Source organism: Ruegeria sp. R13_0 (assembly GCF_017743995.1).
Classification (GTDB): domain Bacteria; phylum Pseudomonadota; class Alphaproteobacteria; order Rhodobacterales; family Rhodobacteraceae; genus Ruegeria.
In genome coordinates this window covers 1-55,625 of sequence record NZ_JAGHRB010000021.1, presented here as the reverse complement: position 1 = coordinate 55,625, position 55,625 = coordinate 1, and the positions used below count along the sequence as shown (strand labels likewise).

The 55,625-nt window shown below is 58.2% G+C and carries 55 protein-coding genes, 3 tRNA genes and 1 pseudogene; 31 read left to right on the top strand and 28 right to left on the bottom strand.

The genetic code is table 11. The annotated features are described in order from the left end of the window. The 5 genes and pseudogenes from J7394_RS20665 to grxD form a co-directional block, all read left to right on the top strand. A pseudogene (locus tag J7394_RS20665) lies at nucleotides 1–388 on the top strand (mechanosensitive ion channel); the annotation flags it as partial. A gap of 189 nt (nucleotides 389–577) precedes the next feature. After that, nucleotides 578–2,737 (top strand): phosphoribosylformylglycinamidine synthase subunit PurL, encoded by a 2,160-nt coding sequence (gene purL, locus J7394_RS20660; RefSeq protein WP_209255861.1) that lies wholly within the window; start codon nucleotides 578–580, stop codon nucleotides 2,735–2,737. Between the two features lie 41 nt (nucleotides 2,738–2,778). After that, entirely contained in the window at nucleotides 2,779–3,681 is a 903-nt protein-coding gene (locus J7394_RS20655) for a hypothetical protein (RefSeq protein WP_209255860.1), read from the top strand. 82 nt (nucleotides 3,682–3,763) lie between these two features. Further along, on the top strand, nucleotides 3,764–4,000 hold the full coding sequence (locus J7394_RS20650; protein WP_170373612.1) for a BolA/IbaG family iron-sulfur metabolism protein: 237 nt from the start codon (nucleotides 3,764–3,766) through the stop codon (nucleotides 3,998–4,000). A 249-nt stretch (nucleotides 4,001–4,249) separates the two neighbouring features. Beyond that, nucleotides 4,250–4,612: a Grx4 family monothiol glutaredoxin gene (gene grxD / locus J7394_RS20645; RefSeq protein ID WP_170458109.1), complete on the top strand. Its 363-nt coding sequence runs from the start codon at nucleotides 4,250–4,252 to the stop codon at nucleotides 4,610–4,612. A 7-nt stretch (nucleotides 4,613–4,619) separates the two neighbouring features. Here grxD and J7394_RS20640 read toward each other — a convergent pair whose 3' ends face one another. The 3 genes from J7394_RS20640 to J7394_RS20630 are packed head-to-tail and all read right to left on the bottom strand — an operon-like array spanning nucleotide 4,620 to nucleotide 6,207. Further along, on the bottom strand, nucleotides 4,620–4,967 hold the full coding sequence (locus J7394_RS20640; protein WP_209255859.1) for an MliC family protein: 348 nt from the start codon (nucleotides 4,965–4,967) through the stop codon (nucleotides 4,620–4,622). Beyond that, the gene (locus tag J7394_RS20635) at nucleotides 4,964–5,356 is read right to left on the bottom strand and encodes a cell division protein ZapA (RefSeq protein ID WP_170467110.1); all 393 of its coding nucleotides are present in this window, start codon (nucleotides 5,354–5,356) and stop codon (nucleotides 4,964–4,966) included. The genes J7394_RS20640 and J7394_RS20635 overlap by 4 nt, the downstream gene beginning before the upstream one ends. Beyond that, on the bottom strand, nucleotides 5,356–6,207 hold the full coding sequence (locus J7394_RS20630; RefSeq protein ID WP_209255858.1) for a hypothetical protein: 852 nt from the start codon (nucleotides 6,205–6,207) through the stop codon (nucleotides 5,356–5,358). The genes J7394_RS20635 and J7394_RS20630 overlap by 1 nt, the downstream gene beginning before the upstream one ends. A 236-nt stretch (nucleotides 6,208–6,443) precedes the next feature. Here J7394_RS20630 and tkt point away from each other — a divergent pair, with 236 nt between their 5' ends. Next, complete coding sequence (gene tkt / locus J7394_RS20625) at nucleotides 6,444–8,468, top strand: transketolase (RefSeq protein WP_209255857.1); 2,025 nt, start codon at nucleotides 6,444–6,446, stop codon at nucleotides 8,466–8,468. Nucleotides 8,469–8,511: 43 nt separating this feature from the next. Here the strand turns inward: tkt and J7394_RS20620 are convergent, their stop codons facing one another. Continuing rightward, the gene (locus tag J7394_RS20620; RefSeq protein WP_209255856.1) at nucleotides 8,512–8,910 is read right to left on the bottom strand and encodes a hypothetical protein; all 399 of its coding nucleotides are present in this window, start codon (nucleotides 8,908–8,910) and stop codon (nucleotides 8,512–8,514) included. Between the two features lies 1 nt (nucleotide 8,911). After that, complete coding sequence (locus J7394_RS20615; RefSeq protein WP_209255855.1) at nucleotides 8,912–9,871, bottom strand: DUF808 domain-containing protein; 960 nt, start codon at nucleotides 9,869–9,871, stop codon at nucleotides 8,912–8,914. A gap of 181 nt (nucleotides 9,872–10,052) precedes the next feature. Between J7394_RS20615 and gap (J7394_RS20610) the strand changes: the two genes are divergently transcribed. The 3 genes from gap (J7394_RS20610) to gap (J7394_RS20600) all read left to right on the top strand — a co-directional run bounded on the left by gap (J7394_RS20610) (nucleotide 10,053) and on the right by gap (J7394_RS20600) (nucleotide 12,356). Beyond that, on the top strand, nucleotides 10,053–11,054 hold the full coding sequence (gene gap, locus J7394_RS20610) for a type I glyceraldehyde-3-phosphate dehydrogenase (protein WP_209255854.1): 1,002 nt from the start codon (nucleotides 10,053–10,055) through the stop codon (nucleotides 11,052–11,054). 71 nt (nucleotides 11,055–11,125) lie between these two features. Next, the gene (locus tag J7394_RS20605; RefSeq protein ID WP_170458101.1) at nucleotides 11,126–11,269 is read left to right on the top strand and encodes a hypothetical protein; all 144 of its coding nucleotides are present in this window, start codon (nucleotides 11,126–11,128) and stop codon (nucleotides 11,267–11,269) included. Nucleotides 11,270–11,351: 82 nt separating this feature from the next. Continuing rightward, nucleotides 11,352–12,356 carry a type I glyceraldehyde-3-phosphate dehydrogenase gene (gap, locus tag J7394_RS20600; RefSeq protein ID WP_209255853.1) on the top strand — a complete coding sequence of 335 codons (1,005 nt, stop codon included), beginning with the start codon at nucleotides 11,352–11,354 and terminating at the stop codon, nucleotides 12,354–12,356. Here gap (J7394_RS20600) and coaD read toward each other — a convergent pair. The 3 genes from coaD to J7394_RS20585 form a co-directional block, all read right to left on the bottom strand. After that, complete coding sequence (gene coaD, locus J7394_RS20595; protein WP_170373601.1) at nucleotides 12,348–12,839, bottom strand: pantetheine-phosphate adenylyltransferase; 492 nt, start codon at nucleotides 12,837–12,839, stop codon at nucleotides 12,348–12,350. The genes gap (J7394_RS20600) and coaD overlap by 9 nt on opposite strands. A 175-nt stretch (nucleotides 12,840–13,014) precedes the next feature. Beyond that, entirely contained in the window at nucleotides 13,015–13,452 is a 438-nt protein-coding gene (locus tag J7394_RS20590) for a CBS domain-containing protein (protein WP_209255852.1), read from the bottom strand. Nucleotides 13,453–13,511: 59 nt separating this feature from the next. After that, nucleotides 13,512–14,414, bottom strand: coding sequence for a LysR family transcriptional regulator (locus tag J7394_RS20585; protein WP_209255851.1), 903 nt, complete (start codon nucleotides 14,412–14,414; stop codon nucleotides 13,512–13,514). 103 nt (nucleotides 14,415–14,517) lie between these two features. Here J7394_RS20585 and J7394_RS20580 point away from each other — a divergent pair, with 103 nt between their 5' ends. Both J7394_RS20580 and J7394_RS20575 read left to right on the top strand, forming a co-directional pair. Next, nucleotides 14,518–16,017, top strand: coding sequence for a CoA-acylating methylmalonate-semialdehyde dehydrogenase (locus J7394_RS20580; RefSeq protein WP_170467131.1), 1,500 nt, complete (start codon nucleotides 14,518–14,520; stop codon nucleotides 16,015–16,017). A gap of 202 nt (nucleotides 16,018–16,219) precedes the next feature. Further along, the gene (locus J7394_RS20575) at nucleotides 16,220–16,804 is read left to right on the top strand and encodes a L,D-transpeptidase (protein WP_209255863.1); all 585 of its coding nucleotides are present in this window, start codon (nucleotides 16,220–16,222) and stop codon (nucleotides 16,802–16,804) included. 70 nt (nucleotides 16,805–16,874) lie between these two features. On the opposite strand, the gene J7394_RS20570 is transcribed toward J7394_RS20575, so the two are convergent. Both J7394_RS20570 and J7394_RS20565 read right to left on the bottom strand, forming a co-directional pair. Further along, nucleotides 16,875–17,351 (bottom strand): fasciclin domain-containing protein, encoded by a 477-nt coding sequence (locus J7394_RS20570; RefSeq protein WP_170373597.1) that lies wholly within the window; start codon nucleotides 17,349–17,351, stop codon nucleotides 16,875–16,877. Between the two features lie 71 nt (nucleotides 17,352–17,422). Then, on the bottom strand, nucleotides 17,423–18,274 hold the full coding sequence (locus J7394_RS20565; RefSeq protein WP_209255850.1) for a class I SAM-dependent methyltransferase: 852 nt from the start codon (nucleotides 18,272–18,274) through the stop codon (nucleotides 17,423–17,425). Nucleotides 18,275–18,413: 139 nt separating this feature from the next. Between J7394_RS20565 and J7394_RS20560 the strand changes: the two genes are divergently transcribed. From J7394_RS20560 to mmsB, 4 genes are all read left to right on the top strand, one after another. Further along, entirely contained in the window at nucleotides 18,414–19,529 is a 1,116-nt protein-coding gene (locus J7394_RS20560) for a carboxylate-amine ligase (RefSeq protein ID WP_170373595.1), read from the top strand. Nucleotides 19,530–19,621: 92 nt separating this feature from the next. Then, the gene (locus J7394_RS20555) at nucleotides 19,622–20,764 is read left to right on the top strand and encodes an acyl-CoA dehydrogenase family protein (RefSeq protein WP_209255849.1); all 1,143 of its coding nucleotides are present in this window, start codon (nucleotides 19,622–19,624) and stop codon (nucleotides 20,762–20,764) included. 7 nt (nucleotides 20,765–20,771) lie between these two features. Continuing rightward, entirely contained in the window at nucleotides 20,772–21,812 is a 1,041-nt protein-coding gene (locus J7394_RS22945) for an enoyl-CoA hydratase/isomerase family protein (RefSeq protein WP_247748334.1), read from the top strand. 3 nt (nucleotides 21,813–21,815) lie between these two features. Next, nucleotides 21,816–22,688, top strand: coding sequence for a 3-hydroxyisobutyrate dehydrogenase (gene mmsB, locus J7394_RS22940; protein ID WP_247748333.1), 873 nt, complete (start codon nucleotides 21,816–21,818; stop codon nucleotides 22,686–22,688). Between the two features lie 94 nt (nucleotides 22,689–22,782). Here the strand turns inward: mmsB and uvrA are convergent, their stop codons facing one another. From uvrA to J7394_RS20535, 3 genes are all read right to left on the bottom strand, one after another. Next, a complete protein-coding gene (gene uvrA, locus J7394_RS20545; RefSeq protein ID WP_209255848.1) occupies nucleotides 22,783–25,641 on the bottom strand; it encodes an excinuclease ABC subunit UvrA in 2,859 nt (952 codons plus the stop codon). Nucleotides 25,642–25,816: 175 nt separating this feature from the next. Continuing rightward, nucleotides 25,817–25,893, bottom strand: a tRNA-Asp gene (locus J7394_RS20540). Between the two features lie 45 nt (nucleotides 25,894–25,938). Then, a tRNA-Asp gene (locus J7394_RS20535) sits at nucleotides 25,939–26,015 on the bottom strand. A gap of 289 nt (nucleotides 26,016–26,304) precedes the next feature. Here J7394_RS20535 and J7394_RS20530 point away from each other — a divergent pair. From J7394_RS20530 to J7394_RS20520, 3 genes are all read left to right on the top strand, one after another. Further along, nucleotides 26,305–27,024 carry a porin gene (locus J7394_RS20530; protein WP_209255847.1) on the top strand — a complete coding sequence of 240 codons (720 nt, stop codon included), beginning with the start codon at nucleotides 26,305–26,307 and terminating at the stop codon, nucleotides 27,022–27,024. Nucleotides 27,025–27,115: 91 nt separating this feature from the next. Next, a tRNA-Val gene (locus tag J7394_RS20525) sits at nucleotides 27,116–27,190 on the top strand. A gap of 90 nt (nucleotides 27,191–27,280) precedes the next feature. Then, nucleotides 27,281–28,867 carry an APC family permease gene (locus J7394_RS20520; protein ID WP_209255846.1) on the top strand — a complete coding sequence of 529 codons (1,587 nt, stop codon included), beginning with the start codon at nucleotides 27,281–27,283 and terminating at the stop codon, nucleotides 28,865–28,867. A 41-nt stretch (nucleotides 28,868–28,908) separates the two neighbouring features. On the opposite strand, the gene lon is transcribed toward J7394_RS20520, so the two are convergent. The 3 genes from lon to J7394_RS20505 all read right to left on the bottom strand — a co-directional run bounded on the left by lon (nucleotide 28,909) and on the right by J7394_RS20505 (nucleotide 33,626). After that, complete coding sequence (gene lon / locus J7394_RS20515; protein WP_170373590.1) at nucleotides 28,909–31,317, bottom strand: endopeptidase La; 2,409 nt, start codon at nucleotides 31,315–31,317, stop codon at nucleotides 28,909–28,911. A 203-nt stretch (nucleotides 31,318–31,520) separates the two neighbouring features. Next, a complete protein-coding gene (gene tgt / locus J7394_RS20510; RefSeq protein WP_209255845.1) occupies nucleotides 31,521–32,651 on the bottom strand; it encodes a tRNA guanosine(34) transglycosylase Tgt in 1,131 nt (376 codons plus the stop codon). Between the two features lie 63 nt (nucleotides 32,652–32,714). Next, the gene (locus J7394_RS20505) at nucleotides 32,715–33,626 is read right to left on the bottom strand and encodes a nucleoside hydrolase (protein ID WP_209255844.1); all 912 of its coding nucleotides are present in this window, start codon (nucleotides 33,624–33,626) and stop codon (nucleotides 32,715–32,717) included. A gap of 175 nt (nucleotides 33,627–33,801) precedes the next feature. Between J7394_RS20505 and J7394_RS20500 the strand changes: the two genes are divergently transcribed. The 3 genes from J7394_RS20500 (at nucleotide 33,802) to J7394_RS20490 (ending at nucleotide 35,525) form a co-directional block, all read left to right on the top strand. Further along, complete coding sequence (locus J7394_RS20500; protein ID WP_209255843.1) at nucleotides 33,802–34,692, top strand: SPFH domain-containing protein; 891 nt, start codon at nucleotides 33,802–33,804, stop codon at nucleotides 34,690–34,692. Beyond that, nucleotides 34,692–34,970, top strand: a complete 279-nt coding sequence (locus tag J7394_RS20495) for an NfeD family protein (protein ID WP_170638804.1) — start codon at nucleotides 34,692–34,694, stop codon at nucleotides 34,968–34,970. The genes J7394_RS20500 and J7394_RS20495 overlap by 1 nt, the downstream gene beginning before the upstream one ends. 192 nt (nucleotides 34,971–35,162) lie before the next feature. Continuing rightward, on the top strand, nucleotides 35,163–35,525 hold the full coding sequence (locus J7394_RS20490) for an SUF system Fe-S cluster assembly protein (RefSeq protein WP_209255842.1): 363 nt from the start codon (nucleotides 35,163–35,165) through the stop codon (nucleotides 35,523–35,525). A 212-nt stretch (nucleotides 35,526–35,737) separates the two neighbouring features. Here J7394_RS20490 and J7394_RS20485 read toward each other — a convergent pair whose 3' ends face one another. Next, complete coding sequence (locus tag J7394_RS20485) at nucleotides 35,738–36,055, bottom strand: hypothetical protein (protein WP_371812111.1); 318 nt, start codon at nucleotides 36,053–36,055, stop codon at nucleotides 35,738–35,740. Nucleotides 36,056–36,282: 227 nt separating this feature from the next. Here J7394_RS20485 and J7394_RS20480 point away from each other — a divergent pair, with 227 nt between their 5' ends. Next, nucleotides 36,283–36,648 carry an iron-sulfur cluster assembly accessory protein gene (locus J7394_RS20480; RefSeq protein WP_170467154.1) on the top strand — a complete coding sequence of 122 codons (366 nt, stop codon included), beginning with the start codon at nucleotides 36,283–36,285 and terminating at the stop codon, nucleotides 36,646–36,648. On the opposite strand, the gene J7394_RS20475 is transcribed toward J7394_RS20480, so the two are convergent. After that, nucleotides 36,645–37,556: an isopenicillin N synthase family oxygenase gene (locus J7394_RS20475; protein ID WP_170483903.1), complete on the bottom strand. Its 912-nt coding sequence runs from the start codon at nucleotides 37,554–37,556 to the stop codon at nucleotides 36,645–36,647. The two genes, J7394_RS20480 and J7394_RS20475, sit on opposite strands and share 4 nt — an antisense overlap. Before the next feature lie 127 nt (nucleotides 37,557–37,683). Here J7394_RS20475 and tpiA point away from each other — a divergent pair, with 127 nt between their 5' ends. Beyond that, complete coding sequence (gene tpiA, locus J7394_RS20470) at nucleotides 37,684–38,433, top strand: triose-phosphate isomerase (RefSeq protein WP_209255841.1); 750 nt, start codon at nucleotides 37,684–37,686, stop codon at nucleotides 38,431–38,433. A 12-nt stretch (nucleotides 38,434–38,445) separates the two neighbouring features. On the opposite strand, the gene J7394_RS20465 is transcribed toward tpiA, so the two are convergent. The 7 genes from J7394_RS20465 to J7394_RS20435 all read right to left on the bottom strand — a co-directional run bounded on the left by J7394_RS20465 (nucleotide 38,446) and on the right by J7394_RS20435 (nucleotide 46,142). Continuing rightward, nucleotides 38,446–38,757, bottom strand: coding sequence for a multidrug efflux SMR transporter (locus J7394_RS20465; RefSeq protein WP_209255840.1), 312 nt, complete (start codon nucleotides 38,755–38,757; stop codon nucleotides 38,446–38,448). 153 nt (nucleotides 38,758–38,910) lie between these two features. Continuing rightward, nucleotides 38,911–40,287 carry a TRAP transporter large permease gene (locus J7394_RS20460; RefSeq protein ID WP_209255839.1) on the bottom strand — a complete coding sequence of 459 codons (1,377 nt, stop codon included), beginning with the start codon at nucleotides 40,285–40,287 and terminating at the stop codon, nucleotides 38,911–38,913. Further along, complete coding sequence (locus tag J7394_RS20455) at nucleotides 40,287–40,964, bottom strand: TRAP transporter small permease (RefSeq protein WP_170373581.1); 678 nt, start codon at nucleotides 40,962–40,964, stop codon at nucleotides 40,287–40,289. Before J7394_RS20455 ends, J7394_RS20460 begins: the two co-directional genes overlap by 1 nt. Nucleotides 40,965–41,078: 114 nt before the next feature. Next, entirely contained in the window at nucleotides 41,079–42,080 is a 1,002-nt protein-coding gene (locus tag J7394_RS20450) for a DctP family TRAP transporter solute-binding subunit (protein ID WP_170458080.1), read from the bottom strand. Nucleotides 42,081–42,436: 356 nt separating this feature from the next. Further along, nucleotides 42,437–43,666 (bottom strand): sigma-54 dependent transcriptional regulator, encoded by a 1,230-nt coding sequence (locus tag J7394_RS20445; RefSeq protein ID WP_209255838.1) that lies wholly within the window; start codon nucleotides 43,664–43,666, stop codon nucleotides 42,437–42,439. After that, a complete protein-coding gene (locus J7394_RS20440; RefSeq protein ID WP_209255837.1) occupies nucleotides 43,663–45,396 on the bottom strand; it encodes an ATP-binding protein in 1,734 nt (577 codons plus the stop codon). Before J7394_RS20440 ends, J7394_RS20445 begins: the two co-directional genes overlap by 4 nt. 266 nt (nucleotides 45,397–45,662) lie before the next feature. Then, entirely contained in the window at nucleotides 45,663–46,142 is a 480-nt protein-coding gene (locus J7394_RS20435; protein ID WP_170373577.1) for an Lrp/AsnC family transcriptional regulator, read from the bottom strand. A 141-nt stretch (nucleotides 46,143–46,283) separates the two neighbouring features. Here J7394_RS20435 and cobA point away from each other — a divergent pair, with 141 nt between their 5' ends. The 7 genes from cobA to infC all read left to right on the top strand — a co-directional run bounded on the left by cobA (nucleotide 46,284) and on the right by infC (nucleotide 51,924). Continuing rightward, nucleotides 46,284–47,060, top strand: coding sequence for a uroporphyrinogen-III C-methyltransferase (cobA, locus tag J7394_RS20430; RefSeq protein WP_209255836.1), 777 nt, complete (start codon nucleotides 46,284–46,286; stop codon nucleotides 47,058–47,060). Next, the gene (locus tag J7394_RS20425) at nucleotides 47,060–47,374 is read left to right on the top strand and encodes a DUF2849 domain-containing protein (RefSeq protein WP_170373575.1); all 315 of its coding nucleotides are present in this window, start codon (nucleotides 47,060–47,062) and stop codon (nucleotides 47,372–47,374) included. Before cobA ends, J7394_RS20425 begins: the two co-directional genes overlap by 1 nt. Before the next feature lie 65 nt (nucleotides 47,375–47,439). After that, nucleotides 47,440–49,104, top strand: a complete 1,665-nt coding sequence (locus tag J7394_RS20420; RefSeq protein ID WP_209255835.1) for a nitrite/sulfite reductase — start codon at nucleotides 47,440–47,442, stop codon at nucleotides 49,102–49,104. Next, a complete protein-coding gene (locus tag J7394_RS20415; protein WP_209255834.1) occupies nucleotides 49,094–49,855 on the top strand; it encodes a phosphoadenylyl-sulfate reductase in 762 nt (253 codons plus the stop codon). The genes J7394_RS20420 and J7394_RS20415 overlap by 11 nt, the downstream gene beginning before the upstream one ends. Next, the gene (locus J7394_RS20410) at nucleotides 49,852–50,259 is read left to right on the top strand and encodes a DUF934 domain-containing protein (protein WP_209255833.1); all 408 of its coding nucleotides are present in this window, start codon (nucleotides 49,852–49,854) and stop codon (nucleotides 50,257–50,259) included. Before J7394_RS20415 ends, J7394_RS20410 begins: the two co-directional genes overlap by 4 nt. A gap of 106 nt (nucleotides 50,260–50,365) precedes the next feature. Further along, nucleotides 50,366–51,217, top strand: a complete 852-nt coding sequence (locus J7394_RS20405) for a ferredoxin--NADP reductase (RefSeq protein ID WP_209255832.1) — start codon at nucleotides 50,366–50,368, stop codon at nucleotides 51,215–51,217. Between the two features lie 158 nt (nucleotides 51,218–51,375). Continuing rightward, the gene (infC, locus tag J7394_RS20400; protein ID WP_170374292.1) at nucleotides 51,376–51,924 is read left to right on the top strand and encodes a translation initiation factor IF-3; all 549 of its coding nucleotides are present in this window, start codon (nucleotides 51,376–51,378) and stop codon (nucleotides 51,922–51,924) included. Nucleotides 51,925–51,978: 54 nt separating this feature from the next. Here infC and J7394_RS20395 read toward each other — a convergent pair whose 3' ends face one another. From J7394_RS20395 to J7394_RS20385, 3 genes are all read right to left on the bottom strand, one after another. Continuing rightward, entirely contained in the window at nucleotides 51,979–52,368 is a 390-nt protein-coding gene (locus J7394_RS20395; protein WP_209255831.1) for a hypothetical protein, read from the bottom strand. A gap of 75 nt (nucleotides 52,369–52,443) precedes the next feature. Further along, nucleotides 52,444–53,760 carry an aspartate aminotransferase family protein gene (locus tag J7394_RS20390; RefSeq protein ID WP_209255830.1) on the bottom strand — a complete coding sequence of 439 codons (1,317 nt, stop codon included), beginning with the start codon at nucleotides 53,758–53,760 and terminating at the stop codon, nucleotides 52,444–52,446. Continuing rightward, on the bottom strand, nucleotides 53,757–54,509 hold the full coding sequence (locus J7394_RS20385) for a 3-keto-5-aminohexanoate cleavage protein (RefSeq protein ID WP_209255829.1): 753 nt from the start codon (nucleotides 54,507–54,509) through the stop codon (nucleotides 53,757–53,759). Before J7394_RS20385 ends, J7394_RS20390 begins: the two co-directional genes overlap by 4 nt. A 176-nt stretch (nucleotides 54,510–54,685) precedes the next feature. On the opposite strand from J7394_RS20385, the gene J7394_RS20380 reads away from it, so the two are divergent. Then, nucleotides 54,686–55,498: a MurR/RpiR family transcriptional regulator gene (locus tag J7394_RS20380; protein ID WP_371812105.1), complete on the top strand. Its 813-nt coding sequence runs from the start codon at nucleotides 54,686–54,688 to the stop codon at nucleotides 55,496–55,498. Nucleotides 55,499–55,625: the final 127 nt, after the last annotated feature.

The following is a 55,625-nucleotide window of genomic DNA, read 5'->3' as shown; positions in this document are numbered from 1 at the left end:
CACCGTGCCCTTCGACACCGATCCAAACAAGGTGAAGAAGATCTTCAAGAAGATCGGCGCCGAGATGATGGAGGACGAGATCCACAAGGATGGCTTCCTGCAGCCGTTCAAGTCTCAGGGTGTGTTCGACTTTGACGACGTGGGTATGATCATCCGGGGCAAGTTCATGGCCAAACCCGGCAAGCAGTTCACCCTGCGCAAAGAGATCTTCAACCGCGTCAAGGCGGCCTTCAAGGAGAACGGCATTGACTTCGCCCGCCGCGAAGTGCGCGTTGCCATCCCCGGTCTGGATGACGCTGAACACCTGAGTGACGAACAGAAGGCAGCCGTCGGCGCCGCCGCTGGGGCGGTCGCGCAGCAAGCGCAGCAACAGGACCAACAGAAGTAAATTCAACCCGGCACGCGGCTTTCTTGGTCGCGTGCCGGCACCTCATTTGAGGCTCTGTCCGATCCGCGCAATTTGCATCTTTGTCCGGTTTGCAACAGGACAACCTGCAGAAAGTGCCTTTTCTCTTCCCCCCGGCGGTCCCTTCCCCTAAAAGGCGCCAAACATTGCCATCTCGGGGACCGAAACAGGATGCAAGAGCCAGCCATCACACCTGATCTGACTGCCGCCCACGGGTTGAAGCCCGAGGAATACGACATGATCCTCGAGATCATCGGGCGTGAACCGACATTCACCGAGCTTGGCATTTTCTCGGCCATGTGGAACGAGCATTGCTCTTATAAATCCTCCAAGAAATGGCTACGCACCCTGCCAACGTCTGGTCCTCAGGTCATTTGCGGTCCGGGTGAAAACGCAGGAGTCGTCGATATCGGCGACGGGCAAGCCGTTGTTTTCAAGATGGAAAGCCACAACCACCCGTCTTACATCGAACCATATCAGGGTGCGGCAACCGGCGTTGGCGGCATTCTGCGCGACGTCTTCACCATGGGCGCGCGCCCGATTGCCTCGATGAACGCTCTGTCCTTTGGAGAGCCCGCCCACCACAAGACCCGCCAACTGGTCAACGGCGTGGTCGAGGGTATCGGCGGCTATGGCAACTGCTTCGGCGTACCCTGCGTCGGTGGTGAGGTCCGTTTCCACCCGGCCTATAACGGCAACTGCCTTGTGAACGCATTTGCTGCAGGTTTGGCTGATAGCGACAAAATCTTCTACTCGGCGGCCTCTGGCGTCGGCATGCCCGTCGTTTACCTCGGTGCCAAAACCGGACGCGACGGTGTGGGCGGTGCCACCATGGCCTCGGCCGAATTCGACGATACCATCGAAGAGAAACGCCCAACCGTTCAGGTCGGCGACCCCTTTACCGAAAAGCGCCTCATGGAGGCGACGCTGGAGCTGATGAAAACTGGCGCCGTGATCTCGATCCAGGACATGGGCGCGGCAGGCCTGACCTGCTCAGCCGTTGAGATGGGCGACAAAGGTGGTCTGGGCGTCCGTCTGGACCTCGAAAACGTACCGCAGCGCGAAGAGAACATGACAGCCTATGAGATGATGCTGTCCGAGTCTCAGGAACGTATGCTGATGGTACTGAAGCCAGAACTTGAGGCCGAAGCCCGCGCCGTATTCGAAAAATGGGACCTGGACTTTGCCATCGTCGGCGAAACCATTGCGGAAGACCGTTTCCTGATTATGCACAATGGTGAGGTGAAGGCTGACTTGGTCCTGTCGAAACTCTCGTCGACCGCGCCGGAATATGACCGCCCATGGGTTGCAACGCCCGAGGCTGAGGAATTGGCCGACGTCCCGCAGATCGACCCGATCGATGGTCTGCGCGCCCTGCTCTCTTCGCCCAACTACGCGGGCAAGCAATGGGTGTATGAGCAGTATGACACCATGGTTATGGCCGACAGCGCCCGCACCCCGGGTCTGGGCGCCGGTATGGTGCGTGTTCACGGCACCGACAAGGTGCTGGCCTTCACGTCGGACGTAACGCCGCGCTATGTCCGCGCCAACCCGGTCGAAGGCGGTAAGCAAGCGGTGGCCGAGGCTTATCGTAACCTGACCGCTGTCGGGGCCAAACCGCTGGCCACAACCGACAACCTGAATTTCGGTAACCCCGAAAAGCCCGAGATCATGGGCCAGTTCGTCGGCGCCATTCAAGGCATCGGAGCCGCCGTTGGCGCGCTGGATGTGCCTATCGTGTCTGGCAACGTCTCGCTTTACAACGAGACCGACGGTCAGGCGATCCTGCCGACCCCAACCATTGGTGCCGTTGGCCTGCTCAACCACACCGATGAGATCATCGGAAACGAGGTGCGCGAAGGTCACGTGGCCCTGATGATCGGTGAAACCAAAGGCCATCTGGGCCAATCCGCCCTTCTGGCCGAGGTGTTCAACCGCGAAGAAGGCGACGCGCCCCATGTGGATCTTGAGGCCGAGAAACGCAACGGCGACTTCATCCGCGCAAACCGCGAGATGATCAAGGCCTGCACCGACCTGAGCGACGGCGGCCTCGCGCTTGCCGCGTTTGAACTGGCCGAAGCAGCGGGCGTTGGCGTTCAACTCGACGATGCCTCGACCGAGGTTCTGTTCGGCGAAGACCAAGCCCGATATCTGGTTGCCTGCAACTTTGATCAGGCCGAGGCATTGATGATCGCAGCTGGTCAGGCTGGCGTCCCATTGACCTCGGTTGGTCGCTTTACGGGCGAGACGGTCAAGATCGGTTCAAGCGAAGCAGCGCTGGCGGATCTTGCGCATGCCTATCGAACCGGATTGGAAGCAGTTGTCGCTTAGTCAGCGCTGAGGCAGGCACGAGATTTCGAGCAGAGCATAAAATGACGTCACCTCTTATTTTCTGCCACTATGGGAATGCTCCGTACCTGAAGTTCACCTTTCGTTGCGCGCGACGGACCAACCCCGACAGGCGTCTGGTTCTCTTGGGGGATGATAGCAATCGGAAAACCGCCCTTGATGAGGGATGGGATCATTTTGACTATCGAGAGTTCAGATCGGAAAGTCAGGACCAATTTGACCAGGTATATTCTCCGATACAAGGCAAGGCGTTCCGGGAAAAGCACAATATACGAGGCGGCAAAGACTGGCTGAAGTTCGTTTTCGAACGCTGGTATCACGTCGAAGGTTTCGCGAAAACGCACTCTTATGACAGGTTCTGGCATTTCGACAGTGACACGATGGTGCTGCGCAATCTGGACGAATACGAGGCCCCTTTGCAGCCTTATGACTACACGACTCATTGCAACGCAACTTGCCTCAACGGGTATGTGAAAACGGACCTTCTTACCCAATATAACGATCACACCATTTCCTTGTTCAAGGACGCAGAATTTCTTGAGCAACAACAGCGCGAGTTTGACGAACATCACCCTGAATTTGCCTTCTCGGAAATGCGAGCGTTCCAAGAATTCATGTCGAACTCCGAAGCCAAAGGCCTGCACTTGATGCAATTCTCCGAAGATGAGGTCTTCGATGATGTGTTGCGGCAAGCTCAGGGGTTTGAAACGGCGTACTATAACAAAGACATGTTCGTTAAAGACATTCGCCTCAAAAACGGGCGCATTGTTGGAACACGCGACGGCCGAGACGTCGCCTTTGTGACGTTGAACATGAGCTGGTTGCCAATTCTGGCCTATCGCTGGGTTTTTCGCGCCTTGAACGGATCAGAAACGCCTTTGGCGAAACCGCTCAGCTCCAAGATTCGACGAAAATACGGTTTTTGAAGAAACCTATCTTGCCATGTGTTCTTGCACGTCGCCCGACAGAGTTCTACATCTTGGGAAAGACCTTCAGGAGTAAGCCTAGATGCCAATGAGCGCCCACGAGATTGAAACCCTGCTGCGCGAGAGCTTTCCGAACGCGGAAATTCAGGTTGGGGGCAGCGACGGCGTTCACATGTCCGCCATGGTCGTGGACGAGAGCTTTCGCGGCAAGAACCGCGTCCAGCAACAGCGCGCTGTTTATGCGGCCTTGAAAGGCAAAATGGACGGCCCGGATGGAGACCTGCACGCGCTGGCGCTGACCACCAAAGTGCCGGAGTGACATGGAGCACGCGATTGTAATCTCAATTGCGGTTTCCGTCTTTGTTTTTCTCATCGCGCTGATCGCGTGGAACAACTCAAAGACTGGGCGCAAGACAAGGCGAGGATCGCCGCCAGGACAAGGATAACACCTCCTGTATTCCTCCTATCAATCACATGACGTTACAATTAGCTCGGCAGAGCCCCATATCCCCAAGGATACGCAAGATTACGCCAAAGCTATGATGCCGAAGAGCAAAGGAAACGCGAAATGACCGACGTGAAGACCCAAATCGACGAAACCGTCAAAGCCAATGACGTGGTGCTGTATATGAAAGGCACCAAAGAGATGCCTCAGTGCGGTTTCTCATCCCGTGTGGCAGGTGTGCTGAACTACATGGGCGTCGACTACGCTGATGTGAATGTTTTGGCCGACGAAGCAGTCCGTCAGGGTATCAAGGACTATTCGGACTGGCCGACCGTACCGCAGCTCTATGTCAAAGGCGAGTTTGTCGGTGGCTGCGATATCATCACCGAAATGACCCTGTCGGGTGAATTAGACACGTTGTTTGACGAAAACGGTGTCGGCTACAATAAGGACGCAGCCGACAAAATCCGTGAGGCCAACGCCTAATCCAGCCTTAACGGCTGGAACAATCCTGAAAAATGACCTGCTCACTGGCGGCGTTTGTCGCCAGGAAGCTCACTGTGGCATTCCACCCTTTTGACCGCAGGATATAGGTTCCGTTCGTATCCACGGATTCGTACCGAATGCCCGAGCCGCTCTCGACCTGACGCATCGCTACTAGAGAATTGTCGACCATCGTTGCCGCGGCGCCCGAGCCGTCCGACGCGTTGAAATAGGTCACTGGCAACGGAATACCGTTCTCGCAGTTGAACGTCACCGTCAGTATGTCGATCTCGGCCATTGCCTTGGACGCACATACAAGGGCCACGGCCCCGCAAATCAAGCCGCATGCTTGTTTCATTTCGCTTTTTCCTCGATATCTGATGCCAGGGCTTCGGCCCGTGCGGCCAATTCGGCCAGTGTATCCGTAACCGAAGGCGGCACGACAGCGACCTCGATCCGTTCGGGTTCGGGTGCAGGCGCGCTGCGTAACGTTTGAAGCTCGGCCTCGGTTTCCGCCAGTTTCGCCTCAAGCGCTTTGGCCTTGTCTTCTGTCGCGGCTGTTTTGTCCGCCAACATCAGACCGGCCATCAACAACATGCGGGATTCGGGCATCCGCCCAATCTGATCCGAAAGCACCTGCGCTTCGTCATCCAGCATTTTCGCGGCGGCCTGCAGAAAGCTCTCTTCGCCGTCCTGACAGGACACGTCAAACCCGCGCCCGCCGATATGAATGGTCACTTCGGGCATTACTCAACCTCACCTTCTGCCAGTTTCGCCTGCGATAGCAGAGGCTCAAGGCGTGCCAGAACAGCCCGAGCCTCGGCAGCATCGGTCGCCTGCGCTGCGCGCGTTGCTTCCAACTCCGCCACAGTCGCCTGATTCAACAGCTCTGCATCTTGAACACCCTCTTGCGCGGCGGCGCGTAGGGCATCGACAGAATTGCGGAGTTGTTCATTCGCCTGCCGCATCCTCTGCAGGTCGTCATCCAGACGAGACATGGCAGCCCCGTGGCTGGCGCGCTCGGCCCTCAACATCTCCAACTCAGCGTTCAGCTCGGCCACCCGTTCGCTATCGGCCAATTCGGCCCGCAACCGGCTGTTTTCGGCCTCGATGGCACCGGCCTGCAAAATAGCAGCCCTCATCTCTTCGATCTCGGCCCGTAGAGCAGCAGGGTCTTCCTGACCTTCCAGATCGGTCCGCAATTGCGCGTTCTCGGCTTTCAGAGCGTCCAGTTCCTCGGTGTTTTCCAGTGCCGCCTTGGCCTCGGCCAGTTCGGCCCGCGCAGCCTCGACCGCAGAAAGCTTGGTTGCGGCTTCGGCCAACTCAGCTCGCAGGGCGTCCACATCCGCCGTGGCGGCCGGAGCCGCGCGCAGCGCCTCCATATCCGCACGCATGCCGTCAACTTCCTGCTCGTGGCGTTCCTTCAACGAAGTCAGGCGCTCTTGCAGCTGCGCGTTGGCAACACGTTCATCATCCAGCGCCGCTTGCAACCCGTCATCTGCATCGCCCACCGGCGCGTTTTGCAGGGCGGTCACGCCCGTACCAATACGCTCCATCGCGGCAAGAATGCGTTGCTGTAACTCTTCAATCTGGCTCATGCCCCTGTCACCTCTTAACCAAGGTTCATTCTGTTGCCGAACCGCCCGAATCAAGAATCGGTTCCGCTTGGCCCCAGTCTAGCGGAATGTGACGGAAAATACCCACTGTTTGGTTTCAAAGACTTGGGCCGCTCTCTTCAAGCGGTGCGACCTTGTTTCGCCCGGTTCTGCTTGCACTTTGAGGGCTGAATGCTATTGAGCGCGCAATCTGCTTCAAACCCAAAGGAACAACGCCCGTGGACCTGACTGCGCTGCGCAATGCAAACCCCGAACACTGGGACAAAGCTGCGGCCATCCGCACCCTGACCCTTGACGCCGTCGCCGCCGCCAATTCCGGCCATTCCGGTATGCCGATGGGCATGGCCGATGTTGCGACCGTCCTGTTCGAAAAGCACCTGAAATTCGACGCCTCTGCCCCGAACTGGCCCGACCGCGACCGGTTCATTCTGTCGGCGGGCCACGGCTCGATGCTGATCTATTCGCTGCTTTATCTCACCGGCCACGCGGATGTGACGCTGGACGAGATCAAGAACTTCCGTCAGCTGGGCGCAAAAACTGCGGGCCACCCGGAGAACTTCCTGGTCGACGGGATTGAAACCACCACCGGCCCGCTGGGACAGGGCATCTCAAACGCTGTGGGCTTTGCCATGGCCGAGGAGATCCAGCGCGCGCATTACGGTAAGAAGATCGTTGATCACTACACCTACGTGATCGCAGGCGACGGCTGCCTGATGGAAGGCGTCAGCCAAGAGGCGATCACTCTGGCCGGCCGTCATGAGCTGGGTAAGCTGATCGTTTTCTGGGATGACAACAACATCACCATCGACGGCACCGTGGATATCGCCGACCGTACTGATCAGGTGCGCCGTTTTGCAGCTTCGGGCTGGCATGTAATCGAGATCGACGGCCATGATCCGCAAGCCATCGACGCGGCGATCACGCAGGCGAAAAAGTCGAAAAAACCTTCGATGATTGCCTGCAAAAGCCACATCGCTCTGGGTCACGCCGCACAGGACACCTCGAAAGGTCACGGCGCACTGACGGATCAGGAGCAGCTGAAAGCCGCCAAAGAAGGCTATGGCTGGCCGCATGACGCGTTCGAAATCCCTGCCAATGTCAAATCGGCTTGGGAAGCCATCGGTTCCCGTGGCGCAGCCGAGCGCGCAGAATGGGAAGAGCGTTTCGCGCAAATCTCGGAGCGTAAACAGGCCGAGTTCAACCGCGCCTATGCGTTTGAAGCGCCAAAGAAACTGGCCGGTGCGATCCGTTCATTCAAGAAACAGATGTCCGAGGATCAGCCCAAGCTGGCCACCCGCGCCTCGTCCGAGAAAGTTCTGAACGTTGTGAACCCGATCATGACCGAGACTGTTGGCGGCTCGGCCGACCTGACCGGTTCGAACAACACCAAATCGGCTGATATGGGTGTGTTCCTGCCGGAAAATCGCAAGGGCCGTTACATCCATTACGGTATCCGTGAACACGGCATGGCCGCTGCGATGAACGGTATGGCGCTGCACGGTGGTATTCGCCCTTATGGCGGGACCTTCATGGCCTTCACCGACTATGCCCGCCCGTCCATGCGTCTGGCCGCGCTGATGAAAATCCCGTCGGTCTTCGTGATGACCCATGACTCGATCGGTCTGGGTGAAGACGGCCCGACCCACCAGCCGGTCGAGCATCTGGCGATCAGCCGCGCGACGCCGAACACCTATGTGTTCCGCCCCGCCGACACCGTTGAGACCGCTGAGGCCTGGGAACTGGCACTGACCTTCAAGGACAGCCCTTCGGTCCTGTCGCTGACCCGCCAGGGCGTGCCGACCGTGCGCAAGGATCACAAAGCCAGGAACTTTACCGCTCAGGGCGCTTACGTTCTGGCCGAGGCCGAGGGCAAGCGTCAGGCGATCCTGATCGCCACCGGCTCGGAGGTTTCGCTGGCGATGGAAGCCAAAGCGATGCTTGAAGCCGAAGGCATCGGCACACGCGTCGTCTCCATGCCGTGTATGGAGCTGTTCGCTGAACAAGACGAAGCCTACCGCAAACGCGTTCTGCCCGCTGGCGCTGTCCGCGTCGGCATCGAGGCCGCCGTGCGCGCCGGTGGCTGGGACCGCTGGCTGCTGGGTGAGCGTGGACGTGAAGCCAAGGCAGGTTTCATCGGAATGTCGAGCTTTGGTGCCTCTGCCCCGGCAGGTGAGCTTTATAAGCATTTCGGCATCACCGCCGAGGCCACCGTTGCCAAGGTCAAGGAACTGCTGGGGCTGTAAAGACCCAGCTTTTCGAGCAAAGGGCGGCCACTGGCCGCCCTTTTCATTTGGGTTCAGTCTCCAACCTCGACTTCAGCGCAGCATACGCTTTCAGAGCGTAGTCCAATCGCAACTCATATCGCCCCTGCACCACCACTTTCTCGGGTGGTTGCAAACCGATGCAGGACAACGCCTGACGCAGGTGGGTTCCGGAAAGGGGGACGTAGGATTCCGACTGACCCGTCAAAGAGTTGTAGACCCGCCCACCCGACCAGTGGCCACGCTTTTGCGCCTTGAGCGCTGTATCAATCCGAAAATGCAAAAATCCGTAGAGTTCCCTTTCGTCGAACGGAACCTCGTCGGCCGCAACGCTCAGCGCAGAAAAAAGCGATGATGACCCGCGTGATCCGGTTTCTCGGATGACAGGCCCATCCAGCACGGTTTCTAAACGGAAACGCTCCAACCTAGTGATCGGCTTTCCTGTTGAAAAGCGGCCCAATGACCTTTGTCGCGAGCGGGATCAACACCATCCCCCAGGCCAGACCAAAGACGCCGTCCATGGTCGCCTTGGCGATCCACTCCGCCGCAGCCTCCCATTGCGCCGAGACCGAATGACCAACCGCATAAGCCCAGTCATGGATATGATGCCCCAGCCACCCAAACCCCAGAACCTCCATCCCGTGGATGACGATGGATCCACCCACCCACAACATGGCCGCCGTTCCGACGATCGACAGGGTTTTCATCACCGTTGGCATGGCCTTGACCAATCCGCGCCCCAGTCCTCGGCCCACCGGCGTAGGAGCGTTTCGGGCCAGATACAGCCCGACATCGTCCATCTTCACGATCAAGGCGACCGAGCCATAGACGGCCACCGTCACCCCAAGCCCGACAACGGCCAAAGTCGCCGCCTGCATCCACACATTCGGAGCCTCAATTGCGGCCAGCGCAATGGTCATGATCTCAGCCGACAGGATGAAATCCGTCTTGATCGCGCCCTTGACCTTCTGTTCTTCAAGATGGCCCGGATCGCGTACATCCATGTCCTTTTCAATGGCGTGGCTGCCATGGGGAAACAGAACATGGAATATCTTCTCGGCCCCTTCGAAACACAGATATGACCCGCCCAGCATCAACAAAGGCGTAATCAGCCAAGGCGCGAAATTCGCAAGCAACAGGGCGACCGGCAGCAACAGGATGATTTTGTTGAAAATCGAGCCACGGGCAATGCGCCAGATGATCGGCAACTCGCGCGCAGGCGCAAAGCCCTGAACGTATTTCGGCGTCACCGCCGCGTCGTCGATAATCACGCCTGCCGTTTTGGCCCCCGCTTTGCCAGCAGCCGCCACGACATCATCCACCGAGGCCGCAGCCACCTTGGCAATCCCCGCCACATCGTCCAAAAGGGCCAACAGTCCGCTCATCGCGTGTCCTTTCCTGTCACCTGCCGCAAACGGACCCTACCCGATCCAACAGCTAGCGCAAGCGTTAGCGCAATCTGTTCAGGTTTGCGCTAACACCTTAAAAATATGCCGCTTTTGCCCTTTTGAGATTCCGGTTTCAAGGCTATATGGCCCCAAACGCAAGCGCATTTGGAGACGTCACATGACCATCAAGGTCGGTATCAATGGTTTTGGCCGCATTGGCCGCTGTACCCTGTCGCACATTGCCGCCTCGGGCCGCAACGACATCGAAGTGATCAAAGTCAACGCCACCGGCCCGCTGGAAACCTCGGCGCATCTGCTGAAATATGACAGCATTCACGGTCGTTTCCCGCGCGAAGTGTCGATCGAAGGCGACACCATGGATCTGGGCCGAGGCCCGATGCAGATGTTCTCGACCTACGACATGAACGAGCTGGATTGGGAAGGCTGCGACGTCGTTCTGGAATGCACCGGCAAGTTCAACGACGGCACCAAGGCAAAAACCCACCTGGATCGCGGCGCGCAGAAGGTGCTGCTGTCGGCCCCAGGTAAGAATGTCGACAAGACCATCGTGTTCGGCGTGAACCACAACACCCTGACCGCAAATGACAACATGGTCTCGAACGGCTCCTGCACCACGAACTGCCTTGCTCCGCTTGCCAAGGTTCTGGATGAAGGTGTTGGCATCGAACACGGCATCATGACCACCATCCACGCCTATACTGGCGACCAGCCGACACTGGACCGTCGCCACAGCGACCTGTACCGCGCCCGCGCGGCGGCGATGTCGATGATCCCGACCTCGACCGGTGCAGCTGCTGCCTTGGGCGAGGTTCTGCCCAACTTGAAAGGTCGTCTGGACGGCTCGGCGATCCGCGTCCCTACTCCGAATGTTTCGGCAGTAGACCTGAGCTTCCGCGCCTCGCGCGACGTGACTGTCGAAGAGGTCAACGCAATCGTTGAAGAGGCCGCCAAAGGCCCGATGCAGCGCGTTCTGGGCTATGAGCCCGCGCCGCTGGTCTCGACCGATTTCAACCACACCGAGGAAAGCTCGATCTTCGCCCCGGACCAGACCCGTGTGGTGGATAACCGCATGGTCCGCGTGTTGGCGTGGTATGACAACGAATGGGGCTTCTCGGTTCGTATGGCCGATGTCGCCGTCGCCATGGGGCGCCTTAACTGATTTCCCCATGATTGCTTGAACAGCTTCGCCCGCTCAGGTTATCTGAGCGGGCGTTTTTGTTCGGGGCCCTCATGACAAATCAAATCGCCATCTGGCTGGCGCTGCTGATCCTTGGCGCGATCATGCTGGACTATGCCCTGTTCGGGACCGAGCATTTTCTGTTCCTCGGCAAGAAACTTTACGACTTTCTCGACTGGCTCGCCTTCTGGCGCTGAGCAAGGTTTTACTTGACTTTCTCGCCGATCTCGCTTTGTTAGCGCTAACTCATTTCGAGCAAAGACTCTGACGGAGCAGGACATGACACTTAAACTGGCCATTAACGGATTTGGACGTATCGGGCGCGGCGTTCTGCGCGCGGTTATGGAGTCGGGACGGACCGATGTGGAAATCGTTGCGATCAACGATCTGGCCAAGCCGGAAATGAACGCCCATCTGTTCGAATTTGACAGCGTTCATGGCCGCTACTCCAAGCCCGTCACGCTGTCCGAGGCCGGTCTCGACGTCGGCGCGGGTCCGATCCGACTGACCAGCGAACGCGATCCCGAAGCGTTGGACTGGTCGGATGTCGATGTCGTGCTGGAATGCACAGGCGTTTTCCGGACCCGAGAAGCGGCTGAGCGTCACCTGAAGAACGGCTCCAAGAAAGTCCTGATCTCGGCCCCGGCCCGTGGAGACGGCGGCGTCAAGACGATCGTGTTTGGGGTGAACGATTCCGAACTGACCGCAGACGATACGATCGTGTCGAATGCCTCATGCACCACCAACTGCCTGTCGCCTGTTGCTGCGGCGCTGGATGCCGGGTTGGGGATCGTGCATGGCAACATGACCACCGTTCATGCTTATACCGCAAGCCAGCCGGTGCATGACACTGCAGGCAAAGACCCTTACCTGTCACGCGCGGCGGCTCTGTCGATGATCCCGACAACCACTGGTGCTGCCGCAGCTGTTGGTCTGGTTCTGCCGCAGTTGGCGGGCAAACTGACCGGTCAGGCGATCCGCGTACCGACCCCGAATGTCTCGGTGGTTGATCTGGTGGCCGAAGTCTCGCGCCCGACGACCGAGGACGAGGTCAACGCCCTGTTTGTTGAAGCCGCTGCCAAAATCCCTGGCGTTCTGGCCGCAGAAAACCGTCCTCTGATCTCGATTGATTTCAACCACGATGCCCATAGCTCGACCGTGTCGCTGGCAGAGACCAAGGTCACGGATGGTACGCTGGTGCGCGTTCTGGCGTGGTATGATAACGAATGGGGCTTCTCGAACCGGATGCTGGACACAGCCGCCGCGATGGGCGCGTTATCCTAACCGCTCTTTAAGGGCCACATTCACGCGGGGCGTGACGAATTTCGACACGTCCCCGTTCAGCCGCGCGATCTCTTTCACTAGTTTCGATGCAATCGCCTGATGCCGCGCTTCGGCCATCAGGAACACGGTCTCGATGGAGTCGTCCAGCGCGCGGTTCATGCCAACCATCTGGAATTCATACTCAAAATCAGCAACGGCCCGAAGCCCGCGCACGATGACCTGCGCGCCCACATCCCGCGCGCAGTCGATCAGCAGGTTCTCGAACGGATGCGCCACGATCTGGGTCCCGGTCTGTTCTGAGAGATGCGCGCATTCCGCCTCAATCATGGCAACGCGTTCTTCCAGCGAAAACAAAGGCCCTTTGTCACGGTTGATGGCCACGCCGATCACCAGCTTGTCCACCAGCGCCGAGGCTCGACGGATGATGTCGATATGCCCCAAGGTGATCGGGTCAAAAGTTCCGGGATAAAGGCCAACCCGCATCACGCTCTCCTGCGTTCAAAAACTGGGCGATAGCAAACACAATCATGCTGCAGGTGCAAGAGGGCGTTATGCCCTGCCCCCGTATCGCTTTGCGTTTTATATGAATCGAAATACGCTGCCTATCCCTGCGGTCGAACGCGCATTTCGATGGGTTTTCGATGAAACGCAAAGCGCTTTAATGCCCCATGATCATGCCCTGCAGGGCGTCTTTTTCCATTGCAAGCTCGGTCAGTTGCGCCTTGACCACGTCCCCGAGGGTGACGATGCCGACAAGCTTGCCATCCTCGACAATCGGCATGTGGCGGAACCGGCCTTCGGTCATGCGGGCCAGAATATCTTCGACCGATTCCTGACGTGTCGCGGTAATCAGGTCCTTGGTCATATAGCTCTCGACCGATTGGTTCAGGCATCCGCTGCCACTGGCCGCCAGCTCTCGGACGATGTCTCGTTCGGACAGGATACCGACGGCCGTGCTGCCTCCGTCCTCTGAGACAACAACTGTACCGATGCGTCTTTCCGCCAGTATCTTCGCCGCCTCGGACACAGTCGCGGATGGAGCGACGGTCACCACCTCATCGGTGGCTTTGGATGTCAGAATGGCTTGAACGAGCATAAAAAACCTCCGGCAATAACGTACTGTTTTCCAAAGCGTTGCCGGAATGGTCATGTGTGTCAAGTTCCGGCTTCCGCCTCAAGCCGTGCAACTTCGTCGCGAATCCCACGGGTCAATGCCTGCGCAAAGCGGTTGAGGCGTTCGTTTCGCTGATCGCCTTGATGCCGAACCAGATGAAAGCTGCGGGTCAGACTGACCTGATCGGTCAACAACCTGCGCAGGTTCGGATGAAACGGAAGCGTGAAGTCATGCGCAACGCAAATCCCCGCCCCAAGCGCCGCCTGACGCAATTGAACAGGTACCGAGTTCGACGCAAGCGCCACCCGGTCGATGCCCAGATCGTTGAGGTAGTCCAGCTCGCGATCAAAGATCATGTCCGGGATATAGCCAATCAAACGGTGGGCTTTCAGGTCCTCGACCGTCTGGATCGGGGCGTGCCGGTCCAGATAGTCCTGCGCCGCAACCAGATGCAGTTTGTAGTCGCTGACCTTTTGCACCAGAAGTTTGCCTGCGGTCGGAGCACTAACGGTGACAGCCATATCCGCCTCACGCCGCGACAGATTGATGATCCTCGGCAGCGCCAGGATCTGAATATCCAAATCCGGATTCGCGTCGCTGATCTTCGCGCAGACTTGAGGCAAAAGGTAGTTCGCTGAACCGTCCGGAGCGCCGATCCGAATCTGACCGCTCAGCGACTCGGTCGAGCCAACCACTGCGCCAGCGGCGGCGCGCATCGCCTCTTCGGCTTGAAGGCCGTGATCCAGCAGGCGTTCTCCGGCGGTTGTCAGAATGTAACCTTGCTGCGACTTGGTGAACAGCTGCGCGTCCAGGCTGCCTTCTAACCGGGCGATCCTCCGGCCAACTGTGGCGGGGTCAATCTTGAGAATGCGCCCCGCCGACGACAGGCTTTCCTCACGTGCGACGGCAAGAAAAACGCGCATGTCATCCCAATTTGGCGTCATCCCGTCCCTCTTGCATTTTTGCAAAGCTCTTTTGAGACATTGCCTCTGTTCAGGTTATTTCTGCAAGCCTATTCTGCGCGCAAACATATCGGAGGAGTTTGCAATGCAAGATCTGACTCATTTCATCAATGGCGAGAACGTGGCCGGAACCTCGGGTCGTTTTGATGACGTTTTCAACCCGGCAACGGGTGAAGTTCAGTACAAATGCCCAATGGCAAGCGCGGCCGAAACCACCGCCGCGATTGAGGCCGCCGCAGCCGCTCAGCCCGCGTGGGGCGCGACCAACCCGCAGAAACGCGCGCGTGTTATGATGGCCATGGTCGGCCTGATGAACCGCGACATGGACAAGCTGGCCGAAGCGTTGAGCCGTGAGCATGGCAAGACCATCCCTGACGCCAAGGGCGACCTGCAGCGCGGACTGGAGGTGATCGAATACTGCATCGGCGCACCTCAGATGCTGAAAGGTGAGTTCACCGACAGCGCAGGTCCCGGTATCGACATGTACTCGATGCGTCAACCTCTGGGTGTTGTCGGTTCGATCATGCCGTTCAACTTCCCGGCGATGATGCCTCTGTGGCACGTCGGTCCGGCACTGGCTTGCGGCAACGCCGTGGTTCTGAAGCCGTCCGAGCGTGACCCCTCGGTTCCGCTGATGCTGGCCGAACTGTTCATCGAGGCCGGTCTGCCCAAGGGCGTCTTTCAGGTCGTCAATGGCGACAAAGAGGCCGTGGACACCATCCTGGACAGCGAAATCATCCAGGGCGTCAGCTTTGTAGGCTCGACCCCGATCGCGCAATACATCTACAGCCGCGCAACGGCCAACGGCAAACGTGCGCAGTGCTTTGGCGGCGCCAAGAACCACATGATCGTGATGCCCGACGCGGATCTGGACCAAGCCGCGGACGCGCTGGTCGGTGCGGGCTTCGGTGCGGCGGGCGAACGCTGCATGGCGATCTCGGTTGCTGTTCCTGTGGGTGAAGAAACCGCAGACCGTCTGATCGAGAAACTGATCCCGCGCGTCGAAAAGCTGAAAGTCGGCCCCTACACCGCCGGAGACGACGTGGACATGGGCCCCGTTGTGACTGGAGCTGCAAAAGAGCGTATCCTCGGCCTGATCAACTCGGGCGTTGAGCAAGGCGCCAAGCTGGTCGTCGACAACCGCGATTTCAGCCTGCAGGGCTATGAGGACGGTTTCTTTGTCGGCCCGCACCTGTTCGACCACGTGACGCCTGACATGGATATCTACAAGCAGGAAATCTTCGGCCCGGTTCTGTCGACCGTTCGCGCAGGCTCCTACGAAGAGGCGATCGGTCTGGCGATGGACCACGAATACGGCAATGGCACCGCGATCTTCACGCGCGATGGCGACACGGCTCGTGACTTCGCCAGCCGGATCAACATCGGCATGGTCGGCATCAACGTCCCAATCCCGGTTCCGCTGGCCTACCACACCTTTGGCGGCTGGAAGAAATCCATGTTTGGTGACCTGAACCAGCACGGCCCGGACAGCTTCAAGTTCTACACCCGCACCAAGACTGTCACGGCCCGCTGGCCGTCGGGCATCAAGGAAGGTGGCGAGTTCAACTTCAAAGCGATGGACTGATCCAAAGCCAAATCTGTTCAAACCCGGCCGCTCTGGCCGGGTTTTTCATTGGCAGGGTTCCGCCAGAACCCTCCAAAACCCGGATTCTCACGATAAATTCAAACTGTAGAGGCTGGCTATTTGCGACGCTGGCAAATATTTTCGGCGCAACTATATATTCGAGCAGATTGAACCTCCGGAGGTCGCCTTGTCCAAATCCAACATGACTCGCCGTTCGGCCCTTTTGGGGGCTGCATCCGTTCTGGCCACTCCGGCCCTCGTCCGCGCGCAAAGCTCCGATGCGTTCCCGCAAACTGAAGATGCGATCAGCACGCAACTGCCGGTCCGCCGCAATGTTTCGTCCTTCTCGCAACAGAACTGGCAAGACCATTTCGATGAGCTGGGCGCGGGTTGCCTGCTGGCCGACATCACGAGCCGCGCGGTTCACTATTGGGGACCGGACGGGACGTATAAACTGTACCCCAGCTCTGTCCCGATGAGTGAGGAATTGACCAAACGCGGCTACACCAAGGTTGTCCGTAAGGCCGAAAACCCGACATGGACACCGACCGCCTCAATGCGCGAACGCGATCCGTCTCTGCCCGTTCGGATGGAGGGTGGTGACCCCGGCAACCCGCTGGGCACGCGTGCGATGTATCTGGGCTGGCCAGCTTATCTGGTCCATGGAACCCACGACACCCGCAAGATCGGACGGCAGAGTTCCTCCGGCTGCATCGGCCTTTACAACCAACATGTGGAAGAACTGTACCCGCTGGTCCAAATCGGTACGCAGGTACGTTTGGTCTGAGGTCCAAACCCAAGAACAGCAAAGCCCCGGCCATCAGGACCGGGGCTTTTTGTTTGGCGAGGTGCCAAAGTCATTCAGGCAGAATAACCTCATCGACCACATGGATAACGCCATTGCTCGCTTCGATGTCGGCCTGCACCACATCAGCACCATTCACGCGGACGCCATTTTTTGCATTGACGCTCAGACGATCGCCCTGAACGGTCAGAACCTTCGCGCGCTTGCCAGCGATATCGCCCGACATCACCTTGGCAGGTACGACGTGGTAGGTCAGAATCTCAACCAGCTTGTCCTTGTTTTCCGGCAGCAGCAGGCTTTCCACCGTGCCTTCGGGCAGAGCAGCAAACGCCTCATCCGTCGGTGCGAAAACGGTGAACGGACCGTTGCCCTTCAGCGTGTCGACCAGACCGGCGGCCTGAACAGCTGCGACCAGTGTGGTGAACGATCCCGCAGATACGGCGGTGTCAACGATGTCAGCTGCCTGAGCCTTGATCGGCATGGCAAGTGCAACGGCGGCGGCAGCGCCCATCAATGTGCGACGAAACATGGCTGTCTTCTCCTCTCCAGCTTGTTATGGAAAGGTTTACGGCGCATGTTTCACACCGGATCACTTTAGGATCACTGTTCTTTGATCTGAACCCAGATACTCTGCGCCCGACCATCGTTCAGAAACGGCAGCGCCTCACACGCATCAGCGCGGTCCTGTTGCAGGTAATACCCCGGCCAAAGCATTGAAAACGCGCCGGATTGCAGCAGGGCATGCAGCATGTACTGCTCACCCCAACCGGGGCAATCATAGAAGAACCGCTTGGGATATTCGTAAGGTAAAAAAACATCATGCACATGGATGACAACGCCCGGTTTCAGCGTCGGGATAATGCGGCAGAAGAGATGCGCTACGTCATTGCTCATCCTGACAACATGGCTGGAATCGATGAACAGAACGTCCCCGGCCTCAAGTTGTTCGAACAGAGCCGGATCGACCTCCTCCAGCCGTTTTTGTTCGAACGCATCGACCACATGCGCGATATCCGCACGAGGGTACGGGTCGATGGCTATGATCTGCGTGTCCAACCCTCCGTCAAGGATGGCTTGCCGCGTAACGCGGGTTGAATTGCCGCAGCCGACCTCGATCACGCGTTTCGGTTTGAACCTGCGGATCATCAGATACAGAGCGTCGGCATCCGGGCTGTCGTAATAGCCATTGCCCAGCCGGTATCCCGTCTGGTTCCGGGCTGGGTCCTTCAAGGCCTCCAGCGCATCCTGGTGTTGACCGTATTCGGCGATCAGCTGCGCGATGTCGAAACCTTCCATCCCCGGTGACAGCGCGTAAGCGGGGCGCTCCAGCCCGCCTGCCCGTTCGAACGCCTCAAGCCGGGCGCGTTCGTCCTGTTCGGTCACCTTGTCGACCAGCTTTACCCCCAGCTCATCAAGGGCTGCGTTGATCTGCGGGAATTTTCTGGGTTTCACGAGGCCGGCTCCGTTATCGCATTGCTGCCCGTTCCTTAGCGCTGCTTGCGGTCGCTCCGCAAGCGGCGCAGCGGCAAACCCTTGGCAAAACGTTGATTTACGTATTCACTGATTGCATTGGAAAATGGCAGGTAGGCCCATGCAACAAGATTTCACGATCGGCATTGAAGAAGAATACCTGCTGGTCGACCGCGACAGCCTGCATCTGGCCGAGGCCCCTGCCGCATTGATGGAAGCTTGCCAAGCGGATTTCGAAGGACAGGTCAGCCCCGAGTTCCTGCAATGCCAGATCGAAGTTGGAACCCGCCCACACACGACTGTCAAAAGCGCGCGCGAAGATCTCAGGCGTCTGCGCTCATGTGTGTCCAAACGGGCCGCCGAGTATAACCTCAGCCCGATCGCCGTGTCCTGCCATCCTTTTGCCGATTGGAAAAAACAGCACCACACACGCAAAGAGCGTTACGACGCGCTGCAACACGCTTTGGGCGGCGTTGCACGGCGGATGCTGATTTGCGGGATGCATGTGCATGTGGGGGTTGAGGACCCGGCCCTACGCGCAGACCTGATGCCGCAACTCAGTTACTTCCTACCCCATCTGCTGGCGCTTTCGGCGTCCTCCCCTTTCTGGAATGGAGAGGATACGGGGCTGTCCTCCTACCGCCTGACCGTGTTCGACAACCTGCCGCGCACGGGATTGCCGCCGGTCTACAACAGTTGGAGCGAGTACGAACGCACAACCGGCGTCCTGGTCGAGCTTGGCGTGATCGAGGACACCACGAAAATATGGTGGGATCTACGCCCCTCCCATCGATTCCCGACGCTGGAAACACGCATCATGGACGTCCAGCCGCGGCTTGAGCACACCTTATCTCTGGCCGCTCTCGTGCAGGCCCTGACCCGTATGCTGTGTCGCCTGAAGGCCCGCAATCTGCGCTGGCGACAGTATGACCGCTTCCTGATCGGTGAAAACCGCTGGCGCGCGCAGCGCTATGGGGTCGGCGAAGGGCTGATTGATTTTGGGGATCGGTCGATCAAACCCATGGCCGAGCTGATCGGCGAACTCATGGGGATGCTAGCTGAAGATGCCGAGGCGTTGGGGACCATGACCGAACTAGCTCGCCTGCGTCAGATCGCCGAGACAGGCACCTCCGCCACCCGCCAACGGCGCGTCCATGCCGAAGCTGTTGCGAAAGGCGAAGACCCAGGCCAGGCCGTTGTCCGCCATCTGATCGAAGAGTTTCACGCGGACCTCTAGTGAACAGCCTCAGGATTGCTCATCCTGAAATAGTTCTGTAACGATTGCGAAATAAACAATCGTTCAATTCTTTGCCTGTGGGAGGGTGCGCAATGGATTTCGGGCTGACCGAGGAACAAACAGCCATTTTCGATATGGCCTACGGATTTGGGCAGGACAACATCGCCCCCTTCGCCCGCCAGTGGGAGGCCGAAGGCACAATCCCCAAAGAGCTTTGGCCGCGCATCGGAGAGCTTGGCTTTGGCGCGCTCTACGTCTCGGAAGACAGCGGCGGGGCCGACCTCAGCCGTCTCGACGCAACCCTCGTGTTTGAGGCGCTGTCCATGGCATGCCCCTCGGTCGCGGCGTTCCTGTCGATCCACAATATGTGCGCCAAGATGCTGGACAGTTTCGCCAGTGATGAGCTGAAATCGCGGGTCATGCCCGACGTTCTGAGCCTGAACACAGTGCTAAGCTACTGCCTGACCGAACCCGGCTCCGGCTCAGACGCCGCCGCGTTGAAGACGAGGGCCGAGCGCACGAACGAGGGCTACACGCTGAACGGCACCAAGGCCTTTATCTCGGGTGGCGGATACTCGGATGCCTATGTCTGCATGGTCCGCACGGGCACGGAAGGTCCAAAAGGAATCTCGACCGTCTATGTCGAAGACGGCACACCAGGTCTGAGCTTTGGTGCGCTGGAACAGAAGATGGGTTGGAAAAGCCAACCCACGGCGCAGGTCCAGTTCGACGATTGCAACATCCCAGCGGGCAATCTGGTCGGCACTGAAGGGGACGGTTTCAAATACGCCATGATGGGCCTTGATGGAGGGCGTCTGAACATCGCCTCCTGCTCGCTTGGGGCTGCGCAGGCCGGGTTGGACATGACCCTGCAATATATGTCTGAACGGAAGGCGTTCGGGCAATCCATCGACCAGTTCCAGGCCCTGCAATTCCGCCTCGCCGATATGGAGATCGAATTGCAGGCCGCGCGCACCTTCCTGCGACAGGCCGCCTGGAAACTGGATCAAGGCGCGCCGGATGCGTCGAAATTCTGCGCAATGGCCAAGAAATTCGTGACCGAGACCGGCTCAAACGTCGTGGATCAATGCCTGCAATTGCATGGCGGCTATGGCTATCTTGCCGACTATGGCATCGAAAAGCTTGTACGCGACCTGCGGGTGCATCAAATACTCGAAGGCACAAACGAAATCATGCGCGTAATCGTAGCGCGCCACCTGCTGGCCGGGACCTGAGGGGATCATGCCTGACATCGACATTCGCACAATCGGTCGCGCCGGGCGCATCACCCTGACCCGCCCAAAGGCATTGAACGCCCTAAGCTATGAGATGTGCTTGGCCATAGACACCGCCCTGCGCAACTGGCGTGAGGACGACGAGGTCGACCTGATCATCCTCGACGCCGAGGGCGACAAAGCCTTTTGCGCAGGCGGCGACATTGCCAAACTCTATGAAACCGGACTCGCGGGGGATTTCTCGCACGGGCAAACCTTCTGGCGCGATGAATACCGCTTGAATGCGCTGATCTTCGCATACCCCAAACCCATCATCAGCTTTCTGCAGGGTTTCACCATGGGCGGCGGAGTCGGCATCGGCTGCCACGGAACCCATCGCGTGGTCGGAGAGACCTCGAAAATCTCGATGCCTGAATGCGCGATCGGACTGGTTCCGGATGTCGGCGGCTCGTTGATGTTGGCCTTAGCACCTGGGCGGCTGGGCGAATATCTGGGCCTCACAGCATTCCGGATGGGACCGGCGGATGCCATCTACGCCGGTTTCGCCGATCACTTCATCCCTCAGGCCACGTGGCCGGACCTGATCGAACTGCTTGAGGCGTCTGGCAATGCTGAGCTTGTAACCGACCACGCCCAACCCGCGCACGACGGGAAACTGCAGCAGATGCAATCCGAGATCGATCAGTATTTTGGAGGCGAGACACTCGAGGATATCCTCATCACCCTTCGCTCCGAGGATACTGATTTCACATCGAAAGCGCTGGACATGATGGGCCAGCATGCCCCGCTCTCCATGGCCTGCACGGTTGAGATGATCCACCGCCTGCGCGGCCCGTCCCTGACCATGCATCGTGCATTGGATATGGAGTATCGCTTCACCTACCGCGCGCAAGAACACGGAGATCTCATCGAAGGCATCCGCGCGCTGATCATAGATAGAGATCGTAGCCCAGGCTGGCAGTACCCGGACATGAAAGTACCCGCTGTTGCGGTTTCGAAAATGCTGCAACCGCTTGGCGCGAACGCACTGACTTTTCAGGAGGATTAAGAGATGCAAATCGGTTTTATCGGCTTGGGCAATATGGGCGCGCCGATGGCGGCCAACCTCGCGAAGGCCGGGCATCAGGTGACAGGTTTCGACACGGCGGGCGTTAGCGTTGATGGCGTGACGAACGCGCAATCCGCAACCGAGGCCGTCTCGGGCGCAGATGCCGTCATCACCATGCTGCCGAATGGCGACATCCTGCGCGCGGTTGCCAACCAGATCATCCCGGCCATGCAACAGGGCGCGGTGTTGATAGACTGTTCGACTGTCGACGTAGACAGCGCCCGAGCCGTGGCAGAGCAAGCCATCGCTGCGCATCTTCTGTCCGTGGACGCGCCAGTTTCCGGCGGAATCGGAGGGGCCTCGGCCGGTACCCTGACCTTCATGGCTGGCGGATCATCCGACGCCTTTGCCAAAGCCGCCCCGCTCTTCGACATCATGGGGCAAAAAGCCGTGCATTGCGGTGAGGCCGGCGCTGGACAGGCAGCAAAAATCTGCAACAACATGATCCTCGGCGTCACCATGATCGCAACCTGCGAGGCTTTCGCGTTGGCCGACAAACTGGGTCTGGACCGGCAAAAGATGTTCGACGTGGTCAGCACGTCCTCCGGCTATAGTTGGACCATGAACGCCTACTGCCCCGCCCCCGGAGTCGGCCCTACCAGCCCTGCGGATAATGGCTATCAACCGGGCTTCGCCGCCGAATTGATGTTGAAAGACCTGCGCCTCAGCCAGCAAGCTGCCGAAAGCGTCGATGCCGACACCCCGATGGGCCAAGCCGCAACCGCGCTCTACCAGCAATTCGTCGAGGCCGAAGGTGGTTTGGGCCAGGACTTCTCAGCCATGCTGCCCAGATTTGAAAAACGCAGCCGAGAATAAGGCACACGAGAATAAAGAACAAAGATCCTTCATTCATCTGGCTAAAAATATCCCGGAGCGCGAGGCAGAGCCTCGCATAAAACCGTGTCGCAGCCTATTCAGCCGCGACACGTGTGCCTGAAAGCATCGGCTTGAGGTAACGCCCGGTGTGGCTCCGCTCGACCTCGGCCACCTCTTCCGGTGTCCCAGTCGCCACGATCTCACCACCGCCATCGCCACCTTCCGGGCCGATATCAATGATGTGGTCCGCGGTTTTCACAACGTCCAGATTGTGTTCGATCACGACAACCGTGTTCCCCTGATCGACCAGTTCATGCAGCACTTCCAACAGCTTACGTACGTCTTCGAAATGCAGACCCGTGGTCGGCTCGTCCAGAATATACAGCGTCCGCCCTGTTGAACGTTTCGATAGCTCTTTCGACAGTTTCACCCGCTGTGCTTCCCCTCCGGACAGCGTTGTCGCCTGTTGGCCCACTTTGATGTAGCCCAGCCCAACCCGCGCCAGAGCATCCATCTTGTCGCGGATCGACGGAACGGCCTTAAAGAACTCCTGCGCGTCTTCGACCGTCATGTCCAGCACGTCGGCGATAGACTTTCCTTTGAATTTGATCTCCAGCGTCTCGCGATTGTACCGCGCGCCCTTGCAGGTCTCACAAGTGACGTAGACATCCGGCAGAAAGTGCATCTCGATCTTGATGACACCGTCGCCCTGACACGCCTCACATCGACCGCCCTTAACGTTGAAACTGAACCGCCCGGGCTTGTAGCCGCGCGCTTTGGCCTCGGGCAATCCGGCGAACCAGTCGCGGATCGGCGTGAACGCCCCGGTGTAAGTCGCTGGATTCGAACGCGGAGTCCGCCCGATAGGGCGTTGGTCGATATCGATGACCTTGTCCAGATGCTCTAACCCTTTGATCGTTTCGCAGGGCGCAGGCGTCTGGCGCGCGCCGTTCAAGCGCATTGAGGCCGTTTTGAACAGCGTCTCAATTGTCAACGTCGACTTGCCCCCACCCGATACGCCAGTGACACAGACGAATTTGCCCAGAGGGAACTCGGCCGTCACGTTCTTAAGGTTATTGCCCGTCGCCTTCACCACGGTCAGCTTTTTCTTGTTGCCCTTGCGCCGCTCCGCGGGCACCGCAATCTCTCGCGTACCAGCCAGATATTGCCCGGTGACCGATGCCGCATCGGCTGTAATTTCGGCGGGTGTTCCCTTGCTGACGACCTGCCCACCGTGGACACCCGCGCCAGGGCCGATGTCGAACACGTAGTCGGCCTCACGGATCGCTTCCTCATCGTGCTCAACGACGATAACCGTATTGCCCTGATCTCGTAGGTTTTTCAGCGTGCCCAGCAGGCGATCATTGTCCCGTTGGTGCAGGCCGATTGACGGCTCGTCCAGAACATACAGAACGCCAGTCAGGCCCGATCCGATCTGGCTTGCAAGCCGGATACGTTGGCTTTCACCACCGGACAAAGTACCACTTGAACGCGACAGCGTAAGGTATTCCAAACCCACGTTATTCAGGAACCCAAGGCGTTCACGAATCTCTTTCAGAATCGCCCGCGCGATCTCATTCTTCTGAACGCTCAGATGGTTCGGCGCGTCTTCGACCCAGGCCAGAGCCTCACGGATCGACATCTCGACCACCTGCCCCACATGCAGACCTGCGATCTTCACGGCCAAGGCTTCGGCGCGCAGGCGGTAGCCTTCGCAGGTGCCGCACGGACGGTTGTTCTGGTAGCGCTCAAACTCTTCCCGAATCCAGGCGCTGTCGGTCTCGCGGTAGCGGCGCTCCATATTCGGAATGACGCCCTCAAAATTGCGTGTCACCTGATAGACACGCCCGCCCTCATCATAGCGGAACTGGATTTCCTCATCCCCAGAGCCGCGCAGAAACACCTGTTGCACCTTCTTGGGCAGGTCTTTCCACGGTGTGTTCTTGTCGAACTCATAGTGGCGCGCGATGGCTTCGATGGTTTGCAGGAAATACGGAGACTTCCCCTTTCGCCACGGCGCCAAGGCCCCGTCATACAGTTTCAATGTCTGATCCGGCACGACAAGGCGTTCGTCAAAGAACAGCTCAACCCCCAGCCCATCACAATCCGGGCAGGCCCCGAACGGGGCGTTGAACGAAAAGAGGCGCGGTTCGATTTCGGGAATCGTAAAGCCGCTGACCGGGCAGGCAAAGTTCTCGCTGAAAGTAATCCGTTCGGGATCCCCTTCGCGCGGCGCGGTTTCCAAAATCGCGATCCCATCAGCCAAATCCAGAGCGGTGCGCAGGCTGTCTGCCAGTCGCGTCTCCATCCCTTCGCGCACGACGAGGCGATCCACAACCACGTCGATATCGTGGCGGAATTTCTTGTCCAATGTCGGCGGTTCATCAAGTTCGTAGAACTCACCATCCACCTTGACGCGCTGGAAGCCCTGCTTTCGCAGTTCCAGGAACTCTTTTTTGTATTCGCCCTTCCGGTCGCGCACGATGGGGGCCAGCAGGTAACCGCGTGTCCCCTCCTCCATCGTCATGATCCGGTCGACCATGTCCTGTACTTGCTGTGCTTCGATCGGCTGACCAGTCGCGGGGCTATAGGGCGTGCCCGCGCGGGCAAATAGCAATCGCAGGTAGTCATAGATTTCGGTCACCGTTCCAACGGTCGAGCGAGGGTTCTTTGACGTGGTCTTTTGTTCAATCGAAATTGCAGGAGACAGCCCGCTGATGTGATCCACATCCGGCTTTTCCATCATATCGAGGAATTGCCGCGCATAGGCCGAGAGGCTTTCGACATAGCGGCGCTGCCCCTCGGCATAGATCGTGTCAAAGGCCAGCGAGGATTTACCTGAGCCAGACAGCCCGGTGATCACCACCAGCTGGTCCCGCGGGATATCCACGTCAATGCTCTTGAGGTTATGCTCGCGCGCGCCGCGTACCTCGATATTCTTCAGCTCAGCCATTCTGGCCCCCAACAAACACGTCCCTCAGAGATAGGCGAGCGGCGCTGAGTCTCCAACAGAAAAGTTAGAACAAACTGTGAACGAACAGATTATTGCCGACACAAACTGACATCAGCCTGAAACAACGCCGACCTCGCGCCAAGAATCTATGTTTTTCGGAACATTCGAGGGAAAATGGCGCGGTTGACGGGGCTCGAACCCGCGACCCCCGGCGTGACAGGCCGGTACTCTAACCAACTGAGCTACAACCGCGCATCTATTTTCGTGGCCTTTAAACTGGACCAAGTCTGGCAGCGATGGCGCGGTTGACGGGGCTCGAACCCGCGACCCCCGGCGTGACAGGCCGGTACTCTAACCAACTGAGCTACAACCGCCCGCTGCCCGTTCGTTGCTGAACGTTGGGGTGTATTATGGCTACGCTCGGGCATCGTCAAGCGGCGTTTTGAAGTTTTTTGCCAGAAGCCTGATTTTTGTTTGCAGCCGCTCCTCGGCCATCCTTCGGGGCTCAGCCCGTGTGACCGAGCATTTGTGCCCCACCTGCAACAGCATATTGAAATCGCGCCGACCCCCTACTCCTCCTTAACGATAAAAACTAACCAGACATTCATGCGCGTTAGTCTCATTTTGACCCGCGCCAACAAAATCACAAATCGGAGCAGCAACATGAAAAAAATCATTGCTACCAGTGCATTGACCAGCCTTTTACTGTCCGGCGCAGCATATGCCGTCGAGGTGACCGGCGGATATGTGGATCTGGGTTATTCTACCTTCACAGACAGCGATCTTGGCGATGTCTACAACCTCAACGGCGCGGGCGAGCTGGCGTTTTCCCGTGCGTTCAGCCTGCAGCTGGATGCCGGCGCTTACCGGTTCGAGGATGAGGACTTTGACGGCACAAGTGTCACCTTGCACGCCAATCTGCATACACAAAACGCCTCATTCGGTGCTTTCTACGGGCAGGACCATATCGAAGACGAGACGTTCCAATTCTACGGCGTTGAGGCCGGTTTTGGCGCAGGCCCCGCACAGATCGAAGGGTATCTGGGCTTTCAAGATCTGAAGGAATTCTCTGACGCAGATGGCGTGATCCTGGGCTTTTCGGCTGGAGGGGCCGTCACCGAGAAATGGACTGTGATCGGTAAATACGACTACCTGAACGATATCGAAGGCGCTTTGGACGTCAGCGCATTTTCGATTGGCGCGACCTATAATGTTGGCACCAATGCACAGGTTTACGGCGAATTTGGCGCAGCCCACCTGTCCATCGGCAGCGGCAGCAGCACCGAACCCTTCCTTGGCGCAGGTGTCCGTATCAATCTGGGCAACGAGCGCGGAACAACCTTCGGACGCCGTGGCGTTCTGGACAAACTGCCCGGCCTCTAAAGAACATCAGACTCCGGCTTGCATACTGGCCGGGGTCCCGCCCCTATAAGTCTTGCAGCCGGGAAAGAGCTGCGATAAGACGCCGAGCAATGGGTGATTAGCTCAGTGGTAGAGCGCTTCGTTCACATCGAAGATGTCAGGAGTTCAAATCTCTTATCACCCACCACCTCCAATTTTTCACACCTCCAGACTACGCTTGTCAGGCCAGAATCCGCCAGCGTATCATTGACATACGCAGTGCAAAGGGTTGACGCAGATGGCCAAATTGAAGCGTGACATTGGCCTACTGGGTCTGACCTTCATCTCCGTTGGCGGCATTATAGGCTCTGGATGGCTGTTCGGGCCGCTCTTGGCTGTGCAACATGCAGGACCAGCTGCGGCTCTGTCCTGGATCATTGGCGCGGTGGCCATGTTTATTCTGGCCATCACCTTCGCCGAAATCTCGGCCATGTTGCCTATCCCGGGCGGTATCGCTCGGGTTCCCCAATTCTCTCATGGCAACATCGTCGCGATGGCAATGGGTTGGACGGCATGGATCGGCTACAACACCACTGCGCCCATCGAGGTTGAGGCAATGTTGAAATACCTAGCCCCCTATGCGCCGTGGCTGCACACTGCCGAGAGCGGAGATCTGACGAGCGCAGGTGTGCTGGTTGCTCTGTCCTTCATGCTGATATTCGTTGCCGTCAATGCCCTAGGCGTCAAATTCTTCACACGTGTCAACGCCACCCTTACCTGGGCGAAGATAGCGATTCCCGTCATTCTCTCAGTACTCTTGATTGCAAACAGGTTTGAGGCTCAGAACTTCAGCCAACCCGACGGGTTCGCCCCATACGGACTGCAAGGCATCATGGCTGCGGTGTCGACTGGGGGCGTGATCTTTTCCTTCATCGGATTTCGCCACATCGTCGATATGGCGGGTGAGGTCCGCAACCCGAAATTCGCCATCCCAGCCGCGCTGGTCCTTTCAATCGTGATGTGCGCGGCCATCTATCTTTCCCTACAGATCGCATTCATCGGCGCCCTTGATCCAACCTCGCTTGCGCAAGGCTGGACCAGTCTCAGCTTCGGCGGAGAAGGACCGCTGGATGCCGTGATTATGTCCGTCGGTATTGTCTGGTTCCTAAGCGTATTGAATGTCGGCTCAGTCATAGGGCCATTCGGCAACGGGCTTGTTGCAACAGGATCAAATGCTCGGATCGCCATGGCCCTCTCCAAGAACGGATTTCTGCCTCAACGCATAATGCGGTTGTCCTCGTTCGGAGTACCCCTTTGGGCGCTTGTACTGAATTTCGGGATCGGAGTTTTGTTCCTGCTTACAGTCCCTTTTACCACGGTCATTGCATTGAACGGGGCAGCCATTGTTTTGTCCTTCGCTGTAGGACCGATCGCTGTCGTGTGCCTCAGAAAGCTGATGCCAGATCACCCACGCTCGATCCGAATTCCCGCAGTGCGCTTCGTGGGCGCACTGGCCTTCGCCATCGCGACACTGATCGTTTATTGGAGCGGATGGGACACCGTCTGGCGCTTGGGCGTCGCGTTGATCATCGGAATGATCTTGTTGCTGATCCGCTTTCACAATCGCCTGGATGAAATGGACGTGGCCGAAGCGCGTTGGCTGATGCCTTATTTCGTCGGCATCGGTGTAATCTCAATATTTGGCCAGTTCGGAGAGGGTGCTCTAAAATTCATCCCGTTCGGCTGGGATATTCTGGTCTGCATTCTGTTCTCGACGGGGATATTCATGATAGCTGTCCGGTCGTCCTTGGCAGACGAAAAGTTTCAGAAATACATCGAAGAAGAGGAAATTTTGGACCCGAAACAACCCGTTATCGGGCTATAGACAAAAAAGGCGGGGACCTGCCCCGCCTTTTTCTTTGTGTCTTAGTGCGCCGTTGCAGACGGCCCAGAGCTTTCAGCCGCTTTTGCTGCTGCAGCCGCGGCCTCTTCCGCGGCCTCGTCCCATTCGATGGGTTCAGGCTCTTCCACCAGAGCTTGTTTGAGGACTTCCGATACGTGTTTGACCGGGATGATCTCCAACCCTTCTTTCACGTTATCCGGAATATCGGCCAGATCCTTTTCATTCTCTTCCGGGATCAGAACCGTCTTGATGCCACCGCGCAGAGCAGCCAGCAGTTTTTCCTTCAAACCACCAATCGGCATCGCATTCCCGCGCAGAGAGACCTCACCCGTCATGGCGATGTCCTTGCGTACCGGAATGCCGGTCAGCACGGACACAATCGAGGTCACCATCGCCAAACCAGCCGATGGCCCATCCTTGGGCGTTGCCCCATCCGGCACGTGCACGTGGATATCGATCTTGTCGAACTGAGGCGGCTTCACCCCGATCTGAGGCGAAATCGAGCGCACATAGGACGAGGCTGCGTCGATGGATTCCTTCATCACATCGCCCAGCTTACCCGTGGTCTTCATCCGCCCCTTGCCGGGCAGTTTCAGCGCCTCGATATGTAGCAGGTCTCCACCGACCGAAGTCCACGCCAGACCGGTCACCACACCAACCTGATCATCCTGCTCGGCCAGACCATAGCGGAACTTGGGCACACCTAGGAAATCATCCAGATTTTCAGGCGTGACCGTAACCGAGTCGGCCTCTTTCTTGATGATCTTGGTCAGCGACTTCCGCGCCACCTTGGCGATTTCACGTTCGAGGTTCCGCACGCCCGCCTCGCGGGTATAGGTGCGGATGATCGACTGCAGCGCCTCATCAGTCAGTTCAAATTCCTTGGCTTTGAGGCCATGGTTTTTGACCTGCTTGCTGATCAGGTGTTGTTTGGCGATCTCGGATTTTTCCTCTTCGGTATAACCGGCCAGCGGGATGATCTCCATCCGGTCCAGCAAAGGCCCAGGCATATTGTAGCTGTTCGACGTGGTCAGGAACATCACGTTCGAGAGGTCATATTCGACCTCAAGGTAGTGATCCATGAACGTGCTGTTCTGTTCCGGGTCCAACACCTCAAGCATCGCCGAGGCCGGGTCACCACGGAAATCCTGCCCCATCTTGTCGATTTCATCCAACAAGATCAGCGGGTTCGTGGTTTTCGCCTTTTTCAGCGCCTGAATGATCTTACCGGGCATCGAGCCAATGTAAGTCCGACGGTGACCACGAATCTCGGATTCGTCACGCACACCACCCAGCGAAATGCGAATGAACTCGCGCCCCGTGGCTTTCGCGACGGACTTACCCAGCGAGGTTTTACCCACGCCCGGAGGGCCAACAAGGCACAGGATCGGGCCTTTCAGCTTTTTCGAACGCTGCTGAACAGCAAGATACTCGACGATCCGCTCTTTGACCTTCTCAAGCCCATAATGATCGGCATCCAGAATGTCCTGCGCGCGGCCCAGATCCTTTTTGACGCGGGATTTAGTGCCCCACGGCAGCGACAAGATCCAGTCCAGATAGTTGCGCACTACGGTGGCCTCAGCCGACATCGGGCTCATGTTGCGCAGTTTCTTCAGCTCGCCTTCGGCCTTTTCGCGCGCCTCTTTCGACAGCTTGGTCTCGTTGATCTTCTCTTCAAGTTCGGCGACTTCGTTCGAGCCGTCCTCGCCATCGCCAAGCTCTTTCTGAATGGCCTTCATCTGCTCATTCAGATAATACTCGCGCTGGGTCTTCTCCATCTGGGATTTGACGCGGGTCTTGATCTTTTTCTCGACCTGCAGAACCGACATTTCGCCCTGCATCAAGCCATAGACCTTCTCAAGCCGCTCACTGACTGAGAGCGTCTCAAGCAGTTCCTGCTTCTGCTCGACTTCAATGCCCAGATGACCCGACACGAGGTCGGCCAGCTTGGCAGGCTCGGTGGTCTCACCCACAGCAGCCAAGGCTTCTTCGGGAATGTTCTTGCGAACCTTGGCATAGCGCTCAAACTCGTCCGCGACGGTGCGCAGAAGCGCTTCTGTCGTCGTGACATCTCCAGGGATTTCGGTCAGATACTCGGCACGGGCTTCGAAAAACTGATCGTTTTCAAGGAATTCCGTGATCTGCACGCGCGCCTGCCCTTCGACCAGCACCTTGACGGTGCCATCGGGCAATTTCAGCAGTTGCAGCACATTGGCCAGAACGCCGGCCTGATAGATACCATCCACATCCGGATCATCGACACTCGGGTCGATCTGGCTGGACAACAGAATTTGCTTATCATCCTGCATCACCTCTTCCAGCGCGCGGACCGATTTGTCTCGGCCCACGAAGAGCGGCACGATCATGTGTGGGAACACCACAATATCGCGCAGCGGCAGGACGGGGTATGAGGAATTCAGAGGCTCTTGCATGCTCTATCCTTATCATTGGCAAGACGGCTCTGGTCCCTACTTGAGGCAACCGCTGGCCGTCTCCTGTCTTGGATGGTTTAAGGTGGGGCTGTTACCGCCCTATTTCAACCTCACCACCGTGTCTCAATTCGCAGCATGACCAAAGGTTCTGCGGACCGCAAGGCGCGCTAGGAAGATATCCACCGAAATTGTGCCGGTGCCTGCTAAATCGGCTCAATATCGCCCTGCGTGCGCTGCGCATGGAAATTGGCCTGCCAGGCCTCAAACGTTCCTGCCGCAATAGCGTCACGCATACCCTGCATGATTTCCTGGAAGTAGTGCAGGTTATGCCAGGTCAACAGCATGCCCGAGATCATCTCATTCGAGCGGAAGACATGGTGCAGATAGGCGCGCGAGTAGTTCGAGCAGGCCGGGCATGTGCACTCTTCGTCCAGCGGGCGTGGATCATCGGCGTGGCGCGCATTCTTGATGTTCACCACACCGTGTCGCGTGAACACCTGGCCGGTGCGTCCGGACCGGGACGGCAAAACGCAATCCATCATGTCCACACCGCGCGCCACAGCGCCTACGATATCATCCGGTTTCCCCACGCCCATCAGGTAGCGCGGCTTGTCGGCAGGCAGGAAATCGGGGGCAAAATCGAGGCAGTCAAACATCGCCTCCTGCCCCTCACCCACGGCCAGACCGCCGATAGCGTAGCCCTCAAAACCGATCGCTTTCAACGCCTCGGCGCTTTCTTTGCGCAGGTCTTGCTCCAGCCCACCTTGCATAATCCCGAACAGCGCGTGACCCGGACGATCCCCGAACGCATCGCGCGACCGCTGCGCCCAACGCATCGACAGCTGCATCGACTCGGCGATACGCTTCCGGTCCGCAGGCAGTGAGGGGCATTCATCGAAACACATCACGATGTCCGACCCCAGCAGGCGCTGAATTTCCATCGACCGTTCCGGCGTCAACTCATGCTTGGAACCGTCAATATGGGATTTGAAGGTCACGCCCTTTTCGGTCAGCTTGCGCAACCCTGCCAGAGACATGACCTGAAACCCGCCTGAGTCGGTCAGGATAGGACGATCCCAATTCATGAACTTGTGCAACCCGCCCAAACGGTCGATCCGCTCTGCCGTGGGGCGCAGCATCAGGTGGTAAGTGTTGCCCAGCAGGATATCGGCCCCGGTCGCACGTACGCTTTCCGGCATCATCGCCTTAACCGTCGCTGCGGTGCCAACCGGCATGAAGGCAGGTGTGCGAACCTCGCCGCGTGGCGTGTTGATCACCCCGGTGCGGGCTTTGCCGTCGGTTGCTTTGAGGTCAAAGGAAAACTTCTGGGTCATATCATCATCTCGGATCGCGGAACCGGGCAGGATTTGCCCGATCCGCCGGGTCTTTGCAACCCGTCAGGGCAGAGAGGCCACGCGGGCCGTAAACAAATCAACAACCCCTGCCCCGTCAACGTCCCGGCAAACCCAAACCGGGGGGCGCGTCTCATCCGGAACTGTGGCTCCGATTGCCTTGCCTTCGGTTGCCACCTTCAATCCGGTCTGAACGGAATCGAACATATGATCATGGGTACAGGCGATGACGGCGGTCGAGTCGTGCAGGCCGCAGCCCTCCAACCCTCCGATCTCTTTATAGAATTTCAGGTAGAACCGAGAGATATCGCGCAGAAATGCCCCCATATCGGGCGATCTCAGGGCCAAATCCTCGAAATCAGCGCTCTTGTAGAGCGTTTTCAGTGTCACATCCAAACCGACCAGAACAGTCTCAGGCGGTGCCGAGAACACCGCGTCGGCGGCTAGGGCATCGTGGTAGATATTCGCTTCGGCATGTTCCGTGATGTTGCCGGGGCAATAGACTGCGCCGCCCATGATCGCCAGACGTTTGAGGTTGGAGGCGAATTCGGGATCCAAAGCCATTGCGTCCGCAATATTGGTCAATGGACCGACCGCGCACACGACAAGCTCACCCGGATGTTGGCGTGCCATTTCGACCAGAAACGCGGCCGCGCTCAGGTCGTGGTTTTGCCCGATCTCAGGGATTTCAGTCAGATCACCAAAGCCTTCCGGCCCATGCACATGCTCGGATGGGCTATGGTCGTCCTCGCCATGAGCAAAGGGGGCACCCTGCGCCACAGGGACAGCTAGTCCAAGTTTATCAACCAGATAGCGCGCATTGCGGCTGGATTGATGGACATGGGTGTTTCCGAAAACGGTGGTCAGCCCGATCAGGTCAATCTCGGGTGCGGCCGCAGCGTAGGCGATCGCCATTGCATCGTCGATGCCGGGGTCTGTGTCGATTATCAGTTTCATCCTCACCCGATAGCGCAAGCATTCACAGATGCAAAGCGGTCACTGTCTTTAGGTTCAGCCGTAAACTTCGGGTATTCTGGATTTGCAACCACCCAGGTTCCCGCCATACCAGAGTTGAAATCGGGCGACTCAATCCCCAAATGTATACTATAGTACACAATAAAAGAGGACAGTTATGACAGAAGAGCAGATCATCGGATTGCTTTCGTCGAATATCATTTACCTTTTGGCCGCCATTCTGGTGGTGGTCGTCATTTTCAAAGGTATCAAAATCGTTCCCCAATCTGAGAAATACGTGGTGGAACGGTTCGGACGCCTGCACTCGGTCCTTGGGCCGGGGATCAACTTTATCGTTCCGTTTCTGGATGTTGCACGTCACAAGATATCCATTCTTGAGCGTCAGCTGCCCAACGCAACGCAGGACGCGATCACCAAGGACAACGTGCTGGTGCAGATCGACACCTCGGTCTTCTACCGCATTCTCGAGCCGGAAAAGACCGTCTACCGTATCCGTGACGTAGACGGCGCGATTGCGACCACGGTCGCAGGGATCGTCCGGGCTGAAATCGGCAAGATGGATCTGGATGAAGTACAGTCGAACCGCGCCCAACTGATCTCACAGATACAGACAAGTGTCGAAACCGCCGTCGATGACTGGGGTATCGAAGTGACCCGGGCCGAGATTCTGGACGTGAACCTCGATCAGGCTACCCGTGATGCGATGCTGCAGCAGTTGAACGCCGAGCGCGCGCGTCGCGCGCAGGTCACTGAGGCAGAAGGTCAGAAACGCGCGGTCGAGCTGCAGGCGGACGCTGAACTCTACGCGGCCGAACAAACCGCAAAGGCCCGCCGCATTCAGGCCGAAGCCGAAGCCTACGCAACCGGCGTTGTTGCCAAGGCTATTCAGGACAACGGCATCGAGGCCGCTCAGTACCAGGTCGCCCTGAAACAGGTGGAATCGCTGAATGCTCTGGGTAATGGTACAGGTAAGCAGACGATTGTAGTGCCGGCCAATGCGCTCGAGGCGTTTGGCGATGCGTTCAAGATGCTCAAAGGGGTTAAATGATGGCAGACCCGTTTTGGATGACGTGGTGGATCTGGATGGCGGGCGCTCTAGCGCTCGGCATTCTCGAGATCGTCCTGCCCGGGTTCATCTTTCTCGGATTCGCCATCGGGGCAGCAGGTACTGGCCTGCTGCTGCTGATCCCGGGTCTTGCGCCCTCTCTGCCGGTTCTGATGCTGATCTTCGCGGTTCTGTCGCTGGTCGCATGGCTGGCCCTACGTAAAACCTTCGCGCACCCGCATGGGCAGGTGAAAACGTTTGAACGTGATATCAACGACTAAAGCGTTTCGGGTTTACCTGAAACACAAAGCGACACGAATGTCCCGAGAACGCTGAAAGCGTGGCAGGGTATTCGTGTCACGGGTTAACCCAAAACGCTGCAAGGATAGGCAGCGCCCAAGAGTCATTGCACGACTGGACGCTGCCAGACCTGTTCCCTATATAAACACTCAGGCAACTGACCCGAGGCAAAGATGACTCACCCGAGTGAACAGTTAGAAGGCGCACCCTTGATTGCGCCATCGAGCATTGAACACCCCCTGTATGATCAGGTGGTCGAAGCGTGCCGGACGGTCTTTGACCCGGAAATTCCGGTCAATATCTACGACCTGGGCCTGATCTATACGATCGACATCAAGGACGACAACGCCGTCAAGGTGATCATGACCCTGACCGCACCGGGCTGCCCCGTTGCCGGAGATATGCCCGGCTGGATCATGGAAGCCATCGAACCCGTTGCTGGCGTGAAGGAAGTCGACGTCGAACTGACCTGGGAACCGCCCTGGGGCATGGAAATGATGTCAGACGAAGCGCGGCTTGAACTGGGCTTTATGTAGCATCAGCACCCAACTAAGCCTTTGTCACAAAAGGTTAACCCGTCTGTTACCAAAGTGTAGAGCGACTGTCACAGTACTGCGGGACACATGCGGCGCACGTGTTTGCACTCCCAAACGCACTTGCACATGGGCCTGACTGGAAGACACCGCCCCCCATGGTACCGGCCCCGAAATTGGACCGCCCTTGCCCGAGGGCGGTCTTTCTTTAGCCCTTAGCTGACCCCGCACTTGGCTTGGATTTCAGCGGATCGCGCATCGAGCTGCTTGATGTAGTCGCCGGACAGCATCTTCAATCGCTTGTTCTCGGTCCCCGTCACCAAACCCAGCAAAGCGCCTGCAGGAGTGATAGCGGCAACGCTTTCCAATTGCTTGTCCTCAGCATGTTTCTTCTCAGCCGCAATCGCGCGCAGATCGCCTTCGGCTGTTGCGCAATTCACTGGGTGTCGTGTCTGACTTTCGTCGGCAAAGGACGGACCTGACACAAACAAAAGGGTTCCCCCAACAAAGAAAACCCCAAGAGATACTTTCACTTTGCGCTCTAACCCATTCATTTCACTTAAATCTCCCCAAAATGATCTCTGATCCCAACCGCGTGACTATGATCACCCAAAAACAGGCTAAGCCAATCCTCAATGCGAAAGCAACACGGACGCGCACGCGCATTCAGTATCAAATTTCATTTTATAAGGGCGCTCTGACTTGAGCCTGCTGAAAGACGACCCTAAATTACATCTATCGCGCGACGACGGAGACTCAGATGTTCGGCATCCCCGGCAAACAAGCCGTGACCATGACGCCCAAAGCGGCAGAGCAGATCACCCGCCTGATGAAGTCCGGCGGCCATGCCGGTCTGCGCATCGGTGTCAAGAAAGGCGGCTGCGCGGGCATGGAATATACCATGGACTACGTCGATGAGGCCGATCCTCATGACGAAGTTGTGGAACAAGACGGTGCGCGCGTGATGATTGCCCCAATGGCGCAGATGTTTCTGTTCGGCACCGAAATCGACTACGAGGTTTCGCTGCTGGAATCCGGGTTCAAGTTCAAGAACCCGAACGTTGTCGACGCCTGCGGCTGCGGCGAATCCATCAAGTTCGACGAAACCCTTGCCCAGCAATCCTAACCAGCGTTCAAGTGAATGTAGGTCTCATTATAGCGCCGTGTCAGGTGCTCTCCGGCGGTGATCACCTGATCTGACGTCGGAGGGGCCACGTTCGTGTGGTAGGACGGGTTGAAGAACAGCGGGACCGAGATCCTCTCATTCGTGCCGCCAACCACTCGATGCTCGGTCGCCTTGACGCGACCGGCGGTCCAGAACTCCAACATCTCACCAAAGTTGATGATGAACACGCCCGGCTCGGCTTCGACCTTTTCCCAGCTACCATCGGGCATCCGCACCTCAAGCCCCGCAGTGCCGTCGGTCGCCAAAAGGGTCACGCAGCCATAGTCGGTATGCGCGCCGATGCCGAAATCCTTCTCTCCGGCCCAATCAGGACGCTGCGGATAGTAGTTCCCACGCAGCAACGCCATGGGCGTGTCAAACGCGTCGTCAAAACTGTCCGAGCCGCGCCCCAGAGCCACCGCAATTGCGCGCAGAACGCGCATCGCAACGTCGCAGGCGTCGGTGTAATAGGACTGAACAGCCTCGCGGAACCCTTCAGGCTTTGTGGGCCAAAGGTTGGGGGCATAGACGCTGAGATTTTCTGCGCGATACGGGTTTTCCGGCGGCAGCTCAAAACCGCAATCGAACACTTCCTTGAAATCGGGATTCGCGTTTGGATCGACCTGTTCGGATTTCGGCGCGCCCCAACCTCGGTTCGAACCGGTTGACGCCATATCGACCGACTTTTTCTCCTGCTCGGGCAAATGGAAAAAGGCGCGGTAGGCTTCGATCATCTGCTGAACCCGCTCGGCGCTCAGCCCGGTATTGCCGACGGTCAAAAACCCCACCTGCCCGACGGCCCGCAGCAATCTGGCAAGCTCATCAATGTCCTGATTGTCCAGTTTTTCAAGGTTGAGTTTGTCGATCATGGGACCCTCGGAATCGCTGCGCGGACCCTGCCTTTCCAACACCGGAACTGCAACCGGAATTGTAAGGCCCGACCAAGGGTGGTATCGCAGGACAAAACCACAAGGTATCAACAAGGGGGACGCGGAGATGCGGCGCAAACTGGCGGCTGGAAACTGGAAAATGAACGGAACCAGCGCGGCGCTGAGCGAGTTGGACGCGCTTGCCGCGAAACACCCCTCGCCCAGCGTTGATGTGCTGATCTGTCCCCCCGCCACGCTGTTGCACCGGGCCGCGGAACGCACCCAAGGCACGGGCGTTGCCGTCGGTGGACAGGATTGCCACGCCGCACCTTCGGGTGCGCATACCGGCGACACCAGCGCCGAGATGCTGAAAGACGCCGGGGCCACGGCCGTGATTCTGGGCCATTCCGAACGACGCGAGGACCATGGCGAGCAGAACGAAGATGTACGCGCCAAGGCCAACGCCGTGATGGAGGCTGGCCTTCAGGCGATCATCTGCGTCGGCGAAAGCCTTGAGCAGCGCGAGGCCGCCAATACACTGGACATCATCGGAGGTCAGATGTCGGGCTCAATCCCGGACCGCTCCACCGGTGAGAACCTGATTGTCGCCTATGAACCGATCTGGGCCATCGGCACCGGCAAGGTTCCGACACTCGACGAGATCGGCGAGGTCCATGACTTCATCCGCGCCCGGCTTGAGCGTCGCTTTGGCGAGGGCGTCGGGCGCTCGGTGCGTCTGCTCTATGGTGGTTCGGTCAAACCGTCCAATGCGGCCGAGATTTTTGGTGTGTCCAATGTGGATGGCGCGTTGGTCGGTGGGGCCAGCCTGAAAGCTGCCGATTTTTCGGGTATTATCGACGCTCTTGAAAGTGTTTGAAACCGGCCTTTTTCAGGCCAGTTTCATTGTCACGATCCCGGCGATGATCAGCGCGGCAGCCAAAAGGCGCAGGGGCGTCAGAGCCTCGCCCATAACCGTCACGCCCACCAGAAACGCACCGACCGCACCAATACCGACCCAGATCGTGTAGGCTGTGCTCAGCGGCAGATCCCGCATCGCCAGGGACAACAAGCCAAACGAGCCAATCATGGAAATCCCCATGATCGCCGTCGGCCATAGCCGCGTGAAGCCGTCGGACTGCTTCATCGCACCCGCCCAAACAATCTCAAGAACTCCGGCAAAAACAAGCATGATCCATGCCATGAGGTAACCCCTTGTTCAAGCGGGTCGTCCCGCATGATCTACCCGAATTGGGGAGGTCGTCCTCGGCACCTTAGGTAAGCATTCATAGACGATCTTCAAGGCATGAAAAAAACCGGGCGGCAACACCGCCCGGTTTCCCAGCGCTAGGCCGCGCTAATTGGTTATGATTTCCGGCCCCATGAAGGTGTTGGGCAGGAAGGTCGATATCCACGGGATATACGTCACCATGATCAGGAAGACGAACAGCACAGCCAGGAACGGCAGCGCGGCCTTCACGACGCCCATCATCGGCATACCGGCAACGCCCGAGGTCACGAACAGGTTCAGCCCGACCGGAGGTGTGATCATCCCGATCTCCATGTTGACCACCATGATGATGCCCAGATGGATCGGATCGATGCCCAACTCGATCGCAATTGGGAACACCAGAGGCGCCACGATCACCAGCAGGCCCGAAGGCTCCATGAACTGACCACCGATCAGCAGGATCACGTTTACCACGATCAGGAAGGTCACCGGACCCAGCCCGGCCGACAGCATGGCGCTGGCGATATGTTGCGGGACCTGCTCATCCGTCAGCACGTGCTTAAGGATCAACGCGTTGGCGATCACGAACAAAAGCGTGACGGTCAGCTTGCCGGCCTCGAACAGCGTGTGCTTGGTATCGGGGTGGAAGAAAGCCGTGAGCAACGCATAGGGCTTTTTAAGCAACGACAGGTTCTGCGTGCCTTCCTCGGTGCTAAGCGGCCCCATATCCTTGTAGACAAAGCTTGCGATGAAGAAAGCATAGACAGCAGCCACCGCAGCAGCCTCGGTCGGGGTAAAGATGCCCCCATAGATACCGCCGAGGATGATCACGATCAGGAACAGGCCCCAACCGGCCTCGCGGGCGGAGACAAAGATCTCACCCCAACCCTTCCAATCGCCCTTGGGCAGGTTCTTGACCTTGGCCATGACGTAAATGGTGATCATAAGCATCACACCCGCCATCAGGCCAGGGATGACCCCCGCAAGGAACATACGCCCGACCGAGACCTCAACGGCGGCCGCGTAAACAACCATCACAATCGACGGCGGGATCAGGATACCCAGCGTACCGGCGTTACAGATCACACCGGCGGCGAACTCCTTGGAATAGCCAACCTGACGCATCCCTGCGATGACGATTGAGCCGATGGCCACAACTGTTGCAGGAGAAGACCCCGAAAGCGCCGCGAAGAGCATACAGGCAAACACGCCCGCAATCGCCAGACCGCCCGGAAGGTGCCCCACACAGGCAATCGAGAACCGGATGATCCGCCGTGCCACCCCTCCGGTCGTCATGAAGGACGAGGCGAGGATAAAGAACGGGATCGCCAGAAGGGTAAAGTGCCCCTCGAACGCCTCAAACAGCGTGCCTGCAACCGAAGCTAGTGAGCTGTCTGAATAGATCAGCAGGAATAGGGTCGAGCTGAGGCCAAGTGCCACCGCAATCGGAACCCCGATCAGCAGCAGGCCGATGACCATGGAAAATAGAAGTACAACGTCCATTAGTCATGCTCTCCTTGCTGCGCACGAACCTCTTCGATCTCGTCCTCAACCTCGTGACTGGCGACCAGACGATCCGCTTCACCACGCCAGATCTGCACAGCGACCTGCGCAAAGCGGATCACCAGCAGCAACATCGACAGCGGTAGGATGAAGTAAGGAACAACTTTGGGCAGCTTTTCGTAATATTCGCCGTAGTTGATCAAGTCCTCGAGAAAGCGGAAAGGCGCGATCATCGGGATATCGTCAACTTCGTAAAAGCTCTGACTGCGCGCGTCAAAATTCAGACCCGTGGGAAACCAGCGCCCAGAGGTTGGCGGCAGATCAGCGAAGACAGCCCAATAATCATAGGACCCCTTCAGCAACAGCAGCGAAAACGCCAGGCAACAGGCAACCGAGATCAGCGCCAGAATTCGACGCGGCGCAGGGGCCAGCATGTTCAGGATCGCATCCACACCCAGATGGGCGTGTTTCTTGACGGCGTAAGACGCCCCCAAAAGCACCAGCCATCCAAACAGGAAGACCGTCAGCTCAAGCGCCCACAGGATATTCGAGTTGAAGAAGAACCGCGCGATCACGTTGGCAAAGGTCACGGCCGTCATCAGGCCAAGTAGCACCGCGATCAGGGTTTCTTCGATATGGTCGACCAGCCCAGCCGGGCCGGATTTCGCACCAGACATCTATCTGTCCCCACATTTTTTGTGATGATGAGAGTGTTGGGGCGGGCCTATTCCGGCCCGCCCGGCCTGCGCGCAGATTACTCCCCAGTCCCCAGCGCGCGGCCTGAACTGGGATCAGAACCCAGCGTTAATGGCCTGAGCGGCGTCGATCTTGTCCTGACCTACGTCATCCGCGAACTGGTCCCAAACCGGCTTCATTGTGTCGACCCAGGCCTGACGCTGTTCTGGCGTCAGCTGACGAATGATGCCACCCGCTTCGGTGATTGAGGCCTTGGCAGCTTCGTTCACGGCAAAGGCCTCTTTGTTACGGGTCTCGGTGACCTCAGCCAGAATGGTCAGGAATTGATCACGCACTTCGGGGTCGAGGCTGTCCAGCCAGTCCACCGAGGTCACGACCAGATAGTCGATGATACCATGGTTGGTCTCGGTGATGCCGTCCTGCACCTCAAAGAACTTCTTGCCATAGATGTTCGACCAGGTGTTCTCCTGACCGTCGACAACACCCTGTTGCAGCGCGCCATAGACTTCCGAGAACGCCATCTTTTGCGGGCTGCCACCGATAGCTTCCATCTGCGCAACCAGCACGTCCGAGGACTGCACGCGGAACTTCAGACCATCTGCATCAGCCGGAGTTTCCAGCGGCTTGTTCGCCGACATTTGCTTCATGCCATTGTGCCAGAACGCCAGCCCCTGCAGACCACGGCGTTGCATGCTGTCCTTCATTGCCTGACCGGCATCCGACGCCTGGAAGGCATCCACTGCGTCAATGTTCTTGAACATGAACGGTAGATCGAACAGGCGGAACTGCTTGGTAAACTTTTCGAATTTGGACAGCGAGGGTGCGGCCAGTTGCACGTCGCCCTGAAGCATCGCCTCAAGAACCTTGTCATCATTGTAGAGCGTCGAGTTCGGATAGACCTCAACGCACATGACGCCCTGCATCTCGTCATTGACACGCTGCTCCAGCAGAGACGCAGCGATACCCTTGGGGTGCTTGTCGGTGTTTGTCACATGCGCGAACTTTACGACGATCTCACCGTCGTCACACGCAGCCATACCCGCCGTCGCCGTTACCGTCAAAGCCAGCGCTGTGGCCGCTGTTGTTAGGAATTTCATCTGTTTTCCTCCCAGACTTCCTCGAATTGTCTCATCGGCCCCATTTCGGCACCGTATGGACGGCAGTGAACCGACTGCTTCACGGTGAGACAACAATTTGTAACAGGCTTTGCGACGTTAGGACTTTTCGCATTAAAACAGCACATTACAACCTGTATTTAAAACACGAAATTCGACCACTCGCGCACATGTGCGAAATCCCGCACATCTCTCGACGGGGCTGTGCGGAATCCCGCACAGTTTTTCGAATCACCTCCGAATCGCTCTGGCACCACCCGCAGTCCGCCTTGGCGGGCTGCTTGGCCCAACAGCTTTAACCGCATGCAAATGCGGGCAAAGCTGGCGGGAGGCCCCCCCTATCGCCGGTAGTCCTCGGGCCGAATCTGATAGCGCGCCAGTTTGTCGTAGAACGTCTTGCGTGGCAGCTTCAGCGCCTTCGCCGCGTCCGAGGCCTTTCCGTTGTGCCGCCCCAACGCAGCGATAAGCAACGAGCGTTCCACCCGTGCCATCTGCTCGTTCAAGCCCAGATCCGTCGCCTCTGCAATCTCCTCGGGCATCCCCAAAACAAACCGCATGGCCGAGGACATCAAAGAGCGCGCATTGCCCGGCCAATCGCTGGCCATCAAAGCTGCAAGATGCTCAGGTGACACGTCCGGCTCAGCGATCCCCGCCTGCTCGGCGGCCTGGGCAACATAGTGACGAAACAGGGTCGGGATATCCTCGGGGCGCTCCGCCAGAGACGGAATGCGCACCCGCATCACATCCAAACGGTAGTAGAGATCGGCGTTGAATCGGCCCTCGGCAGAGATCGCAGACAGGTCCGAGGTCGTGCCCGCAATAATCCGCGCCCCTGCACCGCGCTCAATCACGTCCAGCGCTTCATACTGAGTCGATTGCGGCATGGCCGAAATCTCGTCCAGAAACAGGGACCCGCCCTTGGCATCTTCGCAGGCTTGGATGAATTCCTGAACGCTCAACCCGGCCGCCGCGCGTTTGACGAACGGTCCCTGCCCAACGGGCGACATCAGATGCACAACCTCGGCAACCTTGGAAATCCCGCTACCCGCCGGGCCGGTGACCAGTACCTCGGCGCCAGTCGGAGCAACACTGCGCACCCGCTCACGCAAGGCCTCGGCATGAGGCGAAAGGCCGAACAAAAGCCGCGCCGCGGGGTCTCCGCGTTCCAGCTCGGACTTCAGCGCCCGCTGCTGGATGATATGCGCGCGGGCGTCAAACGCCCGGTCGAGCACCGCCAGAAGGTCCGCCGCAGCACAGGGTTTCTCCAGAAAGTCGAAGGCCCCCTGCCCCATGGCCTGAACCGCCATCGGAATGTCACCCTCACCCGTCAGCAAAACCACCGGCAGCTCCGGGTCGATTTCTTGCGCGTAGCTGAGCAGATGAAACCCATCCCGCCCGGGCATCCGGATATCTGACAGGATCACCCCCGGAAAATCAGCCCGAATGTGGTCTTTGGCAGCGACAAAAGACCCCGCCGCAATCGGCTGATACTCCGCCAGTTCGAGGGTCTGGGCCAATGCCTCGCGCACCGCAGCGTCGTCATCCACCAACAAAACGACCCGCGTCATGCTGCCTGCTCCTTCTCGCAAGGCTCAAGCTCGACCGTGAACTCTGCCCCTTCTTCCGTGTTGATCCCACGGATGTTGCCCCCGAAGCTCTGAACCAAACCGTAGGAGATCGAAAGCCCAAGCCCCATCCCTTCGGAAGAGCCAACAGCCTTGGTCGAATAAAACGGCTCGAACAGCTTTTCAGTGTTCTCTATCCCCGGCCCGATGTCCCGCACGGTAACCGAGAGCCTTTCGCCGGGATGAATAGCGATCTGAATACGGCGGTCTTCCTGCTGGCTCATCGCATCGGCCGCGTTGTTGATCAGGTTCACAAAAACCTGCACCAAACGGACCTCGCCCCCCCAGGCAAAGACAGGATGTTCGGGCGCGGTCCAGTCCAGCGAGACATTTTCGGAACGCAGCCGAGCCTCGGTCAACTCGACAGCAGCGTTCAGAACCTGCACCAGATCCACGCGCCCCATCGGTTCGCTTTCATTGCGGGCAAATGCGCGCAGGTTCTTGATGATCCGCGCCATACGCGCCGCCATCTGAGAAATTCGACCCAGATTTTCCGCGGCTTTCTCGGATTTCCCTCTCTCCATGAAGGCTGAGCCATTGTCGGCAAACTGCTGGATCGCCATCAAAGGCTGGTTCAATTCGTGGCTGATCCCAGCGGACATCTGTCCCAAAGCGCTCAGCTTACCAGCCTGAACAAGATCGGCCTGCGCGCGCTTCAGGGCGGCTTCGGCCTCCTGCCGCTCTGCGATCTCGCGGCGCAGTGCGGCGTTTGCTTTCGTCAGATCTTTGGTGCGTTTTGCCACACGGGTTTCCAAGACGGCATTCGCCTCTGTCAGCGTGCGCCTCCGCTCGGTTGCCAGAAACAGCAGCGCGCCGAAAGCCAAACAGAGGGCTGCGACTGTCGCCGCCTGCAAACCAGCCAGTCGCCGGGCCGGAGCGACATCCATCAGGACCTCTCCGGTCATGCCGATCACCGGCAATTCCTTGACAAGATGCAAAGCCCGACGCGGCAGATATGGGCTCCAATCCAGCGTCCAGAGTTCATATGGCCCCAAACGCCGTGCCTGAAATGAAACCATCTGCCCATCCGGAGGAGTCAAGCCAACCTCCTCACCCACGCGTTGCCACATCAGCAGTTCCAACCGGTTTGAAATGAAGACCAGACCGGAGTGGTCGACAAAGAACACCGCTTCGGTGCTGCCACGCCAAGTTTGCTCAATGTCCTCAACGTCAGCAATCACGATCAAAGCCCCGATAACCGCTCCGCTCTCATCGAAATCGGGTGCAGCATAGGTGAATATACGATTGCCGGGTCCCGGCAGAATGCCATGTGCGCTTCCCAATGCGCCTTGCATGGCGCGTGTGAAGGCCGGATTGTCCTGGACCGAACCTGCGACTCCTTCATGTGCAGAGGCCAGAACCGCCCCGGAGCGGTCGGCATAGAGAACATCGACCGCTGCCGTTTTATCCGCGACCTCCAATAGCAAAGCCTGCGCGGTGGCGCGTCCGGATAGCGTATTGAGATCTTCAAGCACCGGGTGGCTGGCCATCAACACCGCAAGTTCCTGATAGACTTGCAACTGCGTCGTCAACCGATCCGCCGCCAGATCCAAATCCGCCTCGGCCTTTTCGCTGAGTTGAAACACAGCCTGCCGGTAGCCGTAGAACCATACAGCCGAAGACAAAACTCCGACCATCAGTAGAAATCCGGCAATGACCAAAATGCGTTGCATGTCCTAAGGTCTTGCATTGGCGGCGTCTTATGGCAAGTCTGCACAACTTCCAAAAAGCTTTGCGCCAGACTGCAACCCATCGCGAAGGCGATACAAATCTGCCTCCGGGCGGGCGAAAGATTCAGGAAAATCGCGCGGGCGCGCGATGCCTTCGGCGGGGATATTTAGGGCCAGATGAAGCATGGGATCCTTTATTCATCTGGCTAAAAATATCTCGGGGGAGTCGCCCCTTCAGGGGCGGCGGGGGCAGCGCCCCCAGTCTATTGCTAGCTCTCCACCAATGCGTTGAGAGGCAGCATCGTGGTCGACTTGATCTCTTCCATCGACAAAAGGGCGGTCACGTTGTGAACACGCACCTCTGATATCAGCTGTTGGTAGAACTGATCATAGGCGCGGGCATTCTTGACCCTCACTTTCAGAATATAGTCGATGTCCCCTGCCAGCCGATGGGCCTCTTGGACTTCTGGTTGATCACGCAGGGCCTTCAGGAACTTGCGCTGCCATTCGGCCTCATGCTCAGAGGTCCGGATCAAGACGAAGAACGTGGCCTCGAAACCCAGCGCTTCGGCATCCAGCAAAACGGTCTGCTGGCCGATGATACCGGCCCCCTTCAACTTGCGGATTCGATTCCAAACAGGCGTCTTGGAACTGCCGACCTGCGCCGCTATTTCGTCCAGAGATTGGCTGGCATCGCGCTGCAGCTCAGCCAGAATTTTCCGATCTGTGTCGTCTATTCGCACCGACATTCCAATTTTCCTTACGTTTCGAAACCAGCGTTCCAAATTTCAAATCCAACAGAACGTATGTTCTTATTTGGCGCGACATATGGCGCTATAGCGGGAATATTTCCTATATATCAGGACAAGTCAAACCAACTGGAACAGAAGATGACGCAGTCGGAGTCACAACATATCCTAGGCCACGTCGATTTTGTCGGCGCAGGACCCGGTGATCCGGATTTGCTCACGCTCAAGGCCGTCAAGGCCTTTGAGCGGGCCGATGTCGTGCTGCATGATCGCCTGATCAGCGCAGAGGTTCTGAAACTGGCTGGTCAGTCCGCCATTCTGGTCGATGTTGGCAAGGCCGGTTTCGGGCCTTCGTGGAAACAGGAAGACATCGACGCGCTGCTTGTTTCTCACGCCCTTAAAGGCCAACGTATTGTGCGTTTGAAATCGGGCGACCCGACTGTGTTCGGGCGTCTGGATGAAGAGATTGAGGCGGTCGCGGCCGCAGGTATCTCGTGGCAGATCGTGCCGGGTATCACTGCGGCCTCTGCCGCCGTGGCCGGGATCGGTCAAAGCCTGACGCGTCGTGGTCGCAACTCCTCGGTTCGGTTTCTGACCGGCCACGATATGAAGGGGTTCGCGGATCACGACTGGGCGGCCCTTGCGCGCGAGGGATCGGTTGCGGCGGTCTATATGGGCAAGAAATCAGCACGCTTCATTCAGGGGCGCCTGATCATGCACGGTGCCGACCGCCAGACGCCTGTGACGCTGATCGAGAACGCCTCGCGCCCCGACCAACGCATTCTGGAAACCAATCTGGATCGTTTGCCAAAAGATCTGGCTGCTGCCGAGATGGACGGCCCAGCCCTCATGTTTTATGGCCTCGCCCCGCGCCAAGCGGCTCAGGCCCTGACCGAATTCAAGAAGGAGCATGCCTGATGGCCCGCGCTTTTACCCCTAAAGTCGTCACCGCCAACGATCTGCTCGAAGGTGACGTGATCTATCAGACCGAGGATGACCGCTGGTCGCGTGAACTGTCCGAGGCCGAGCTGATCACCGATGAGGCCCATGCGCAGGTCCGTTTGCTGGATGCGGCACGTCAGGCGAACAAGATCGTCGGCGCGTATCTGGCCGATGCCGTGGCTGGTGAAAACGGCCCCGAACCCACCCATTTCCGAGAGGAGTTCCGCCGCACCGGACCCTCGAACTATGCCCATGGCAAGCAGGAAACACAGTCGCAGCCCCGGGCCTGACCTCTGGCCCCTATCTCCCCATTTAGGCCCCAAGGTTTCGGGGCTGCATTTAAGGACAGCTACACATGTATCGCTACTCCGAGTTTGACACAGCATTCCTGGCCGAGCGTAACCGCCAGTTCCGCGCACAGGTCGAACGCCGCATCGACGGCTCGCTGACGGAAGATGAGTTCAAGCCGCTGCGCCTGATGAACGGCCTGTATCTGCAGCTGCACGCCTATATGCTGCGGGTTGCTATTCCCTATGGCACGCTCTCAAGCGCGCAGATGCGCCAACTGGCCCTGCTGGCTGAGAAGTGGGACAAGGGCTATGGCCATTTCACCACCCGTCAGAACATCCAGTACAACTGGCCGAAACTGAAAGACGTGCCGGACATGCTGGACGCGCTGGCTGAGGTTGGCATGCACGCTATCCAGACCTCGGGCAACACGATCCGCAACGTAACCGCGGACCATTTCGCAGGTGCCGCCGCGGATGAGGTCGCCGACCCGCGCCCCTATGCCGAACTGCTGCGCCAGTGGTCGACCGACCACCCGGAATTCCAGTTCATGCCGCGTAAGTTCAAGATCGCCATCACCGGGTCCGAAAACGACCGCGCCGTGATCAAGGCGCATGACATCGGCCTGCAACTGGTTGAACGTGACGGCGTTCTGGGCGCCCGCGTCATCGTAGGCGGTGGCCTGGGCCGCACGCCGATGATCGGCAAGGAACTGTCCGAATTCGTCGCTTTCGACGACCTGCTGGCTTACCTCGAAGCCACTGTTTCCGTGTGGAACCAGATCGGTCGCCGCGACAACAAGTACAAGGCACGTATCAAGATCACCGTGCACGAGCATGGCATCGACGCCATCCGTGCCAAGGTCAACGAACGCTTTCTGCAGGTTCGCCCACAGTTCAAAGGCGCGGACATGAACCTGCTGGACGAGATCAAGACGCACTTTGCTGCGCCTGAATTCCGTCAGGCCTCGGTCGCGTCTTTTGAAAGCGCGTACAGCAACGATCCGGTCTTCCGGTCGTGGATCGACACCAACATCGCGCCGCACAAGAACGCGGACCACGCGATCGTCACGATCTCGATCAAGAAGCACGGCAAAACGCCGGGCGATGCAACAGCCGAGCAGATGCGCGCCATGGCTGATCTGGCCGAAGAGTTCGCTTATGACGAGCTGCGCATCAGCCATGAGCAGAACGTGATCCTGCCGCATGTGCACAAATCGGACCTGCCCGCGATCCACGCTAAGCTGAAAGAGCACGAGCTGGCCACCGCCAATATCGGCCTTATCAGCGACATCATCGCCTGCCCCGGCATGGACTATTGCGCCTTGGCGACGGCCCGCTCGATCCCGGTTGCAGAACAAATCGCGACCCGCTTTGACGAGTTGAAGCTGGAGCATGATATCGGCCACCTGAAGATCAAGATCTCGGGCTGCATCAACGCCTGTGGTCACCACCATGTCGGCCATATCGGCATTCTGGGTCTGGATCGTGCGGGCGTCGAAAACTACCAGATCACTCTGGGCGGCGACGGCACCGAGACCGCGGCTATTGGCGACCGCACAGGTCCCGGCTTTGCCTATGATGAGATCGTTCCGGCCGTCGAGCGCATAGTGCAGGCCTATCTGAACCAGCGGGAGAGCGCTGAAGAAACCTTCCTGGAAACCTACCGCCGCGTCGGTATGGCGCCCTTCAAGGCTGCACTCTACCCCGAGGCACAGGCCAATGCCGCTTGACCTGATCCAGACGGAACTGGGTAAAGACCGCGCTGAACTGACCGAAAAGGTCAACGCGCTGAACGCCCGGTTCCGCCATCACTCGGCGCATGATGTCATGCACGGGGCGATTGAGGAAATCGACGATCTGGCTCTGGTCTCAAGCTTTGGGGCCGAGTCGGTTGTTCTGTTGCACATGGCTGCCGTTGTCGACCAGATGACGCCGGTTCTGTTCGTTGACACCATGATGTTGTTTGCGGAAACGCTTGAATATCAGCAAGACGTCAGCGAACGCCTCGGCCTGAAGAACGTCAAGATCATCCGCGCCGAGGATGAGGACATTCAGCGTGAGGACCCCTATGGCGCGCTGCGTCTGCGGGATACGGATGCGTGCTGCAACCTGCGCAAGACCTTTCCGCTGCAACAGGCCCTTGCCGGCTATTGCGGTTGGATCACCGGTCGCAAACGGTTTCAGGCGGGCACCCGCGCCGCGCTCGAGTTCTTTGAGGTCGAGGACGGCACTGGCCGCATCAAGGTCAACCCGCTGGCCCATTGGGCGCCCGAGGACGTGCGCGCCTATATGGATGAAAACAACCTGCCCCGCCATCCGCTGGTGGCCAAAGGCTATCCCTCGATCGGTTGTGCGCCCTGCACCTCGCCGGTCAAGGAAGGCGAAGACCCCCGCGCCGGACGTTGGCGCGACCAGAACAAAGAAGAATGCGGCATCCATTTTGTCGATGGCAAAATGGTGCGCGCCGGAGAGAAAACATGAACGTAATTGTATCGGATGAGGGGTTCTCCCCCGATGACTGGACCGACGGCTATGTCACGCTTGAGGACGCGGCCAATGATGTTGTGGCGCTTGATGTGGCTTCGGACACCGACCCGGATGAACTGATCGACCGTCTCGGCAACGCCCAGATGGTGCGGGTGGACTTCCCGTCCTCGGCGGATGGTCGCGGTTTCACCATTGCCCGCGTGCTGCGCCTGAAAGGCTACACGGGCCGTTTGCGCGCCAAAGGGCATGTTCTGGCCGACCAATACGCCATGGCCCGCCGCAGCGGCTTTGACGAGGTCGAGATCGACGACGCGCTTGCCGCGCGTCAGCCCGAAGATCAGTGGTTGGCCCGCGCCAACTGGGAAGAAAACAACTACCAGGCCCGCCTGCGGGGCTGACCCCGCCATCGCCAGCTTGTGACACTAAAGGGGCATTTCGCCCCTTTTCCTGACTTGGATCAAAGATTAAACGGAGATGTCGGTTTAGCAGACCGATAGCGAAACGATGACAGAGATGAAGCCCGTGAGTGAAGCAACCGCCGTAAAGGCCCCCGTTCTGCCGGACACCCAGACCGTGACCGAGGTCAAACACTGGACCGACAGCCTGTTCTCGTTCCGGGTGTCGCGCCCTGCGACGCTGCGCTTTCGCTCGGGTGAGTTCGTGATGATCGGCCTGATGGGCGATCCTGATCCCAAAACTGGTCGGCAGAAACCGCTGCTGCGCGCCTACTCGATTGCGTCTCCGTCCTGGGACGAAGAGCTGGAGTTCTACTCGATCAAGGTACAGGACGGCCCGCTGACCTCGAAACTGCAGCACATCCAGCCCGGCGACCAGATCATCCTGCGGCCCAAACCCGTGGGCACGCTGGTGCATGACGCCCTGCTGCCCGGCAAACGCCTGTGGTTCTTCGCCACCGGCACCGGCTTTGCCCCTTTCGCCTCGCTGCTGCGCGAGCCTCAAACCTATGAGGACTATGACGAGGTGATCATCACCCACACCTGCCGCGAAGTGGCCGAGCTGGAATATGGCCGCCAGTTGATCGAAAACATCCGTCAGGACGAAATGCTGGCCGAGCTGATGGGCGAAGGCTTTGCCGACAAGATCCGCTACTACCCAACAACGACTCGGGAAGAGAGCCCGAAGATGGGCCGCATTACCAACCTGCTGAAAGACGGCACCGTGTTTGCCGATCTGGGGATCGAAGGCGGTATCAAGCCGGAAACCGACCGTGCGATGGTCTGCGGTTCGCTGGCATTCAACTTGGACATCAAGGAAATCCTCGAGGAATTCGGCCTGCGCGAAGGCGCAAACTCGGAGCCCAAAGAGTTCGTGATCGAAAAAGCATTTGTCGGCTGATCAACCTGTTTGGCCGGGTCCATCGGGTCCCGGCCAGCTGTTTCCTGTGTTCAATCGTGGGAATTTCCAGTCTTTAAGCCTTTATGCTGCTTGAAACACTGCGCGCACCCGTCTAAATTCCCACCTCGAAATTCTGCAATAATCAAAGGAATGAACCCATAGCTCGCAGACCCCACAACGCGCCGCCGCAGAGAGACACTGGCCCGCGCGTCAATGAAAAGATACGTGCCCCCGAAATCCGCCTGATTGGTGCCGAAGGTGAAAATGTCGGGGTGGTTCATCCCGCCAAAGCCATGCAACTTGCCGCCGATGCCGGCCTTGACTTGGTCGAGATCTCGCCCAATGCGAACCCGCCGGTCTGCAAGATCATGGACTTTGGCAAGTTCAAGTACGAACAGCAGAAACGCGAAAGCGAAGCCCGCAAGAAACAAAAAATCATCGAGGTGAAAGAGGTCAAATTCCGGCCCAACACCGACACGCATGACTATGAAGTCAAAATGAAGAACGTCTATAAGTTCTTGGAAAAGGGCGACAAGGTCAAAGTCACCCTGCGCTTCCGCGGCCGTGAGATGGCGCACCAAAACCTGGGTCGCGAACTGCTGGAGCGCGTTGCCGAAGACATTAAGGAACTGGGCAAGGTTGAGAATATGCCCAAGATGGAAGGCCGTCAGATGATCATGATGATCGGCCCGCTGCCGCAGAAATAACTCGGTCCATCAGTGCAAATGTCCAAGCCCCTTCGACCTCCGAAGGGGCTTTTTTCATCCCGTTTTACGGTCGCGCATCCAGTGGGCTGCATCCCGCACGTCGAATACCAACGAGATGACATCGACAACCAGCAGCAGACACAGGAATCCAACATAGGCCGGATTGAGCGTTTCTGCTGCGCTCAGAAGCCCCACAACCACGATCACCAAAGGAATCCAGCACAGGAGATGCGGAAGGGCCATTGCCCCGCTCATCCCACGCGCGGCAATCATGATCGGCAGGTTCAACGCCATCCCTGTGATCGCAAGAGCGGCAATCAAAACCCCCTGCGGCTGGTCCAGAAAGAACAGCGGCATCAGGTTGACCGGAACCAAAATCACGGCCACCCAGATTTGAACCCAAAGGGATAGCCCTCGGAAACTCTGCCAAATATCCTGCACCATATGGTCGCGACCTTTTTTCAGTTCGCGCCAAAATTAGCGAAATTGCGTGGGGCGGAAAGAGCTGTCACGGGATTGTCAGATCACGGCGGCGATCGCCCGGCCAAGCTTGGCGACAAGCTCGTCAATCTGCTCCTCTTCGATGATGAAGGGCGGAGCCAGAAGGATATGATCACCGGCCTTGCCGTCTCGCGTTCCCGACATCGGATAGCAGATCAACCCTTCGGCCATTGCAGCCTTTTTGATCTTTGCAGCCACACCCAGCGCTGGATCGAACGGAGTTTTTCTTTCGCGATCCGCGACCAGCTCAATCCCGCGAAACAGGCCCCGGCCCCGGATATCGCCCACATGGGCGTGCTGCCCAAAAGCCTTTTCCAGCGTTGATTGAAGTTTAGCCCCCATAGCACCGGCCCGCGCGGGCAAGTCTCGGCTGGTCAACTCACGAACCACCGCCAAGGCCGCAGCCGTCGCCACCGGATGGCCAATATAGGTATGACCATGCTGGAAAAAGCCCGAGCCCTGTTGGATCGCATCATAGATTTTGTCCGTGCAGAGCATCGCTCCAATCGGTTGATACCCGGCCCCCAACCCCTTGGCGATGCACAGAATGTCCGGTGAGACGCCATCGTGATCGCAGGCAAACAGATGCCCGGTTCGGCCCATCCCACACATCACTTCATCAAGGATCAGCAGAACCCCGTATTGGTCACAAATCTCGCGAATGCGCTTGAAATACCCCTCGACCGCCGGAACAGCACCGAGGGTCGCCCCGACAACTGGTTCCGCCATGAAGGCCATAACAGTTTCCGGTCCAAGACGCAGGATCTCCTGCTCCAACTCATTCGCAACGCGCTGACCGTAGTCAAAGCTGCTCTCACCCTCGGGCTTTTCCGCGTATTCATAACACGGCGCGATATGGGTCATCTCGATCAGCATCGGCGCGAATTGCGCCCGCCGCCAAGCATTGCCGCCCGCAGACAATGCACCCAGAGTATTGCCGTGATAGCTTTGACGCCGCGCGATCACATGGCGACGTTCAGGCTGACCGATCTCAAGAAAATACTGTCGCGCCAGCTTGATCGCGGCCTCGGTCGCCTCAGAGCCGCCGGACACGAAATACACCCGGTCCAGATCACCCGGAGCATGCTGAATCAGCAGATCGGCCAGCTCTTCCGCCGGTTCCGAGGTCATGAAACCGCTATGGGCAAAGGCAATCTGCTCAACCTGCTGCTGAACAGCTTCGATCACAGCACGGTTAGAATGACCCAAACAAGACACGGCCGCATCGCCACAATCCAGATAGCGTTTGCCCTCGGCATCAATCAGGTAACATCCGTCGCCGCCTGCCGCGATGGGCAACTCGGCTTTGGTATGGCGCGGAAACACATGGCTCATTCTTGTTCTCCTTTGATCAACGACACGAGTGCTTCAACCGATGCCGCGTTGTTCGCCCAGGTTTGACCCGAGGAATCCGTCAGGCTGTTCTCAAACCCGACGCGCACATCTCCGCCCTGCCGCGCGGCCTTCAGCAAACACGCATGTTCCTTTGCCCCAAACGCGCAGAGCATCCACGGACCACCCTCTAGCGGAAACTGATCCAAGTCTTCGGGCGCGGATTCCTGCCCCGTCGCATATCGGCCCAAGACAAACAGGCGATCCACCTGCCCGTCCCTGACAACGCCTTCAGCCTGCAGTCGCGCCAACAAAGCCGCGTCCTCCGCATCGTAGAGGATGTGTTGCACGCGCGTCCCCTGATCATGGCACAGGCCGTAGACCCGATCCGCCATCTCCGCGACTTCGCGCACAGAGATCGAGGCCCAAGTGGGGCGCACTTGCCGCAAGCACTCGAATTGAGCCTCTACGTCATAGACCCCTGCCGCTTCGGTCGTGATCTGCACCTCCAGACCCGGCAACTGCTGACGCAACTCACCCAGGGCTTCACGATACAGCCCCGCATCCAAAGAGTGCCGCCCCTCCGAATCCCGGACATGCAGATGCAGCCCGTCCGCTCCGGCTGCGTGGCAGTCATGCGCGGTTTGAAGGGTTTCCCGCAAGCTCACCGGTAGCAGAGGATGATCCGCATGCCCGCGCCGCGCCCCATTGGGAGCAACAAGGACATATGGTTTTGGGGCGGTGGACGTCATTAAACTCTCCGTTCTGTGTGGGTTCGATCTACGCTCATCCAGATCGTTTTCAATTGGCAATTCTAAAAACATATGTTTTCTTCTGTTTTATGACCGATGCGCTCAGCCCTCTGATCTCTGCCCTCCGGCAAACAATCGACCAAATGCCTCCGCAACTACAGGCGGCAGCTAAATATGTGATAGACCATCCGGGCGACTTTGGCCTCGACCCGATCCGAACGACCGCGACAAAGATCGGTGTCAGCTCAAACGTTCTCGTCCGCCTCGCCCAACGGATGGGCTTTGATAGCTACAACGCCTTCCGCAGCCCCTTTCGACATGCCCTAGTCACGGATGGCGAGGGTCGCTTGGATCAGGACTGGTTGAGCGCGGAGCGAACAGACGCTTCGTTCGACACCGCTCAGGCAGGGTTTGCACGCAATGAAATGAACGTCGTGGCAAGATCCCTACGTTTGATGGACCCGGTGAAAACAAATGCCGTGATCCAGCTTATTTTAGACGCAAACCGCTGCTTCATAACAGCAACGCGCGCAAGCTATGCGCTCGCTCATTACTTCCACTATGCAGGCCGCATGGCCCATCCGGGTTTGCAACTGATCCCGCGTCACATGGGGTCCGCAACCGACGATTTGCTGGATGCGGGGCCGGATGATTGTCTGCTGGCTATAACCGTTCGACCCTATTCGTCCGAGACGATCCGAACCATGCGCTTCGCCGCGGACCGAGGTTTGAAGATCATCCTGATCTCGGACAGCGATATGATCGCGCCAGGTATTCGCCCGGACATGAGCCTGCAGATCAGCACGCGGTCGATGCACCACTTCTCTAGCTTTTCCGGAGCGATGGCCGTTCTAGAATGCCTGCTCAGCCACCTGTTCGCAGCTGGTGGAGAAAACGCCCTGCGCCGCGTGGAAGCCTATGAGAAAACACGCGAAGACACCGGGGCCTATTGGCAACCTGCAAAGCTACCGAAGGTTAGAAAACCATAGCAAAAGCCCCGGGGTTTTACCCGGGGCTTTAGGGTTTATTGTTATTGTGTTTACGAGCAGTCTTGGACGGCGCGTTTTGTCAACACTCCAACCAAATGCGCGCGGTAGGTTTTGCTGCCGTGCAGGT

Excerpts from the sequence above, each read along its gene's own strand:
- purL (WP_209255861.1), top strand. The coding sequence starts at position 578 with ATGCAAGAGCCAGCCATCACACCTGATCTGACTGCCGCCCACGGGTTG.
- J7394_RS20655 (WP_209255860.1), top strand. The coding sequence starts at position 2,779 with ATGACGTCACCTCTTATTTTCTGCCACTATGGGAATGCTCCGTACCTG.
- J7394_RS20650 (WP_170373612.1), top strand. The coding sequence starts at position 3,764 with ATGCCAATGAGCGCCCACGAGATTGAAACCCTGCTGCGCGAGAGCTTT.
- grxD (WP_170458109.1), top strand. The coding sequence starts at position 4,250 with ATGACCGACGTGAAGACCCAAATCGACGAAACCGTCAAAGCCAATGAC.
- J7394_RS20640 (WP_209255859.1), bottom strand. The coding sequence starts at position 4,967 with ATGAAACAAGCATGCGGCTTGATTTGCGGGGCCGTGGCCCTTGTATGT.
- J7394_RS20635 (WP_170467110.1), bottom strand. The coding sequence starts at position 5,356 with ATGCCCGAAGTGACCATTCATATCGGCGGGCGCGGGTTTGACGTGTCC.
- J7394_RS20630 (WP_209255858.1), bottom strand. The coding sequence starts at position 6,207 with ATGAGCCAGATTGAAGAGTTACAGCAACGCATTCTTGCCGCGATGGAG.
- J7394_RS20615 (WP_209255855.1), bottom strand. The coding sequence starts at position 9,871 with ATGAGCGGACTGTTGGCCCTTTTGGACGATGTGGCGGGGATTGCCAAG.
- gap (WP_209255854.1), top strand. The coding sequence starts at position 10,053 with ATGACCATCAAGGTCGGTATCAATGGTTTTGGCCGCATTGGCCGCTGT.
- J7394_RS20605 (WP_170458101.1), top strand. The coding sequence starts at position 11,126 with ATGACAAATCAAATCGCCATCTGGCTGGCGCTGCTGATCCTTGGCGCG.
- gap (WP_209255853.1), top strand. The coding sequence starts at position 11,352 with ATGACACTTAAACTGGCCATTAACGGATTTGGACGTATCGGGCGCGGC.
- coaD (WP_170373601.1), bottom strand. The coding sequence starts at position 12,839 with ATGCGGGTTGGCCTTTATCCCGGAACTTTTGACCCGATCACCTTGGGG.
- J7394_RS20590 (WP_209255852.1), bottom strand. The coding sequence starts at position 13,452 with ATGCTCGTTCAAGCCATTCTGACATCCAAAGCCACCGATGAGGTGGTG.
- J7394_RS20585 (WP_209255851.1), bottom strand. The coding sequence starts at position 14,414 with ATGACGCCAAATTGGGATGACATGCGCGTTTTTCTTGCCGTCGCACGT.
- J7394_RS20580 (WP_170467131.1), top strand. The coding sequence starts at position 14,518 with ATGCAAGATCTGACTCATTTCATCAATGGCGAGAACGTGGCCGGAACC.
- J7394_RS20575 (WP_209255863.1), top strand. The coding sequence starts at position 16,220 with ATGACTCGCCGTTCGGCCCTTTTGGGGGCTGCATCCGTTCTGGCCACT.
- J7394_RS20570 (WP_170373597.1), bottom strand. The coding sequence starts at position 17,351 with ATGTTTCGTCGCACATTGATGGGCGCTGCCGCCGCCGTTGCACTTGCC.
- J7394_RS20560 (WP_170373595.1), top strand. The coding sequence starts at position 18,414 with ATGCAACAAGATTTCACGATCGGCATTGAAGAAGAATACCTGCTGGTC.
- J7394_RS20555 (WP_209255849.1), top strand. The coding sequence starts at position 19,622 with ATGGATTTCGGGCTGACCGAGGAACAAACAGCCATTTTCGATATGGCC.
- J7394_RS22945 (WP_247748334.1), top strand. The coding sequence starts at position 20,772 with ATGCCTGACATCGACATTCGCACAATCGGTCGCGCCGGGCGCATCACC.
- mmsB (WP_247748333.1), top strand. The coding sequence starts at position 21,816 with ATGCAAATCGGTTTTATCGGCTTGGGCAATATGGGCGCGCCGATGGCG.
- uvrA (WP_209255848.1), bottom strand. The coding sequence starts at position 25,641 with ATGGCTGAGCTGAAGAATATCGAGGTACGCGGCGCGCGCGAGCATAAC.
- J7394_RS20530 (WP_209255847.1), top strand. The coding sequence starts at position 26,305 with ATGAAAAAAATCATTGCTACCAGTGCATTGACCAGCCTTTTACTGTCC.
- J7394_RS20520 (WP_209255846.1), top strand. The coding sequence starts at position 27,281 with ATGGCCAAATTGAAGCGTGACATTGGCCTACTGGGTCTGACCTTCATC.
- lon (WP_170373590.1), bottom strand. The coding sequence starts at position 31,317 with ATGCAAGAGCCTCTGAATTCCTCATACCCCGTCCTGCCGCTGCGCGAT.
- tgt (WP_209255845.1), bottom strand. The coding sequence starts at position 32,651 with ATGACCCAGAAGTTTTCCTTTGACCTCAAAGCAACCGACGGCAAAGCC.
- J7394_RS20505 (WP_209255844.1), bottom strand. The coding sequence starts at position 33,626 with ATGAAACTGATAATCGACACAGACCCCGGCATCGACGATGCAATGGCG.
- J7394_RS20500 (WP_209255843.1), top strand. The coding sequence starts at position 33,802 with ATGACAGAAGAGCAGATCATCGGATTGCTTTCGTCGAATATCATTTAC.
- J7394_RS20495 (WP_170638804.1), top strand. The coding sequence starts at position 34,692 with ATGGCAGACCCGTTTTGGATGACGTGGTGGATCTGGATGGCGGGCGCT.
- J7394_RS20490 (WP_209255842.1), top strand. The coding sequence starts at position 35,163 with ATGACTCACCCGAGTGAACAGTTAGAAGGCGCACCCTTGATTGCGCCA.
- J7394_RS20480 (WP_170467154.1), top strand. The coding sequence starts at position 36,283 with ATGTTCGGCATCCCCGGCAAACAAGCCGTGACCATGACGCCCAAAGCG.
- J7394_RS20475 (WP_170483903.1), bottom strand. The coding sequence starts at position 37,556 with ATGATCGACAAACTCAACCTTGAAAAACTGGACAATCAGGACATTGAT.
- tpiA (WP_209255841.1), top strand. The coding sequence starts at position 37,684 with ATGCGGCGCAAACTGGCGGCTGGAAACTGGAAAATGAACGGAACCAGC.
- J7394_RS20465 (WP_209255840.1), bottom strand. The coding sequence starts at position 38,757 with ATGGCATGGATCATGCTTGTTTTTGCCGGAGTTCTTGAGATTGTTTGG.
- J7394_RS20460 (WP_209255839.1), bottom strand. The coding sequence starts at position 40,287 with ATGGACGTTGTACTTCTATTTTCCATGGTCATCGGCCTGCTGCTGATC.
- J7394_RS20455 (WP_170373581.1), bottom strand. The coding sequence starts at position 40,964 with ATGTCTGGTGCGAAATCCGGCCCGGCTGGGCTGGTCGACCATATCGAA.
- J7394_RS20450 (WP_170458080.1), bottom strand. The coding sequence starts at position 42,080 with ATGAAATTCCTAACAACAGCGGCCACAGCGCTGGCTTTGACGGTAACG.
- J7394_RS20445 (WP_209255838.1), bottom strand. The coding sequence starts at position 43,666 with ATGACGCGGGTCGTTTTGTTGGTGGATGACGACGCTGCGGTGCGCGAG.
- J7394_RS20440 (WP_209255837.1), bottom strand. The coding sequence starts at position 45,396 with ATGCAACGCATTTTGGTCATTGCCGGATTTCTACTGATGGTCGGAGTT.
- J7394_RS20435 (WP_170373577.1), bottom strand. The coding sequence starts at position 46,142 with ATGTCGGTGCGAATAGACGACACAGATCGGAAAATTCTGGCTGAGCTG.
- cobA (WP_209255836.1), top strand. The coding sequence starts at position 46,284 with ATGACGCAGTCGGAGTCACAACATATCCTAGGCCACGTCGATTTTGTC.
- J7394_RS20425 (WP_170373575.1), top strand. The coding sequence starts at position 47,060 with ATGGCCCGCGCTTTTACCCCTAAAGTCGTCACCGCCAACGATCTGCTC.
- J7394_RS20420 (WP_209255835.1), top strand. The coding sequence starts at position 47,440 with ATGTATCGCTACTCCGAGTTTGACACAGCATTCCTGGCCGAGCGTAAC.
- J7394_RS20415 (WP_209255834.1), top strand. The coding sequence starts at position 49,094 with ATGCCGCTTGACCTGATCCAGACGGAACTGGGTAAAGACCGCGCTGAA.
- J7394_RS20410 (WP_209255833.1), top strand. The coding sequence starts at position 49,852 with ATGAACGTAATTGTATCGGATGAGGGGTTCTCCCCCGATGACTGGACC.
- J7394_RS20405 (WP_209255832.1), top strand. The coding sequence starts at position 50,366 with ATGACAGAGATGAAGCCCGTGAGTGAAGCAACCGCCGTAAAGGCCCCC.
- J7394_RS20395 (WP_209255831.1), bottom strand. The coding sequence starts at position 52,368 with ATGGTGCAGGATATTTGGCAGAGTTTCCGAGGGCTATCCCTTTGGGTT.
- J7394_RS20390 (WP_209255830.1), bottom strand. The coding sequence starts at position 53,760 with ATGAGCCATGTGTTTCCGCGCCATACCAAAGCCGAGTTGCCCATCGCG.
- J7394_RS20385 (WP_209255829.1), bottom strand. The coding sequence starts at position 54,509 with ATGACGTCCACCGCCCCAAAACCATATGTCCTTGTTGCTCCCAATGGG.